The 57,671-nt window shown below is 66.1% G+C and carries 43 protein-coding genes and 1 pseudogene (1 of these 44 cut by a window edge); 24 read left to right on the top strand and 20 right to left on the bottom strand.

Annotation, left to right across the window (positions count from 1 at the left end; all coding sequences use genetic code 11):
* Positions 1-94: 94 nt before the first annotated feature.
* Positions 95-1,369 carry a metallophosphoesterase family protein gene (locus tag ACFWF1_RS10575; RefSeq protein ID WP_379281527.1) on the bottom strand — a complete coding sequence of 425 codons (1,275 nt, stop codon included), beginning with the start codon at positions 1,367-1,369 and terminating at the stop codon, positions 95-97.
* Between the two features lie 320 nt (positions 1,370-1,689).
* Complete coding sequence (locus ACFWF1_RS10580; RefSeq protein ID WP_379281528.1) at positions 1,690-2,382, bottom strand: TetR/AcrR family transcriptional regulator; 693 nt, start codon at positions 2,380-2,382, stop codon at positions 1,690-1,692.
* A gap of 28 nt (positions 2,383-2,410) precedes the next feature.
* Between ACFWF1_RS10580 and ACFWF1_RS10585 the strand changes: the two genes are divergently transcribed.
* Both ACFWF1_RS10585 and ACFWF1_RS10590 read left to right on the top strand, forming a co-directional pair.
* A complete protein-coding gene (locus ACFWF1_RS10585; RefSeq protein WP_379281529.1) occupies positions 2,411-3,631 on the top strand; it encodes a cytochrome P450 in 1,221 nt (406 codons plus the stop codon).
* Between the two features lie 26 nt (positions 3,632-3,657).
* Entirely contained in the window at positions 3,658-3,852 is a 195-nt protein-coding gene (locus ACFWF1_RS10590; RefSeq protein WP_379281530.1) for a ferredoxin, read from the top strand.
* A gap of 7 nt (positions 3,853-3,859) precedes the next feature.
* Here ACFWF1_RS10590 and ACFWF1_RS10595 read toward each other — a convergent pair whose 3' ends face one another.
* From ACFWF1_RS10595 to ACFWF1_RS10610, 4 genes are all read right to left on the bottom strand, one after another.
* Positions 3,860-5,041, bottom strand: a complete 1,182-nt coding sequence (locus ACFWF1_RS10595; RefSeq protein WP_379281531.1) for an acyl-CoA dehydrogenase family protein — start codon at positions 5,039-5,041, stop codon at positions 3,860-3,862.
* Complete coding sequence (locus ACFWF1_RS10600; protein ID WP_379281532.1) at positions 5,038-5,871, bottom strand: alpha/beta fold hydrolase; 834 nt, start codon at positions 5,869-5,871, stop codon at positions 5,038-5,040. Before ACFWF1_RS10600 ends, ACFWF1_RS10595 begins: the two co-directional genes overlap by 4 nt.
* A gap of 10 nt (positions 5,872-5,881) precedes the next feature.
* On the bottom strand, positions 5,882-7,573 hold the full coding sequence (locus ACFWF1_RS10605) for a PHA/PHB synthase family protein (protein WP_379281788.1): 1,692 nt from the start codon (positions 7,571-7,573) through the stop codon (positions 5,882-5,884).
* 242 nt (positions 7,574-7,815) lie between these two features.
* Positions 7,816-9,105 carry a PucR family transcriptional regulator gene (locus ACFWF1_RS10610; protein ID WP_379281533.1) on the bottom strand — a complete coding sequence of 430 codons (1,290 nt, stop codon included), beginning with the start codon at positions 9,103-9,105 and terminating at the stop codon, positions 7,816-7,818.
* 165 nt (positions 9,106-9,270) lie between these two features.
* Here ACFWF1_RS10610 and ACFWF1_RS10615 point away from each other — a divergent pair, with 165 nt between their 5' ends.
* Genes ACFWF1_RS10615 through ACFWF1_RS10630 form a run of 4 tightly spaced genes read left to right on the top strand, consistent with a single transcriptional unit; the run spans position 9,271 to position 14,505 of the window.
* Positions 9,271-10,734, top strand: a complete 1,464-nt coding sequence (locus ACFWF1_RS10615; protein WP_379281534.1) for a class I adenylate-forming enzyme family protein — start codon at positions 9,271-9,273, stop codon at positions 10,732-10,734.
* A 30-nt stretch (positions 10,735-10,764) separates the two neighbouring features.
* Complete coding sequence (locus tag ACFWF1_RS10620; protein ID WP_379281535.1) at positions 10,765-12,570, top strand: DUF3556 domain-containing protein; 1,806 nt, start codon at positions 10,765-10,767, stop codon at positions 12,568-12,570.
* The gene (locus ACFWF1_RS10625) at positions 12,567-13,982 is read left to right on the top strand and encodes a phytoene desaturase family protein (protein ID WP_379281536.1); all 1,416 of its coding nucleotides are present in this window, start codon (positions 12,567-12,569) and stop codon (positions 13,980-13,982) included. The genes ACFWF1_RS10620 and ACFWF1_RS10625 overlap by 4 nt, the downstream gene beginning before the upstream one ends.
* A gap of 19 nt (positions 13,983-14,001) precedes the next feature.
* Entirely contained in the window at positions 14,002-14,505 is a 504-nt protein-coding gene (locus ACFWF1_RS10630; protein WP_379281537.1) for a hypothetical protein, read from the top strand.
* A gap of 46 nt (positions 14,506-14,551) precedes the next feature.
* Here ACFWF1_RS10630 and ACFWF1_RS10635 read toward each other — a convergent pair whose 3' ends face one another.
* Positions 14,552-15,277 carry a hypothetical protein gene (locus ACFWF1_RS10635; RefSeq protein ID WP_379281538.1) on the bottom strand — a complete coding sequence of 242 codons (726 nt, stop codon included), beginning with the start codon at positions 15,275-15,277 and terminating at the stop codon, positions 14,552-14,554.
* Positions 15,278-15,406: 129 nt separating this feature from the next.
* Between ACFWF1_RS10635 and ACFWF1_RS10640 the strand changes: the two genes are divergently transcribed.
* Complete coding sequence (locus ACFWF1_RS10640; protein WP_379281539.1) at positions 15,407-16,786, top strand: acyl-CoA dehydrogenase family protein; 1,380 nt, start codon at positions 15,407-15,409, stop codon at positions 16,784-16,786.
* A gap of 185 nt (positions 16,787-16,971) precedes the next feature.
* A complete protein-coding gene (locus ACFWF1_RS10645; RefSeq protein WP_379281540.1) occupies positions 16,972-17,883 on the top strand; it encodes a bile acid:sodium symporter family protein in 912 nt (303 codons plus the stop codon).
* A gap of 9 nt (positions 17,884-17,892) precedes the next feature.
* Here ACFWF1_RS10645 and ACFWF1_RS10650 read toward each other — a convergent pair whose 3' ends face one another.
* From ACFWF1_RS10650 to ACFWF1_RS10665, 4 genes are all read right to left on the bottom strand, one after another.
* Positions 17,893-19,383 (bottom strand): flavin-containing monooxygenase, encoded by a 1,491-nt coding sequence (locus tag ACFWF1_RS10650; protein WP_379281541.1) that lies wholly within the window; start codon positions 19,381-19,383, stop codon positions 17,893-17,895.
* A gap of 113 nt (positions 19,384-19,496) precedes the next feature.
* Positions 19,497-20,708 carry a DUF6545 domain-containing protein gene (locus ACFWF1_RS10655; protein ID WP_379281542.1) on the bottom strand — a complete coding sequence of 404 codons (1,212 nt, stop codon included), beginning with the start codon at positions 20,706-20,708 and terminating at the stop codon, positions 19,497-19,499.
* A gap of 5 nt (positions 20,709-20,713) precedes the next feature.
* Positions 20,714-21,256, bottom strand: coding sequence for a hypothetical protein (locus tag ACFWF1_RS10660; RefSeq protein WP_379281543.1), 543 nt, complete (start codon positions 21,254-21,256; stop codon positions 20,714-20,716).
* Positions 21,257-21,960: 704 nt separating this feature from the next.
* A complete protein-coding gene (locus tag ACFWF1_RS10665) occupies positions 21,961-22,551 on the bottom strand; it encodes a hypothetical protein (RefSeq protein ID WP_379281544.1) in 591 nt (196 codons plus the stop codon).
* A gap of 683 nt (positions 22,552-23,234) precedes the next feature.
* Here ACFWF1_RS10665 and ACFWF1_RS10670 point away from each other — a divergent pair.
* The 7 genes from ACFWF1_RS10670 (at position 23,235) to ACFWF1_RS10700 (ending at position 38,661) form a co-directional block, all read left to right on the top strand.
* Positions 23,235-31,697 carry an SDR family NAD(P)-dependent oxidoreductase gene (locus ACFWF1_RS10670; protein ID WP_379281545.1) on the top strand — a complete coding sequence of 2,821 codons (8,463 nt, stop codon included), beginning with the start codon at positions 23,235-23,237 and terminating at the stop codon, positions 31,695-31,697.
* A gap of 25 nt (positions 31,698-31,722) precedes the next feature.
* Positions 31,723-33,291: an NAD(P)/FAD-dependent oxidoreductase gene (locus ACFWF1_RS10675; protein WP_379281546.1), complete on the top strand. Its 1,569-nt coding sequence runs from the start codon at positions 31,723-31,725 to the stop codon at positions 33,289-33,291.
* 108 nt (positions 33,292-33,399) lie between these two features.
* Positions 33,400-35,181, top strand: a complete 1,782-nt coding sequence (locus tag ACFWF1_RS10680; RefSeq protein WP_379281547.1) for a long-chain-acyl-CoA synthetase — start codon at positions 33,400-33,402, stop codon at positions 35,179-35,181.
* Positions 35,178-35,987, top strand: coding sequence for an alpha/beta fold hydrolase (locus ACFWF1_RS10685; protein WP_379281548.1), 810 nt, complete (start codon positions 35,178-35,180; stop codon positions 35,985-35,987). The genes ACFWF1_RS10680 and ACFWF1_RS10685 overlap by 4 nt, the downstream gene beginning before the upstream one ends.
* Positions 35,984-36,460 carry a PaaI family thioesterase gene (locus ACFWF1_RS10690; protein ID WP_379281549.1) on the top strand — a complete coding sequence of 159 codons (477 nt, stop codon included), beginning with the start codon at positions 35,984-35,986 and terminating at the stop codon, positions 36,458-36,460. The genes ACFWF1_RS10685 and ACFWF1_RS10690 overlap by 4 nt, the downstream gene beginning before the upstream one ends.
* 60 nt (positions 36,461-36,520) lie before the next feature.
* Positions 36,521-37,942 (top strand): cation:proton antiporter, encoded by a 1,422-nt coding sequence (locus tag ACFWF1_RS10695; protein ID WP_379281550.1) that lies wholly within the window; start codon positions 36,521-36,523, stop codon positions 37,940-37,942.
* Positions 37,939-38,661 carry a LuxR C-terminal-related transcriptional regulator gene (locus ACFWF1_RS10700; protein ID WP_379281551.1) on the top strand — a complete coding sequence of 241 codons (723 nt, stop codon included), beginning with the start codon at positions 37,939-37,941 and terminating at the stop codon, positions 38,659-38,661. Before ACFWF1_RS10695 ends, ACFWF1_RS10700 begins: the two co-directional genes overlap by 4 nt.
* A gap of 16 nt (positions 38,662-38,677) precedes the next feature.
* Here the strand turns inward: ACFWF1_RS10700 and ACFWF1_RS10705 are convergent, their stop codons facing one another.
* The 3 genes and pseudogenes from ACFWF1_RS10705 to panC all read right to left on the bottom strand — a co-directional run bounded on the left by ACFWF1_RS10705 (position 38,678) and on the right by panC (position 41,417).
* Entirely contained in the window at positions 38,678-39,550 is an 873-nt protein-coding gene (locus tag ACFWF1_RS10705; RefSeq protein WP_379281552.1) for a P1 family peptidase, read from the bottom strand.
* Between the two features lie 21 nt (positions 39,551-39,571).
* Positions 39,572-40,555, bottom strand: coding sequence for a hypothetical protein (locus tag ACFWF1_RS10710; RefSeq protein ID WP_379281553.1), 984 nt, complete (start codon positions 40,553-40,555; stop codon positions 39,572-39,574).
* Positions 40,552-41,417, bottom strand: a pseudogene (panC, locus tag ACFWF1_RS10715) (pantoate--beta-alanine ligase). The gene ACFWF1_RS10710 and the pseudogene panC overlap by 4 nt, the downstream one beginning before the upstream one ends.
* Positions 41,418-41,701: 284 nt before the next feature.
* On the opposite strand from panC, the gene ACFWF1_RS10720 reads away from it, so the two are divergent.
* The 9 genes from ACFWF1_RS10720 to ACFWF1_RS10760 all read left to right on the top strand — a co-directional run bounded on the left by ACFWF1_RS10720 (position 41,702) and on the right by ACFWF1_RS10760 (position 51,139).
* On the top strand, positions 41,702-42,133 hold the full coding sequence (locus ACFWF1_RS10720) for a DUF4440 domain-containing protein (protein ID WP_379281554.1): 432 nt from the start codon (positions 41,702-41,704) through the stop codon (positions 42,131-42,133).
* On the top strand, positions 42,133-43,728 hold the full coding sequence (locus tag ACFWF1_RS10725; RefSeq protein WP_379281555.1) for an NAD(P)/FAD-dependent oxidoreductase: 1,596 nt from the start codon (positions 42,133-42,135) through the stop codon (positions 43,726-43,728). Before ACFWF1_RS10720 ends, ACFWF1_RS10725 begins: the two co-directional genes overlap by 1 nt.
* 6 nt (positions 43,729-43,734) lie before the next feature.
* A complete protein-coding gene (locus ACFWF1_RS10730; RefSeq protein WP_379281556.1) occupies positions 43,735-45,006 on the top strand; it encodes a hypothetical protein in 1,272 nt (423 codons plus the stop codon).
* Between the two features lie 18 nt (positions 45,007-45,024).
* On the top strand, positions 45,025-46,041 hold the full coding sequence (locus ACFWF1_RS10735; protein WP_379281557.1) for a TauD/TfdA family dioxygenase: 1,017 nt from the start codon (positions 45,025-45,027) through the stop codon (positions 46,039-46,041).
* A 132-nt stretch (positions 46,042-46,173) separates the two neighbouring features.
* Entirely contained in the window at positions 46,174-47,700 is a 1,527-nt protein-coding gene (locus ACFWF1_RS10740) for an ABC transporter substrate-binding protein (protein ID WP_379281558.1), read from the top strand.
* A gap of 10 nt (positions 47,701-47,710) precedes the next feature.
* Entirely contained in the window at positions 47,711-48,661 is a 951-nt protein-coding gene (locus tag ACFWF1_RS10745) for an ABC transporter permease (protein ID WP_379281559.1), read from the top strand.
* Positions 48,658-49,554, top strand: a complete 897-nt coding sequence (locus tag ACFWF1_RS10750; protein WP_379281560.1) for an ABC transporter permease — start codon at positions 48,658-48,660, stop codon at positions 49,552-49,554. The genes ACFWF1_RS10745 and ACFWF1_RS10750 overlap by 4 nt, the downstream gene beginning before the upstream one ends.
* Positions 49,551-50,369, top strand: a complete 819-nt coding sequence (locus ACFWF1_RS10755) for an ABC transporter ATP-binding protein (RefSeq protein ID WP_379281561.1) — start codon at positions 49,551-49,553, stop codon at positions 50,367-50,369. The genes ACFWF1_RS10750 and ACFWF1_RS10755 overlap by 4 nt, the downstream gene beginning before the upstream one ends.
* Positions 50,366-51,139, top strand: a complete 774-nt coding sequence (locus ACFWF1_RS10760; protein WP_379281562.1) for an ATP-binding cassette domain-containing protein — start codon at positions 50,366-50,368, stop codon at positions 51,137-51,139. The genes ACFWF1_RS10755 and ACFWF1_RS10760 overlap by 4 nt, the downstream gene beginning before the upstream one ends.
* Before the next feature lie 244 nt (positions 51,140-51,383).
* On the opposite strand, the gene ACFWF1_RS10765 is transcribed toward ACFWF1_RS10760, so the two are convergent.
* The 6 genes in view from ACFWF1_RS10765 to ACFWF1_RS10790 are tightly spaced (at most 40 nt apart) and all read right to left on the bottom strand, a layout consistent with a single transcriptional unit that may run on beyond the window.
* Complete coding sequence (locus tag ACFWF1_RS10765; RefSeq protein ID WP_379281563.1) at positions 51,384-52,697, bottom strand: cytochrome P450; 1,314 nt, start codon at positions 52,695-52,697, stop codon at positions 51,384-51,386.
* The gene (locus ACFWF1_RS10770; RefSeq protein WP_379281564.1) at positions 52,697-53,893 is read right to left on the bottom strand and encodes an MFS transporter; all 1,197 of its coding nucleotides are present in this window, start codon (positions 53,891-53,893) and stop codon (positions 52,697-52,699) included. Before ACFWF1_RS10770 ends, ACFWF1_RS10765 begins: the two co-directional genes overlap by 1 nt.
* A 21-nt stretch (positions 53,894-53,914) precedes the next feature.
* Positions 53,915-54,859, bottom strand: a complete 945-nt coding sequence (locus ACFWF1_RS10775; protein WP_379281565.1) for an NAD(P)-dependent oxidoreductase — start codon at positions 54,857-54,859, stop codon at positions 53,915-53,917.
* Complete coding sequence (locus ACFWF1_RS10780) at positions 54,859-56,091, bottom strand: cytochrome P450 (RefSeq protein ID WP_379281566.1); 1,233 nt, start codon at positions 56,089-56,091, stop codon at positions 54,859-54,861. The genes ACFWF1_RS10775 and ACFWF1_RS10780 overlap by 1 nt, the downstream gene beginning before the upstream one ends.
* A 40-nt stretch (positions 56,092-56,131) precedes the next feature.
* Positions 56,132-56,809 carry a GNAT family N-acetyltransferase gene (locus ACFWF1_RS10785; RefSeq protein WP_379281567.1) on the bottom strand — a complete coding sequence of 226 codons (678 nt, stop codon included), beginning with the start codon at positions 56,807-56,809 and terminating at the stop codon, positions 56,132-56,134.
* On the bottom strand, positions 56,810-57,671 hold the 3' portion of the coding sequence (locus ACFWF1_RS10790) for an acetyl-CoA carboxylase biotin carboxylase subunit family protein (protein ID WP_379281568.1). The gene runs 281 nt beyond the window's last position; 862 of the gene's 1,143 nt are visible here — the last part of the coding sequence; its start codon lies off the right edge, out of view; its stop codon occupies positions 56,810-56,812.

Below are 57,671 nucleotides of genomic sequence, written 5' to 3' on the forward strand. Positions count from 1 at the left end.
GCCCAAAAACCCTAAATTTTTGGTGTTCTCTCTCTGGGGTTTTTTTTTGAACAACACCACCCACTTCATCCCTCGACTCAACTCCGGTGGCGGATTACGGTCCCGTCAGGCCGGAGAAGTCGCGGTGGGTTGTGTGGTTGCGGTCGGTGCAGCTGCCCAGGGCGTGGTCGGGGTGTAGGCCTAGGTATTGGCGGCGGGTGCGGGTGCTCCAGGTGCGGGCGGCGTCGGAGCGGGTTTTGTAGAAGTTGGCGGTGTAGCCGCCTTCGTAGAGGCGCAGGAGGAGGTAGCCGCCCGGGTATTCCTTGACTGCGGCTACCTCTAGGAATTCGACGTCGATGCCGATGTTGGGGCGGCTTACCCGGTTTCGGTGGGTGTGGCCGCTGTGGTGCAGGAAGACGCCGGGGGCGTTTCGGTACAGAGTGTGCAGGGCGGCGGCGTTGGTGGGGTCGAGGACGAAGCCGGGGCCGCCTGGATTGCTCACTGCCGCATGGGAAGTCACGGGGTGGTGGCCGAAGATCAGAGTGGGGCGGTGCGGGTCGGCGGCGAGGAGTTCGCGCAAACGATCTCGTTGCGGCGCAACGATGGTGCCGCCGGAGCCGGTGAGGCGGGTGGTGTCCAGGCCGATGAGGCGTAGGCCGCCGAGGTGGTATTCGACGAGTCGCTGACGGCTGTGGAAGACGGTGCCCCAGTGGTCTTGGGTTTGGCCGCGGTGGCGTTCCGGCTTGTCGTGATTGCCGCGGCAGACGAGGTAGTCGCGGCCGAGTTCGCCCCAGGAGTCCAATCGTGCTCGTACCGCACGTGATTGGTCGAGGGTGCCGGAGTCGGTGAGGTCGCCCGCGATGATGAGATGGTCGGCGGCGCGGTCGGGGCTGCGCACATCGTCGAGCAAGGCGTCGAGCATGAACTCCGGGTAGTGCAGGGTGTCGTGCCGCAAGCCGGTGGGTATGCCGCTGACGATGAGTCCGCTGGTGTGCTCGCCGTAGTGCACGTCGTTGGCGAGTGCGATAGTGCGCAACAGCCGGCCCGGTGGTGGTGTCGCGGTGGTGAAGACACCGGTGGATTCGGGGGAGCCGGATCGCCTGGTCACCAGGGTACGGGCGGGCACGGCGCGACGGCCGTTGGAGTAGGCCTCGAACCGGTAGGCGCGTCCCGGCTCGAGGCCGTCGATCTCCGCGTAGTGATAGGCGGTGGCCCGGGAATCGAGATAGCGGGTCCGCGCCGCGCCGAGGCCGTCGGCGGGGGCGATCCGGACCTCGGTATCGGCGGGCACGGGGCGCAAGCGTCTCGCGTTGTCGCGGGCCCGGGTCGTCCAGGTGAATATGGCGGAACTATCGGTGACGGTGACCAACTCCAGGTCCGAGGCGTTCATCGAATCACGTTGTGCCCGAACCGAATCAGCACGTATCAGAGTGAGCCTCGAAGCTGGATAGAACGGTCTCTGCACGGTCACCGCGGCCGCGCCGGCCGCTACGTTCGCCAACCATGCGGTTCTGAGTCGTGGATCGAGCATGGGATCTCCGTCCGCCACTACCACTGTGACGGTACGGTCGGCAGTTGAACAGGCCGGAGCCCGGATATGACAGAACAGCTTCCGGCAATTGCACAGTGAAAGTGGCCGCCGGACGAGGTCGACCGCTGCGCCATCCGCCGGTACCGGCCTGCGACGATTCAAATGCCAAGTGGCCCAGCTTATTTCCCGGATGAGCGCAACACGAGCGGCAGGTAGACGTCGTCGACGATCTCGGTGATGACGTCATCGCCGACCGGCGTGCCGAACAGCAGGAAGTGATTGCGCAGCAGATCGGTCGCCACCGTGGCCCGCCGCGAGTCCAGGACGGCGCGGTCGACCTCGCCGCGTTCGACGGCGCGCTCCAGCACAACGCGGATCGACGTCGGGCCGACCTTGTGCACCCGTTCCCGGATGAGCGTGCCGAGCTCCGGGTCGCGCGTCATCTCGGCGAGCAGGCCGCGCATGATGCCGCCGAACGGCGTGTCCATGGTGTCCGACACCTGACGCAACAGGGCGATCACGTCCGAGCGCAGCGAACCGGTATCGGGGACATCGACATTCGAGATACCGCCCATCTTGCACGCATCGATCACCAGTTCGGCGCGCCCCGGCCAGCGCCGATAGAGCACCGTCTTGCTGGTGCGCGCCCGGCCGGCCACCCGCTCCATGGTCAGTCCCTGGTAGCCAACGGCGGCAAGCTCTTCCAGCGTCGCCGTCAGGATGGCGCGCTCCAGTTCCTCGCCGCGCCGACGCGTGCCCTTGCGATATTCGTCCGCCGCGTCGACGGATTGCTGGACTTTCACTGGAAACCGGTCTCCTGAAAAACGTTGCGTCACTTGCGAAGACACTTTAACCTGAAAATAGAGTACCAAGAGTATCTTACGAACTCGAGGGGAACCGATGACTGACACTGTTGCGCCACCCCGTACCGACAACGCTCCCACCTTTCCGAGCGACCGCACCTGCCCATACCACCTACCCGAGCAGTACACCCGGCTGAGAGACGAAGAAGGTTCGCTGCGGCGGGTGACCCTCTTCGACGGCCGCCCGGCCTGGGTGGTCACCAAGCACGAGACCGCCCGCGCCCTGCTCGCCGACCCGCGCCTGTCCGCCGATCGGACGCACGACAACTTCCCGGCCACCTCGCCGCGCTTCCAGACCTTCCAGCAGACCCCGCCGGCCTTCATCAGCCTCGATCCGCCCGAACACGGCGCCAAGCGACGGATGCTGATCAGCGAATTCACCCTGAAACGCGTCAAGGGCATGCGCGCCGACATCGAAAAGATCGTGCACGGCTTCATCGACGACATGCTCGCCGCGGGCCCGACCGCCGACCTGGTCAGCCAGTTCGCGCTGCCGGTGCCGTCCTTGGTGATCTGCCGGCTGCTCGGCGTGCCGTACGAGGACCACGAGTTGTTCCAGGACGCGAGCAGACGGCTGGTGCAGTCGACGACCGCCGAGGACGCGATCGCCGCGCGTAACGAACTAGCCGTCTACCTGGACGGACTGCTCACCAAGTCGCAGATCGAACCAGGCCCCGGCCTGCTGTCCGCACTCGTCACGGATCAGTTGGCGCACGGCGAGATCGACCGCGACGAACTGGTGGCGACCGCGATCCTGCTGTTGGTCGCGGGCCACGAGACCACGGCGTCGATGACCTCGCTGTCGGTGATCACCCTGCTGGCGCATCCGGACCAGCACGCCGCCCTGCGCGCCGACCCCACCCTGATCCCGGGCGCGGTCGAGGAACTGCTGCGCTACCTCGCCATCGCCGATATCGCGGGCGGCCGGTTCGCGAAGGCCGATATCGAGATCGACGGACAGGTGATCAAGGCGGGTGAAGGCGTGCTCGTCAGCAATTCGATCGCCAACCGGGACGGCGCGGTGTTCGCCGAGCCGGACGCCTTCGACGTGCACCGTTCGGCCCGCCACCACATCGCGTTCGGTTACGGTGTGCACCAGTGCCTCGGCCAGAACCTGGCCCGCCTGGAACTCGAGATAATCCTCGGTTCGCTGTTCGAACGCATTCCGACACTGCGCCTGGCCGTGCCGGTCGATCAACTGAAACTGCGGCCCGGCACCACCATTCAAGGCGTCAACGAACTGCCGGTGACCTGGTGACCGCGCCGCGCACGAAAGGAGACCACATGCGAGTGACCGCCGACCGAAACGTCTGCATCGGTGCCGGACTCTGTGCGCTGACCGCACCAGGCGTCTTCGATCAGGACGATGACAACGGCCTGGTCAAGGTGCTCGACGCCACCCCGGACGCGGCCAGCGCGGCCGCCGTCCGCGAGGCGGCCGACATCTGCCCCTCCGGGGCCGTCGCGTTCACCGAATAGCGGACTGTCAGACGAAGGCGCTGAGTCCGGTGATGGCGCGGCCGACTATGAGGGTATTCATCTCGCGAGTGCCCTCATAGGAGTAGATGGCCTCGGCGTCCGCGACGAACCGCCCGACATTATGTTCCAGCAGAATGCCGTTGCCGCCGAGAAGTTCTCGGGCATATCCGACGGTTTCGCGCATTCGCACGGTGCACCACGCCTTGGCCAGTGAGGAGTGCCGGTCCTCGGCGCGGCCCTGGTCCTGCAGCTGGGACAGGCGAGCACACAGCGCCCAGGATGAGGTGATGTTGCCGAGCATCCGCACCAGCAGGTCTTGCACCAGTTGGAAACCCGCGATCGGGCGGCCGAACTGCTCGCGGTCCAAGGCGTAGCGCAGGGCGTTCTCGTAGGCGCCGCGGGCGCAGCCGACGGCCATCCAGGCCACGCCCGCGCGGGTCATCCGCAGCACGCCGGCGGTATCGCGGAACGAATTCGCTTGCTGCAGCCGGTCTTTCTCGGCGACGCGCACGTCCGTGAGGGTGATGAGCGCGTTCTGCACCACCCGCAGGGCGATCTTGTCCTCGAGTTTAGAGGTCTCGAATCCGGGGGTGTCGTTGGCGACGACGAACCCTTTGACCTGGCCGTCGTCGAGGTCCTTGGCCCAGATGACGGTCAGGTCGCCGAAGGTGGCGTTGCCGATCCATTTCTTCTGCCCGTTGAGGATCCAGCTGTCGCCGTCGCGGCGTGCGGTGGTACGCAGACCACCGGAGGCGCCCGAACCGACCTCCGGTTCAGTAAGACCGAAGGCGCCGATCCGGTCCATCCGTGCCATCTCGGGCAGGAAGCGCTGCTTCTGTTCGTCGTTGCCGCACAGGTAGATCGAGCCCATGGCCAGTCCGCCGTGCACGCCGGCGAAGGTGGCGATGGAGGGATCGGTACGCGCGAGCTCCATCGCGACCATGCCGTCGAGGAGGAAAGATCGTCCAGGACAGCCATATCCGCGATAGGGGAGCCCCGCAAGTCCGAGATCCCGTAGCCCAGGGACGATTTCGAAGGGGAAGCTGCCACGTTGCCAGTGCCGATTTATGATCGGATCCACCTCGGTGGTCATGTACTTTCGCACCCCGTGCAGGAAGTCTTGTTCCTCGGGATCGAGCAGGTCTTCGAGGGCGTAGAAGTCGGCGGTGTCGACGGGATCGGTTGTCATATCTGAACTTTCCGGAATGTTTCGATGACGGGTGCCAGTTCGGCGGCGTTGGTGATGAGGTCGACGTGGCCGCCGTCGTGCAGGTGCAGCGTCGAATGGGGCAGCAGCCGGTGCATGATGCGGGCGTTGACGATGGGAATGATGGGGTCGTCTCGGCCTGCCACGATCAGCGTCTGCTGGCGGATGAGGGGGAGGGCGAACAGGCTGGTCCACACCGAACCGGCCAGCAGTTGATGCAGGTAGCCGATCCGGGACCCGGCCATCAGCTGCCGATCCAGCAGGCGTTCGATGATCTCGGGGTGGTTGCGTACGCTGCCGCCGTACAGTTCGGCGGCGATGCGCGCGGCGTAGTGGTGGTCCAGGAATCGGCGTGGTGTCAGCATTTTCAGCAGCAGGGTCGGCCGTGCGGGCACCATGACCACGCCGGTACCGGTGGAGACCAGGATCAGGGCGCGACATCCACGCGGATACTGAAACGCGTACTGCTGGGCGAGCGCGCCGCCCCAGGACAGACCGAGAATGTCGATTTTGCCGCGGATGCCGAGCTTGCGCAGCACCAGCCGCACGGCCGCGGCGAGATAGGGAAACCCGTACGGCAGCGGCGAATTCGGTGAACCGCCGGTCCCCGGCACATCGAACCGGACCACGGTGGTCGCCGGATCGAGCTGTGCGACAAGCGGATCGAGCACTTCGAGGCTGGCGCCGATGCCGTTGCACAGCACCAGCGGCACCCCCTGCCCCCACCGCACCTGCACCCTGATCTGCTGGCCGAGCACCGCGAGCAGATGCTCCTCGTCAGTCGGCTCCGATGATTCGGAAGTCGTTGTCATAGCGTCACTTTCAGTGCTCGAGGACATAGGTGCCCGGCGCGGCGGACAGTGGCGGCAGTTCGGGGGTGCCGAGGGCGGTCGGCGCGTCCTTCTCCGCGCCGCTGCGATCACCCAGCCAGTCGGTGAAGTTCGGCCACCAGGAGCCCTGCTGCTTGTCTTCGCCGTGCAGCCAGGCGGCGGGATCGGCGGCGTCGGGTGCGCCGATTCGATAGGAGGCCTTGGGATTTCCCGGCGGGTTCACCAGGGCGGCGATGTGCCCGCTGGTGGAGAGCACGAAACGTAGATCCTTGGCGCCGAGCAAGCGGGCGCTGCGGTAGCAGGACTGCCATGGCGAGATGTGATCGGCGATCCCGGCTACCACGTAGGTGTCCACGGTCAGCGTCGAGAGGTCGACCGGCGTGCCGAGCATATGGGCCTGACCCGGCACGGTCAGCGAGTTGTGTACGCCGAGCAGCACCATGTCGCGGTGCAGCGCGGCGGCCATCCGGGTGGTGTCGGCATTCCAGAACAGCACGTCGAACGGTGCGGGATCGCGGCCCTGCAGATAGTTGTTGACCCAGTACCGCCACACCAGGTCGGTCGGCCGCAGCCAGGCGAACACCTCGGCCAGCGCCCGCCCATCCAGATAACCCTTGCGGGCCGACAGTGCGATGGCGATCTCCGCGGTTTCCTCGTCGATGGCGGCGGCCGCGAAACCGGCGCGGCTCTGGTCGAGCACGGTCACCATCAGGGTGAGCCCGGCGAGCCGGTCGGCCTGACCGATGGCGGTCAGATGGGCCGCGGTCATCGCCGCGATGATGCCGCCGGAGCAGGACGCCTGCAGGTGCGTCCGGTCGGATCCGGTGATCGCCTCGACGGCGTCGAGCGCGTCGATGATCGCCTGCCCGTACGCGTCGAAGCCCCAATCGCGGTGCTCGGCACCAGGATTGCGCCAGGAGATGGCGAAGACCTGCTGGCCCTGCCGGAGGAAGTACTCGATCATGCTGCGCCCGGGTGCGATATCCATCACGTAGAACTTGTTGATCACCGGCGGCACCATGAGCAACGGCACCGTCCGCACCGTCTCGGTCTTCGGCGCGTACTGGATCAGTTCGAACATCTCGGTGCGCAGCACCACCGAACCTGGTGTGGCCGCGACGGTTTCGCCGATCTGGAAGGCATCGGGCCGCACCATCGACGGTACTCGCGGCGAGTCGGCCATGTCGGACAGGAAGTGCCGCAGCCCGCGCACCGCGCTGCGACCGCCGGTGTCCACCAGCGCTTTCCACGCCAGCGGGCTCAGCAGGGGATTGTTGCTCGGTGACAGGCCTTCCATCACGTTGTCGAGCACGAAGCGCATCCATTCGGCGTCGCGCCAGTCCAACTCGGCATCGGCGAACAGGGCGTCGACGGTCCCGTTGGCGGCCAGGTAAGCCTGCATCGAACGCTTGAACAGCGGGTTGTCCCGCCAGGCCGGATCGTCGAAGCGCCGGTCGCCCTTCACCGGTGCGCGGTCGGAGTCGCCGCGGGCGATGGTCGCCAGTTCCCGGCCCAGCGTGCCGACCCGATCGGCGACGGTGCGGGGTTTCCTGGCCAGCGCGAGACCGAGCCTGGTCCACGAGGTGTTCGGCAGCATGCGGCGTCCGACGCCGATGGCCGAACTGGTGAGCAGCAGATCCAGCGGAGCGGCGAGTTCGTCGGCATCATCGATGGTGGTGGTCATGGTGGTTCTCCTCGCGGGCGCGGCGGCGGCCTGACTGCCGGGTGCGCGGCGGCGGTGCCACGCGGTACGGCCTTCGATGCCTGCGGCGGCGTTGTCGACGGGCATCGGATCGTCCATGGAGCGCTGGGCGGCGGTGCTGTCGCGCTGCGGTGGAATTCGATGAGGAGAACGGTAGATCCGAATCGGCGGCGTGCCATTGTGCCCGGAAGACGAAGTGCGTGGCGATCTTTGTCCCGGACGGGTCAGGGCGCATCCGGTCGCAGCACCGCCGAGCCGTAGCAATGGCACAGCAGCAGCGCCAGTTCGACGTCGAGCCGGTCCGCGTCGATCGGCCGGCCGCGTCGCGAAATCGCCCTGCCCACACGGTATTTCACGGAGTTGAAGTGCAGGTCGAGTTCGGTGGCGGCGGCCTTGTAGCTGGATCCGGTGCGCAGGAAGACCCGCAGCGTATCGCGCAGTCGCGCGTCGTTCTCGTTGTCGGCGGCCAGGTCGCCGAGGATCTCGTCCACCCACTCCCTGGCCGCGGCGATATTGCCGCCCAGCAGCGCCGCGGCCGCGACGCCGGGATCGTCGGCCGCGATGATCCGTTGCGCGGGCAGCCCGCTCGTCACCGCGACCGACCAGGCGGCCTGGGCCTGCCGGTGTGAGCGGCGGAACCCGGCCAGGCCCGGCGCGGGCTCGCCGATCGCCAGCCACGGTGCGCCAGGGCGGGTTTCGGCGAAGGCCCGGATCGCGGCGACGGTGTCCGGGCGGGCGGCCCGGTACGGCAGCCAGGCCCACCCGCTGCCCTGGTCGGCCGCCACGAACAACGGATTGGCACCGGTGCCGACCGCGTCGGCCAGTTCCCGCAGGAAGCGTTGCAGCAGCCCGAGCAGCTGATCGCGCTCCTCTCCGGTATCCGGAAACCACATGACCAGCGCGACATGCTGCCAGTGCAGCGGGTAGCGAATGGACTCGGTGGCGGCATCCACATCGACGGGCTTGCGCCCTGCGAGCACCTCACGCACCCGCAGCGCCCGACTGCTGTTCTGGCTCTCCAGCCACTGCTCGCGTTCGCCTTGATAGATGGCGACGACCTGCTGGGTGATCGAGTCGATGTATTCGAACAGGATGGTGGTGATGGTCTCCACCACGCTGATCCGGTCCTCCGGCGGGATGCCGACCGCGCGCAGCTCGGCGAACACGAAATCGGTCATCCGGCGTTGCCCGAGGCGGTAGGCGCGAATCAGGGCGGTGACCGGAACACCGTGCTGGGCCAGGCGTTTGGCGTATTCGATGGCCGCGGCGGGCGGCTGGATGCGGGCCACCGGAATGTCGTGGCGCAGCGCGTGCAGCAGGGTGTCGACATTGCCCTCGACGCTGGCGCCGAGCAGCTCGACGGTGCGCGAATCGCCACGCAGTTCCGGGATGTCGTCCTCTAGGCCGAGTCGCAAGCTCGCGCTGATCTGCGTCACCCGCTCATTGAGGCGGGCGGCGATCCCCGCTACATACGGGCGCACATCGACATCGGCGTCGCGACGAATGCTCGTCACTCCTCCACGGTAGAAGCCGCGCGGCCGGTTGGCGGGCGAATCGGCGGTTCTTGTTCCCCGAGGACAACGGGGCCGGTGAAGTTCGTCGGCGCACGACGGAGCCGCGAACGCCCTGGATTTCTACCGTTATCGGCATTCGCTCGCCCGCTTTCCCGAGGACAGCCCATGAATCTGACAACTCTGCCCGATCGCCGAGCCGACGCGATGCCCACCGCGCCCGCGCTCGCCGATGACACCGTGACACTGGACAACGCCCAATTCCTGGCGACCGTGCGCCGAGCCGCCGGCGCGCTGAGCGCCGCAGGCGTCGTCGCCGGTGACGTGGTCGCGGTCATGCTCCCCAATACCGCGGGTTTCGTCGTATCGCTTTTCGCCGCATGGCGACTCGGTGCGGCGGTGACGCCCATCAACCCGTCGCTCACCGCGATCGAGGCGGGCTACCAGATCGCCGACGCGGACGCGAAAGTGCTGATCGCCGAACAGCGCCCGGACTTTACGGCACCCGTCGAAACCGTCATCCCCGTCGCCGATCTCGGCACCGCCGAACCGGGCGCGCCGGAATCCGTTGAGGTCGGCGACGATGCCCTCGCACTGCTCATCTACACCAGTGGCACCACCGGCCGCCCCAAGGGCGTCATGCTCGATCACGCCAACCTGAACGCCATGTGCGCCATGGTGATCGAGGCGTTCGCGCTCACCGCCGCGGACCACAGCCTGCTGATCCTGCCGCTGTTTCACGTCAACGGCATTGTGGCCGGGACACTTTCGCCGCTGCTGGCCGGCGGGCAGGCCACGGTGGCCGGGCGGTTCAGCGTACGGACCTTCTTCGACCGCGTCGAACAGAGCCGCGCCACCTACTTCTCGGCGGTGCCGACCATCTACACCATGCTGTCGGATCTGCCGGACGAGGTGCGGCCCGACACGTCCTCGGTTCGCTTCGCCGTCTGCGGCGCCGCGCCGGCCAGCGTCGAACTGCTCACCAAGTTCGAGAACCGGTACGGCATACCGATCATCGAGGGCTACGGCCTGTCCGAGGGGTCCTGCGCGAGCACGATCAATCCCCTGTACGGCCCGCGTAAGGCGGGCACGGTCGGAATTCCGTTGCCGGGTCAGCGCATTCGGATCGCCGAGCGGGACGGCACCCCGGTCCCCGACGGCGCGGCCGGTGAGGTGCTGGTCTCCGGGCCGAATGTCATGCGCGGCTACCTCAATCGACCGGACGAGACGGCCCGCACCATCGTGGACGGCTGGCTGCACACCGGTGACGTCGGCCGCATCGACGACGACGGCTACCTGGTGCTGGTCGACCGCGCCAAGGACATGATCATCCGCGGCGGCGAGAACATCTACCCCAAGGAAATCGAGACCGTCGTCTACCAGCTGCCCGAGATCGCCGAGGCGGCCGTGGTCGGCCGGGCGCACGCGGTGTACGGCGAGGAGCCGGTGCTCTACGTCTCGCTCAACACCGGCGCCGCGCTCGACACCGACAAGATCCTGGCACACGTGCGCGAAGCGCTGTCGAAATACAAGCTCCCCGTTGCCATCACGATTCTCGACGACCTGCCGAAGAACCCCGTCGGCAAGATCGACAAACCCACCCTGCGGCGGGTCGCCGCGGACCAGCCCTGAGTTCCGTCAGCATCGACAAGGAGTAAGACCATGGGATTCACCAAACCCGATCTGCCGCAGGTAGATCCGGAAACCTTCCTGCGTGAGCCGCTGATGGAGCGGATGCGCGTGCTCGCCCTGCACTGGGCCGAGCACGGCTTCGGTTCGCCCCGCATGGTGCACAGCATCTACATCCTCAAGCTGGTGGTGCTGTACGCGCTCGGCGGCATCATCGTCGCCACCGCGACCTCGGATCTGCCTGCCTTCTGGCATGTTTCGCAATGGTGGGATCAACCGATCGTCTATCAGAAGGCGGTGCTGTGGACGGTGCTGCTGGAGACCATCGGCATCGCGGGCTCGTGGGGGCCGCTGGCGGGCAAGGTGAAGCCGATGACCGGCGGCATCCTGTTCTGGGCCAGGCCGGGCACCATCAGGTTGCGGCCGTTCAAGTGGCTGCCGCTCACCGCGGGCGATCGGCGTTCCCCGATCGATGTCGTGCTGTATGTGGCACTGCTGATCAGCGTCGCGATCCCGCTGTTCGCCCCCGGCGTGCACAGTGATTCGCTCTCGGAAGCGGTGCCGGACAACGCTTCCGGCCTGGTGCGGCCCGCGCTGCTCATCGCCCCGATCGTGTTGCTCATCCTGAACGGCTTGCGCGACAGGACCATTTTCCTCGGCGCCCGCGGCGAGCAGTACCTGCCCGCGCTGATCTTCTTCGCCGCACTGCCGTTCGTGGACATGATCATCGCGCTCAAGCTGTTGATCCTGATCGTGTGGGTCGGTGCGGGAGTCTCGAAGTTCGGCAAGCACTTCTCGCTCGTGGTGCCGCCCATGGTGAGCAACAGTCCGTCCGTGCCGTTCGGCTGGGTCAAGCGGGCGCATTACCGCGACTTCCCGCGCGACCTGCGGCCCTCGCGGGTGGCCGACCTCATGGCGCACGTCGGCGGCACCACCGTCGAGGTGATCGCGCCGCTGGTGCTGTTCTTCTCGACCAACATCTATCTCACGATCGCGGCGGCGGCGGTGATGGTGATCTTCCACCTGTTCATCGTCTCCACCTTCCCCCTTGCCGTTCCGCTGGAATGGAATGTGCTGTTCGCCTACGCGACGATCTTCCTGTTCCTCGGCTTCCCGAACTGGCACGGCTACGCGCTCACCGACATCTCCTCGCCGTGGTTGGCCGTACTGCTCATCGCCGCGCTGCTGTTCTTCCCGATCCTGGGCAACTTCCGGCCCGACAAGGTGTCGTTCCTGCCGTCCATGCGGCAGTACGCGGGCAACTGGGCCTCGGCGGTCTGGGCCTTCACGCCCGGCGCGGAGGCCAAGCTGAACAGGGTGACGCGCACCGCCAAGAACCAGGTCGACCAGTTCGTCGAGTTCGGTTACGAACCGGAATGGGCCGAGGTGACCATGCAGCAGGTCATCGCCTGGCGCACCATGCACAGCCAGGGGCGCGGGCTGTTCTCAGTGCTGCTGAAGAACCTGCCCGATATCGACAGCAGGACCGTGCGCGAAGGTGAGTTCCTCTGCAACTCGTTGATCGGCTTCAACTTCGGCGACGGCCATCTGCACAACGCCGATTTCATCGCCGCGGTGCAGCGTGAGGCGCAGTTCGAACCTGGTGAAGCCGTGGTGGTTTGGGTAGAGTCGCAGGCCTGGGGGAGCAAAATGCAGCACTATCAGGTCATCGACGCGGCGCTCGGCGTGATCGAGCGGGGCACCTGGCGGGTCTCCGACGCCGTCGCGGAACAGCCGTGGCTGCCCAACGGTCCGATCCCGTTGTCGGTCAACTGGACTCGCGCGGCGCGCCAGCAGGTGCGCGGCGAGCAGGAGCACGGACGCGGAGCGCTCGCATGACCACCGCGACCGTAGTGGGCGGCGGGCCCAACGGACTCGCCGCCGCGGTGGCCCTGGCCAAAGACGGGGTGCGGGTGACGGTGCTGGAGGCCGCCGACGAGATCGGCGGCGGGACCCGCACCCGCGAGGCGCTGCTGCCCGGCCTGCTGCACGATCAGTGCTCGGCGGTGCATCCGATGGCCGTCGGCTCGCAATTCCTCAACGAACTCGGGCTCGAGCGTTACGGATTGTCCTGGCACACTGCGGAAATCGACTGTGTCCACCCGCTCGACGGCGGCCGGGCGGGAGTGCTGCGCCAGTCCATGGCCGACACCGCCGTCGGGCTCGGCCGGGACGGCTCCCGGTGGCGGGCGCTGTTCGAAGGGCCTTCGACCCGCTATGACGTGCTGGCCGAGGACATCATGAAGCCGTTGCTGCGGATACCACGGCATCCGCTGACGCTGGGCCGGTTCGGTATGCCGACCGTCCTGCCCGCCGCCACGCTGGCGCGGATCTTCCGGACCGACGAGGCGCGCGCGCTGTTCGGCGGCGTTGCGGCACACGCCTTTCGGCCGCTGCACTACCCGTTGACCTCGGCCATCGGGCTCGGCATCCTCACCGCCGGGCACCGGCACGGCTGGCCGGTGGCGGCGGGCGGATCGCAGTCGATCACCAACGCGCTCGCCGCGCTGCTCACCGATCTGGGCGGCAAGATCGAGACCGGCACCCGGATCGAGGCTGTCGCTCAGCTGCCCGCCGCCGACGTGACGATGTTCGACCTGGCGCCCGACGCGGTGGCCGGGATTCTCGGTGACCGGTTGCCGCCGCGAATTGCCAACGCCTACCGTCGATTCCGGCAAGGACCGGGTGCGTTCAAGGTCGACTTTGCCATCGAGGACGGCGTGCCGTGGACCAATCCGGCGGCGCGCCGGGCCGGGTCGGTGCACGTCGTCGGCGACTATGCCGAATTGGCCGCCGCGGAACGCGATGTGCACGCGGGACGCATGCCGGAACGGCCGTTCGTGCTGGTCGGACAGCAGTACCTGGCGGACCCGCAGCGTTCGGTAGGCAACGTGCACCCGCTGTGGACCTACGCGCACGTGCCGAACGGATACACCGGTGACGCGACGGACGCGATCGTCACGCAGATCGAACGGTTCGCGCCCGGCTTCCGGGAGCGCATCGTCGGCTACACCGTCCGCAGCACCACCCAGATGGCCGCGTACAACCCCAACTATGTCGGCGGGGACATCATGACCGGGGCGAAAGACATCCGGCAGCTGGTGTTCGGTCCGCGAATCACGCTGTCGCCGTACAGCATCGGCGTGCCCGGCATGTACATCTGCTCCGCGGCCACCCCGCCGGGCCCCGGCGCGCACGGTATGTGCGGCGCCAACGCGGCCGCAGCCGCGCTCGACCACCTGCGCCGCTGATCGTGGCATTGTGGACTGGGTGAGCAGCTTGCCCTTTACCGCTGACAACGATTTTCGCGTTTGGCGATACGGGGTCGGCCACAGTGAACTATTGCTGCGCAGCAACGGCGTTGGGAATTCCGGGTGCTGGGATGAGATCTGTTTCGAACGTGTGGAGCGGATGGAACTCGACTCGCGCTTTACGGGTGGCTTGACCATCACGCCCGTATCCAGCCACGGCGATCTGGATGACGGTGCCGCCTTGCCTTTGTTGCTGTTGGAGCTGGCAGGTGGCGTGTTCGGGACCGGTTTCGTCGCATGTAGCAAGATCACCGCTCGGCGCTTCCAGCGGGACGGCAATGGCGTCGTGTCCGACAGAGTGCTGTTCGAGGAGTACGCCGATAACTCGGTGCACGGCGTGGGCGGCCTACCTCCCTGCCCTGGTGAGCCAGCTTTCGGTGTACCAGTACTACGCAGGTTCGCGCCTGAAAAGCGCACCACAGCGCGGTTCCCGCCGCCGCGGGCCGGTGGTGATCACGGGTAGGTTGCCGGCGACGATGATGAGGCTCGTGGCTAGATATCGAGCACCGTCAGCGGCTGATGGCGACGTAGAAGGCTTCGGTGACTCGGTGTTGGGTCAGTGGGCCGCGTTCGCCGCCGACTTGGACGGTCCAGCCGTCGGGTTGTTGGGTGATGGCGGGGCCGGTTGGTGGGGCCCATATTGCTTGGAAGCCGTTGCCGGGGCAGAAGTAGTAGCCGACGTAGGTGGGGTTGGCTTCGGGGGTGGACCAGGAGCCGCCGTTGCGGAGGCGGCATTTGGTGCCGTTGTCGAGGGTGAGGGCGATCGGTTGGGGGGTTTGGGGGGCGTGGACGATGGTGGTGCGCACGGTGGTGGTGGAGTAGCGGGTCAGGTGGTTGTTGAAGGGGTCGATTAGGCACAGGGCCGCTGGACTGTTCGGTACTGTCACGCAGCTGTCGGCTGCTGCGGCGGTCGGTGCGCAGACGAGGATGTTGTCGGTGGTCGCGCTGGGGGAGGGTTCGTCGTAGGAGCAATCGATCGGGCTGGATCCGGCTTTGTCGTCGACCGTCCAGCCCGCTGTCGGTGCTCCTTGGGCGTCGAAAGGGGTGAGGGTGGTGATCTTCGGTGCGTTGGATCGGGCGTCGACTTGCTTGCCCAGTGCGCCGGGGACCGCAGTGGTGCTGGTTGCGGTCGCTGTCGACGAGTTGTCGCTGCGCGGGAGCAGCACGAGCAGGGCGATCGCGATCACGAAGACAATCGCGCTGGTGACCAGCGTCCATCGGACCGTCCGAGTCATCAACGTCTCCTAGATGGCCGACTTCGGGAAACAGGCTTCAAGTGTGTACTCCTGTGCGGGAGTTTCGTGTCGGATATTTGTACGACACCGAATCTGTGTCGATCGGCGCCCGCTGGGTATCGCGAAGGCGTGACTTTTGATCTGACACCGACCGCGGCGCAGCATGACCTGGCCAAGCGGGCGCATGGCTTTGCGGAAGACTGCATCAGGCCGGTGGCGGCCCATTATGACCGGGCGCAGGAGTTTCCGTGGCCGGTGCTGGAGGAGGCGGCGGAACGAGGCTTCTATAGTCCGTTGTTCTATCGCGACCTGATCGGGGATCCGTCGGGGTTGTCGTTGCCGATGTTCATGGAAGAATTGTTCTGGGGATGTGCGGGGATCGGGTTGGCGATTGTAATGCCCGCGTTGGCTTTGTCCGCGATCGGACAGGCTGCGACACCGGAGCAGATGTTGCAGTGGGCGCCTGAATGTTTCGGCACGCCTGGAGATCTAAAGCTTGCGGCGCTTGCCATCTCGGAACCCGAGGGCGGTAGCGACGTGCGTAATCTGCGTACCCGGGCGGTCCGGGATGGTGACGACTGGGTGATCGATGGTCACAAGATGTGGATCGGCAACGGCGGTATCGCCAATGTGCATGTGGTGAACGCGGTGGTGGATGAGGAGCTGGGGCATCGAGGGCAGGCGTTGTTCGTGGTGCCGGGTGGTACGCCCGGGTTGGAGCTGGTGCGCAAGCTCGACAAGATGGGTTGTCGCGCATCGCATACGGCGGAGCTGAAGTTCAACAGCGTGCGCGTACCGGCGGAGAATCTGCTCGGGGGAGCGGACAAGCTCGAGCACGCCCTGGCCAGGCGGCGGGAGGCGGCGCGAAGCGGCGGCCGATCGGGTTCGGTGACATTGGGGACTTTTGAGCAGACGCGTCCCATGGTCGCCGCGCAGGCCCTCGGAATCGCTAGGGCAGCCTTGGAATACATGACCACGTACGCGAACCATCGCGAAGCCTTCGGTGCGCCGATCATCGACAACCAGGGCATCGCCTTCCCGATCGCGGACCTGGCCACCCAGATCGATGGCGCGCGGCTGCTGACGTGGCGTGCCTCCTGGATGGCGGCCAGCGGTGTCCCGTTCGAGCGCGGCGAGGGATCGATGGCGAAGCTGGCGGCCAGCGAGGTGGCGGTGAAAGCCACCGAGCGCGCGATCCAGACGCTGGGCGGCTGGGGCTACATCACCGACCATCCGGTGGAGAAGTGGTATCGAGATGCCAAGCTGTACACCATCTTCGAGGGAACCAGCGAGATCCAGCGCGTCGTCATCTCACACGCGCTCGGCGCGGCCGAGGGCAGACCGCCGCTACACGTCGATCTCGAGCCGTCCGGCGGCCCGCTGAACAAAATGTTCGGCCGTGGCACCGAGGTGCGCAGCAAAGCTGCCGCGGCGGCGCTGAACATGCGCGATCGCGTGCCGGGCCCGATCATGAAGGCCGCGTTGAAGGTACTCCGCCCACCCCGCTGAACAGGATCGACTACAGGCCATTCCGTGCAGACATGCACCGTCTGCATTGTTGCCGGAACCGCCAGATCCTGAACAAGTTTCGCCGAACCCGGATGCCCCTGGTGGGGGGTTTTCGTTGATTGTCTCCGTGCGTAGCGTCGTGAGGCGCGATGATCGGGTGGATTCGATCGAATGGTGAGGACACCGTGGACTCTGCGCTGGTTTCTGTCGGGCTGCCGGTGGTTTTGGTAGTGATCATGTTCGGGCTCGGTCTCTCGCTCACCGTCGCCGACTTCACTCGAATCGCGAAGAGTCCCAAGGCGGTCGCTATCGCGCTGGGGTGTCAGCTGGTGGTGTTGCCATCGGTCGCGTTCGGTCTGGTCCTGCTGTTCGATCCGTCGCCGCTGCTCGCGGTCGGGGTAATGCTGCTCGCGGCGTCGCCGGGTGGGACGGCGGCCAATCTTTTCAGCCATCTGTTCCATGGCGACGTCGCGCTCAATGTGTCGCTCACCGCGGTCAATTCGGTGATCGCGGTCGGCACGGTGCCGGTGATCACGAACCTCGCCATCGACTACTTCGATCCTGGCGGGGCGGCCGCGGTGGGATTGCAGTTCGGCAAGGTTGTTCAGGTGTTCTCGATCGTGCTGATCCCGGTCGCGCTCGGCATGCTGGTGCGCCGATGGTCGCCGGCGTTCGCGGATCGAATGGACCGTCCCGTACGCATCGGATCCGCCCTCACCCTGACCCTTGTGATCACCGCGACGATGGTCGACCAACGCGCCGACATCATCCTGTACATCCGGGCGGTCGGCGTCGCCATGATCCTGTTCTGCCTGATCAGCCTGACCGTCGGTTACGTCGTGCCGCGCGCGCTCGGCGTCGAAGGCCGTCAGGCGATCGCGTGCTCGATGGAAGTCGGCATCCACAATGGAGTCATCGCCATCACGATCGCCATCAGCGTCTTGGACAGTACCGAAATGGCCATTCCCGCAGCGGTTTACGGCGTCGCGATCTTCCCGCTGGCCGCAGGCTTCGGTTGGCTGGTCACCCGGCGCACAGCGCGAGATGATGCCGCAGCGATGCGGCCCTCGGCGGAAACTGAAACCAGCCCTCAGTAGCCGTCGCGATTACGGCCGTCCCGCCCCGGAGAGCTCGAACGCTTCGGCTTCGGGCTGCCGAGTCGCACGCCAGTAACTTGTGCCGGTGCCCGGCCAGGACTGCCGATTGCGGCCGGTGTGGTCGAGGAACCAGCTGTGGCAGCCGCCGTTCACCCAGACGGATCTGGTGAGTTTGCTTTGCAGCCACTGGTTGAAGGTGCGCTGCACACCGCCGTTCACCTCGAGCCGGGTCGAACCGCTCCTGTCCATCATGCGCAGGCATTGCGCGATGTAGCGGACCTGGGCTTCGATCATGAAGAGGATCGAGACCGCGCCGCCGCCGGAGTTCGGGCCCATGATCATGAAGAAGTTCGGGAAACCCGCGACGGTCATGCCCAGGTAGGCCTCGGTGCCGTCGCGCCACGCCTCCTGGATGGTGAGTCCGTCCCGGCCGACGATGTGCTCTGTGGCGCAACGGTTGTCGGTGGCGAAGCCGGTGCCGAGCACGACCACATCTACTTCGTGCAGTTCGCCGTCCGCGGTGCGGATGCCGGATTCGGTGAACTCGTCGATATCGGCGGTCACCAGGTCGACATCGGGTCGCTGCAGGGCCGGATAGAAATCGCTGGAGAACAGGATCCGCTTGCAGCCGAAAGTATAGGTGGGGGTGAGCTTTTCGCGCAGCTCCGGATCGGGCACCTGCTTTCGCAGGTGATGCAGCGACAGCCGTTTGAGCAGGAAGTTCAACCGGGGGTGGAAGTAGCCGAAGACCGGCGCCTCGTGCATCAAGAACGAGCCGGTGCGGTAGATCCGCATCACACCGGGGAAGGCCTTGAACAGGCGCAGCTCGATGTTGCTGACGGGGCGGTCCATTTTCGGCAGCACCCAGTGCGGATTGCGCTGGAACACCGCGACATGTGCTGCGGCGTCGGCGATCTGGGGCGCGAGCTGCATGCCGCTGGCGCCGGTGCCGATCACCGCGACCCGTTTGCCGGTGAGATCCACCGAGTGATCCCATTGGGCGGAGTGGAACACGGTGCCGGTGAAGCTGTCGCGACCCTTGAAGTCCGGAATGTAGGGCTTGTGCAGTGCGCCGTGCGCGGCGACCACGGTGCGCGGGCGGTATTCGTCGCCGTCCGCGGTGCGCACCACCCACCGGTCATCAGCGGCATCGAATTCGTAGGACACCGCCTCGGATTGGAACCGGATATAGGGTTCGAGCTCGTAGTCCTTCACGACGCGCCGGATGTAGTCGAGTATCTCCGGCTGGCCGGCGTACAGCCTGCTCCATTCGGTGTTCGGTGCGAACGAATACGAATACATCATCGACATGACGTCGCAACCGCAACCGGGATAGGTGTTGTCGCGCCAGACGCCGCCGACGCCGTCGGCCTTCTCCAGCACGACAAAATTGCGTTCGCCCGTTTCCAGCAGTTTGATCGCCATCCCGATACCGGCCAATCCGGTGCCGACGATGAGAACGTTCGGATGCGCCGGGCTCACCGGATCGATGGATGCCATTGTTCCCCTTCACGTGCTGCCGACTCCGACAACGGCATCGATGCCGACTAGAACCGACACGATTACACCACAGGAAAGCGCATGACGTACAGAAAAATGTTCATGCAGTGAAGCTATGCGTAGGCGCGCGTACCTTGGGCGGCAGTGACGGTGGTCGTGTGCAGCAGCACCTTCGCGGGCTGCCACAGCCGAAGCATGGTCTGCTCATCGGGTACGTCGGCGCCCCGCGCGGCAGGTTTGCCGGTCGGTTCACCACCGCCGTCGGTGAGCCGCTGCGCCGCCATGACCAGTTCGGCGACCATGCGCAGGTGTTCCTGATCGTCTTCGTCGACTGTCGTCTCGATCAATTCGTCGACAGCGGTCGGCAGCGGCAGCACATATCTGGCCACGATCTCCGCCGCATCGTGGATCTCCATCCGCCTGCGGTGCAGCCGCTCCTGCGGTGAAACGTTCCAGCTGTCCGCCCGTTTCAGCTGGAACACCACCTGGGGCGCGGCGGACGTCAGGTCCCGCCAGATCGGATAAATCCTGCGCGCGGCACGTGATTCACCATCCAGCCGCAGCAGTTGCACGACGGCCTGGGTCGAGGACGGGATGAACACGGTGACCAGGGCGACGAAGATGAACAGCCCCGGCTCACCCGAGGCGAAGCCATCGGAGACGGTGTTGTAGATGCTGTAGGTGAATTGGTTGCCCGCGCCCGCGAAGTCCAAGATCGCGGACACCGCCATCAAGCAGACGGGCAGCGAGCTGGCGATACCGAAACAGACCAGGGTGGCCACCGTGATCCGCTCCCACAGCGTGGTCGTCCGCCACACCGTGCCCCTGATCTTCAAAATATAGTAGTAGCACGAAACCAGCACTGGCAGAGCCGAATACAACGCGATGTAGATGCCGTACCGCCACCCGCCGTACTCGGCGATGGACGCCATCCCGTGCGCCCGGGCCGGCGCGCTGAGCACCACGAAGGCCAGGCCGATGGCCGCCGACAGTCCGAGCACCATCCGGAACTGGATGCGGTAACGCACCGGGCCGTTCTCGTGCAGCAGCGCCATCCCGAGTCCGAACGCCCAGGCGGTGACGGTGAGCCAGTGCCAGGTGTCGAACACGGTGGGCAGGCCGCCGGGGATGACCCTGGCCACGTGCCTGGCGAAGACCGGTTCGCGCAGGAAGGCGGCCGCCGCGTCGAAGCCGAGCAGGGTGTTGATCAGGCGGCCGAAAATGGATGTGTGCAGGGTCAACGCCAGCCGGATGAGCGTGATGACAACGATGAAGACCGTCGCGGAGATGGTGAGCCCGGCGGGCATGTGGTCATGCGGCCACATCGGCGCTACAGCTCTTTCAACATCGGGTCTCGGCGCGGTCCGACCGTCCTGGCCCGGAAGCCGATCAGGGTCGCCAGCAGCTCGGCCTCATACTCTTCGATCGACGCGTAACTGGACGCACCGCGGGCGGCACGCACGGTGGACAGGTCGATTTCGTGGTTCAACGGCACCCCACTCGTCAGCGTCGACCACTCCACCGCGGAGATCGATGTGTCCTGCCCGTGATTCAGCAGCATGTGGCTGACCTCGTGCAATGCCACGTGCAGTTCGACGGCGGGGTCGGCGGACTGCCGCAGAAAGATCACGTCGTAGCCTTTACACGCCAGCCACAGTCCGCACAGCCCGACCGGAGCGGTGGGCGGCAGCAGCAATCGCACGATTCGCCGCCCGCGCATCCGCTCGACCGAGGCGATGAACTCCTCGATGGTCCAGTCGGCCGGAAGTTCGAGACGATCGACCACGGCTTGCAGGCGGGCGCGCGTGGAGATCTTGCCTCGGGTCGGGTTCCACCCGAGGGTGGAGACCTTTCGCCGGAACAGTCTCAACATGTCACTTGCCTCCTCGTCCGAGTGAGGCGATCCGCGCCGACGGTGTCCGGTTCGCCGGCATAACCGCTGGTGCGAGCTGCAGCGTCGAGGCCGTCGGAATGCGGATCGTATGCGTTCACGATTTCCTCCCCCGAGCACCTGGAGATCTTCAACCTTGTTATCGCGCACAACAGCGGCATCGTTGCCGCCGGCGCAATGTTTTCGTCGAAGACGTCCGGATCAACTCCGAAGCGCGACCTTGTCCATTGTTCCGGATGTCTTCAGGTGGCCGGCATGTCGACACACGTCGAGTCACTCATCGTCGACTTGCCGGGCTGGCTAATAGCCTACCTGTCACCCGCGCTTCGCGTACTTGTAATTGTGCGGTCAAGGGGAATTGATTGTGCCGTTGACCTGGACGGATATAGATAACGGCGGTGGTGGAACGGCTTGCGCCGCACCGGCGGTGGAAGATCAAGTGCAGGTAGAACGCCGAAACGTCGCGGCGCGGAGCAGGTTTCGCCCCATCCGGCGCACGGACGAAGACCGCAAGCCGACGCCGCCGATCGCGCACCGCGGCGCCGGCGTGCTCGGGATTCGTTGTGTCTCAGTCGGTATCGGCGTGCAACATGCCCAACGGCGGCGGAACCGCAACGCCGTCCAGCGCGATCGGTCCCGATCCGCTGTGTCCCAGGCATATCGAGTCCGCGGGCTGCTGGCGCCGGCTACGTCTGCTGAGTGTCGTCTCGGCCGGCTTCGTGCCCGGGATGCCCGGGGTCGGCGGTATTTTGCAGCGCCTGAAGTAGCCGGTCGATGGCCGTTTTGGGGAAGATGAGCTGGTAGCCCTCGGTGTGGCTGCGGGCCCGTTTCAACTCGATGCCGAGCCGGTCGAGCTCGGTCACCAGATCCACCACGGACCGATGCTTGCGCGTCAGGTTCTGTAGCGCGCTCACGCCGCTCTCGACATCGTCGTCGTCCACCAGCACTGCCGTGGCGGGTCGTTCGTCAGCGGGAGGGACCAGCGTGCCGCCGTGGTACAGCGCCGAGGTCGCGCTCCCGGTCGGCAGACCGAGGGCCTCGAGTGCCCGGTTGTACTTCGCCTCGGTGGTCGCGCTGATCGTGTCGACCTGCCCGCTCTCGATGCGGGACTGGACATTCCGCGTAGGACCGCCCAGGTCGTGGATGTGCTGGTGAGTTACCAGGTCATCGGGAAGATTTCGCTGCCGGAACGCCTTCAGCTGCCGTCCGAACCGCTGTCCAGCCGACTCGACTTTATTACGCTTCACGGTCTCGCTGGCGCCCAATTCGTCGCCCATGGGAAGCATCGTACCACTTGACTGCTCATGCACACGCATCACTGCTCATGTCCGCTCACGAGAGGGCGCAATAGCAAGATCATGCCCTTACCGCACGGTTATTGCCGCGATACGGTCCTCCAGGATGCGCATCGGTAAGGCGTCGATGCACACCAATGCACACCGATGTGTTGACATGAGTGATTGTGGTCGTTAAATTCGGTCCATGAGTGCGGATCTGGGCACTAGGCGTGAAGGGGGCACCGATCATGTGGAAGTTCAGCACGACTCCCGCTGACATGACGTTCGCCCACGCCGACCGGTCCACCCTGCTCATTGCCGAAGACGCACCGCCTGCACGACGTTCGAACGGCTCGGAGCGACCGCCGAGGTCCGTTCGCAGAGCGCCGACAGCGGTGTCGGCTACGGCCTGGCGTTCGAGTTCGCCCGGCCGTCGACCGAAAGTCATTCGGCTGGCGATCATCTCATCTCGACGGTCATGTTCCTCGAGGGGGGAACATGACCGCCTGCATTGAACAACAGCCTGCTCGATATCGCCTCGCTGACGGGAAAGATGCCGCGATCGCGCGCATCGCCACGCCGCGCGCGAATGGTCGATACGGATCCTGATCGCCGCGGCGGCAACAACTGAGACGTTGCCGGCGTGGTCGATAGATGTGTGTTTACAAGACGAAGGTAATGCGATGGATTCTGTGCACAGCTCCTCGATCGAGGCCGAGTCGACCGCCAACGAGGGCATTGCCGTCGTAGGGATCGGCTGCCGGTTCCCGGGACGAGTTTCCGATGTGGCCGATTTCTGGCAACTCCTGCTCGACGAGCGGGACGCGGTGCGGGAGGTCCCGGAGGACCGCTGGTCCGGCGCCGCCTTCTACGACCGCGATGCGGCCCGGCCCGGCCATCTGCGCACGCGGCAGGGCGGATACCTCGACGATGTCTCGTCGTTCGACGCGCAGTTCTTCGGCATCACCCCGCACGAGGCCGCGCGGATCGACCCGCAGCAGCGCCTCTTCCTCGAGACGACCTGGGAAGCGTTGCAGGACGCGGGAATTGTGCCCGAGGACCTCGCGGGCACCAAAACCGCTGTCTACGCGGGTGTTTCGGGTCATGACTACGGCATCATCCAGCTGAACCCGGAGAACCGTTACCTCATCGGCGGTCACACGATGACCGGTGTCACGAATTGCATTGTGGCCAACCGCGTCTCGTACATGCTCGACCTGCGCGGACCGAGCATGATCGTGGACACCGCCTGCTCGTCCTCGTTGATCGCGATCCATCTCGCCTGTCGCAGCATCCGTTCCGGTGAGGCGGAGATGGCACTGGTCGGCGGTGTCAGCACGCTGCTCATCCCCGAGGCGACCATCGGCTTCAGTCAGGGCACCTTCCTGTCGCCGGAAGGTCGCTCGAAGTCGTTCAGCGACAACGGCGATGGCTACATCCGCAGTGAGGGCTCGGGCACCATCGTGCTCAAGAAGCTGTCCGCCGCCGTCGCCGCCGGTGACCGCATCTACGCGGTGATCCGGGGCAGCGCGACGAACTCCGACGGCCGCACCAACGGTATGACCGTGCCGAGCGAGGACGCGCAGGCGCAGATGATCATCGACGCCTGCCGCGACGCCGGCGTCCGTCCGGCCGACATCGGCTTCGTCGAGGCGCACGGCACCGGTACGGCGGTCGGCGACCCGATCGAGGCGCGCGCGCTCGGCAAGGCGCTCGGCATCGGCCGAAATGGCAACGGGCCGTGCATCGTCGGCGCGGTGAAGTCGAACCTTGGCCACCTCGAGTCGGCCGCGGGCATCGCCGGTGTGATCAAGGCCTGCCTCGTGTTGCAAAACGGTGAGATCCCGGCGAACCTGCACGGCGCGGTGCCCAACAAGGAAATCCCGTTCGAGGAATTGGGCCTGCAGCTCGCGCAGACCAGGCAGCCGTGGCCGGGTGACGGGCCACGCCTCGCGGGCGTGAACTCCTTCGGGTTCGGTGGATCCAATGCGCACGTGATCCTGGAGGCCCCGCCCGAGGGCGCGCTGGACGCGGCAAATGCCAACGCGGACAACGCGAAGACAGAGACGGTAGCGGCACACGAACCGGTGCTGTTCACGCTCAGCGCGAAGACCAAGGAGGCGCTGCACGCGTACGCCGACACCTACGCGGAATTCCTGGACGAGCCGGCGGTAGCGGCACTGCCCGCCCTCGCGGCCACCCAGGCGCAGACGCGCGCGCATTACGACCACCGCCTGGCCATGGTGTGCTCCTCGACGGACGAGCTGCGCGACGCACTGCAAGATGTCGCGAAAGGTGCAGCGCCGGAGGCGATTCGCAGCGGCGTGAAGGCGCCCGCCGCGCCGAGTGTGGCGTTCGTGTTCTCGGGTCAGGGCCCGCAGTGGTGGGGCATGGCGCGTGAATTGCTCGCGCAGAACGAGGTTTTCCGGCAGACGGTGCAGCGGGTCGACGGCGAGCTGAGCAAGCATGCCAGCTGGAGCGTGCTCGAGGAACTCGGTCGCGACGAGGCCGACAGCCGCATCGGGGAGACCTTCATCGCCCAGCCCGCGGTGTTCGCGGTGCAGGTCGGTCTGGCCGCGCTGTGGCAGAGCTGGGGCATCGTCCCCGCCGCCGTGGTCGGCCACAGCATCGGTGAGGTCGCCGCCGCGTACGTGTCGGGGGCGTTGTCCTTCGAGGACGCGGTCCGGGTCATCTTCCATCGCAGCCGGGTGCAGCAGCAGGCTTCCGGCAAGGGCAAGATGCTCGCGGTCGGTCTGCCGCTGAGCGAGGTGGAACAGCGGGTCGCCGGGTATCGCGGCCGGGTGTCCATCGCGGCCCTCAACGGCCCGGAATCCATTGCGCTGGCCGGTGATCCGGATGCGCTAGAGGAGATCGAGCGCGAGCTGAGCGCGGAAAAGATCTTCGCCCGGATGCTCCAGGTCAGCGTGGCGTTCCACAGCCACCACATGGATCCGCTGCAGGACGAACTGATCTCGTCGCTGTCCGGCCTCACCTCGGGCCCGGCCACGGTGCCGATGTACTCCACGGTCACCGCGGACATCGTGCCGACCGGTGGGCTCGACGCCGAGTACTGGTGGCACAACGTGCGCGAGCCGGTGAAGTTCGCGCCGACCATCGATCGCCTCATCGAGGATCAGCACCTGGCGTTCATCGAGCTGGGCCCGCACCCCATCCACGGGACCGCCATCGGGGAACTGCTCGACCAGCGGCACGCCGAGGGCATCGCCGTCGCGTCGCTGCACCGCAAGCAGAGCGATCGCGAAACCCTGTTGTCCTCGCTCGCCGCGCTGTACGTGGCCGGGTTCGACCCGTCCTGGGACGCCCTGTTCGCGGGGATCGAGCAGCGGGTGCAGGTGCCGTTCTATCCGTGGCAGCGCGAAACCTATTGGCTGGAAACGCCGTTGGCGCATGATCGGCGCTTCCCGTCGCTGGCCCATCCGCTGGTCGGCGAGGTAGGCCGGGTCGCGGACGAGCCGGGCAAGCATGTCTGGGAACTGGTGCTCGACCCGGCCATCTACCCGTGGCTCGACGACCACCGCGTGCAGGGCCCCATCGTGTTCCCCGGTGCGGCATACCTGGACATGGTGCTCGGCTGTGCGGAAAGCGCGTTCGGTGCGGGTCTGTACTCGCTCGAGGATGTCGAATTCCGCCGCGCGCTCTTCGTTTTCGACGACCGGCCCGCCCCCGTCGTCCAGGTGGTGCTGACCGAGTCGCTGCACTACTCGGTGTACAGCCGTCAGGACGGCGACAAGGACTGGACCCTGCACTCGGTCGGCACCCTGCGCCGCGGCGCCCCCGCCACCGAACTGCCGGTGCCGTTCGCCGAGCTCGACGCGGAATGCCCCGACGAGATCGAACCCGCGCACGTTTTCGCCAAGCTCCGCAACAACGGCCTGATGCTCGGCCCGACGTTCAAGGCGATCACCAAGCTCAACTACGCCGAACTCAAGTCGCTCGGCCGCATCGACACACCGGCCGCCCTGGCGGACGAGGCGCCCCGGCACGCGATCCATCCCGCGGTGCTCGATTCGTGCTTCCAGTCGCTGTCCATCTCGATGGGCAACGACCCGAACAACGACGACAAGACCCTCTACCTGCCGGTCGAGGTCAAGCGGCTCAGCTTCTACGCCAAGGCGACCGGCCGGGTGTACTGCTACGGGCGCGCCCAGGTCACCGACGATATCGCGTACTGCTACGGCGATCTATGGATCGTCAACGAAGACGGCACCCTGGTGGCCGAGCTCGAAGGCTTCAAGGGCAAGTCCATCACGCAGAGCACCGAGGACGGCGACGCACTGCTGCAGTGGCTCTACGAGTTCCGCTGGCACGAGTCGCCGGTGCGCACGAAGACGCGCATCCCGGCCGACACCTTCCCGTCGGTCGCCGCCCTCGACACGGCTGTCGAGCCGCTGGTCGACGAGCTGCGGCACTGGTCGGTCAACCGCGAGTACCACGCGGTGACCGAAGCGGAGATGAACGAGCTCTGCGTCGCGTACATGACCGAGGCCTTCTACAAGCTCGGCATGCAGTTCGCGGTGGGCCGAAGCTTTACCGTCGACGAGATCGCGGCCGAGATGGGGGTGGCCGACAAGCACCTCCGATACCTCGCTCGCGTGCTGGAACTGCTTTCGCAGCACGGGGTTGTCGAGCCGGCCGGTGACGCATGGCGGCTGCTGGTGGTGCCGGAGCGGGTCGACACGGTCGCGGCTCTCGCGGAGTTGCGGACGCGGCGTCCCGACGAATGCGTGCCCGAGCTCGCCGTGCTGGAACGGTGCGGCACGAAACTGGACGCGGTGCTGCGCGATGACGTCAATCCCATCGAGCTGATCTTCCCCGAGGACGAATTCCAGTCGGTCGCCGACCTTTACGGTCCCTCGTTCTCGTTCGGCAAGGCCAACCGCATCGTCAGCAAGGTCGTCGCGGAGATCGTGCGCGAGCTGCCTGCCGATCGTCCGGTGCGGGTGCTGGAGATCGGCGCGGGCACCGGCGGCACCACCCCGTACGTCCTGTCCGAATTGCCTGCTGACCGTGCGGAATACGTGTACTCCGACATCACGCAGCTGTTCCTCGGCAAGGCGCGCCATCGGTTCAGCGAATACAACTTCATCGACTACCGAGTCCTCGACATCGAGCACGACATCGAGGGCCAGGGCTTCGATCCGCACTACTACGACATCGTGGTGGCCTCGAATGTCGTGCACGCCACGGCAAGTCTGAGCCACACCCTCGGCAACGTGCAGCGCCTGCTGACCTCGCAGGGTCTGCTGCTGGTGGTCGAGGCGACGGTGCCACCGCACTGGGTCGACCTGACCTTCGGCATGACCGAGGGCTGGTGGGCGTTCAGCGATCACGAGCTGCGGCCCGACTACCCGCTGATGCGGGAGGCGACCTGGCGCGAGTTCCTGCCCACCGTCGGCTTCGAGGGCGTCCAGATCTTCTCCGATATGGCGACACCGGAGGAGACCGGCAACTCGGTGATCCTGGCGCGGACGCAGGCCATCGATCTCGCGCCGTTCCAGCCGCGCGTCGAGCCGGCGCCCTGGGTGGTGCTGGCCGACGCGGACGGTGTCGGCGAACGCTATGCCGCGCTGCTCGGCGAGGCCGGTGCGTCCGGCGTAATCGTCACTCGCGGTGACGATTACGAGCAGATCGACGGCCGCACCTATCGGGTGCGCTCGAACAGCAGCGCCGATCTCCAGCGCGTGCTGGAGCAGGTGCGGGAGTACGCCGGTGACGTGGCCGGTGTGCTTCATCTGTGGAACCTGGACTTCGCCGAGGCCGAGCTGACCACCGCGGCGCTGCCCGCGGTGGAGAGCGAGGGCGCCTACAGCGTGATCGCGCTGGCCCAGGCGGTCGAGGAACTGGACTGGGTGCAGGCGCCGCGGCTGTGGATCGGGACGTCGGGGGCGCAGGTCCTCGAGCGGACGGAACACATTGCGCTGAGCCAGGTTCCGAGCTGGGGCATCCTGCGGGTGCTGTTGAGCGAGCACAGCAGCCTGCGGGCGAAGATCTTCGACTTCGATCCGACCGCGCCCACCGAGCAGCGCGCAACCCAGCTGTTCGATGAGCTGTTGCACGTTGATGCGGCCGACGAGGAGGTCGCGTTCCGCGCGGACACGCGATACATCGACCGCCTCGAGCATGTCTCGCTCACCGAGTTCGAGGACTCGGTCGCGATCCCGGCCCGGGTGTCGGACGAGACCCCGTTCGCGTTGGCGGTGCCCGCCGAGTCGGGCGTCGAGCAGCTGCGCTACGAACGGCAGGAGCTGCCGGTCCTCGGCAGCGGTCAGGTCGCCATTCGGCCGCTGGCCACCGGCCTGAACTTCCGCGACATCATGCTCACGCTCGGATTGCTTTCGGAGGGCGCGACTTTCGGCGGCTTCTACGAGAGCAACCTCGGCGTGGAATGCGCGGGCACCATCACCCAGGTCGGACCCGATGTGGACGGTCTCGCACCCGGCGATCGCGTCGTCGCGTTCGCTCGCGGCTGCTTCGGCAACCTGGTGGTCGCCGATGCCAGCCGGGTCTACGCGGCGCCGTCGAACCTGTCGGACGCCGAGGCGGCCACGCTGCCGATGGCCTACCTGACCGCGTGGTACGCGCTGGTGGAAGTGGGCAGGCTGCGGCCGAGCGACCGGGTGCTCGTGCACGCGGCGGCCGGCGGCGTCGGCCTCGCCGCGGTGCACATCGCGCACTCGTTCGGTGCGACGGTCATCGCGACCGCCGGTAGCGACGAGAAGCGGGACTACCTGCGCTCGCTGGGCATCGCGGACGTCTTCGACTCCCGTTCGCTCGACTTCGCCCAGGAGATCAGGCAGCGCTTCGACGGCGTCGACGTGGTGCTCAATTCCCTGCAGGGCGAGACGATTCCGAAGAGCCTCGAGCTGCTCCGCCCGCGCGGCCGCTTCCTCGAGATCGGCAAGAAGGACATCTACGACAACTACAAACTGGGCCTGAAGCCGTTCGGCAACAACCTCAGCTACTCCGCGATCGACATCGACCGGATGCTGAAGGAAGACCCGGCGCTGTGCCGCGAGTCGATGACCAAGGTGCTCGACGCGGTCGTCGCGGGCACGCTGCCCGCGCTGCCGCACACCGACTTCGATGCCACCGAGGTGGCCTCGGCGTTCCGGTACATGGTCACCGCCAAGCAGATCGGCAAGATCGTCGTCGAGTACCAGCCCGACACCGAGCTGCTGGTCCACCCGACCTCGAGCGGCGAGGAGCCGGTCGACGCGGACGGCACCTACCTGATCACCGGCGGCTACACCGGCTTCGGCCTGCGCACCGCCGAGTGGCTGGTCGAAAAGGGCGCCCGCACAGTGGTGTTGGTCGGTCGCCGCGGCCAGATCGACGAGGAGAACGAGGAGCCCATCGAGGCGATGCGGGCCCTCGGCGTCAACGTGGTGCTCGAAAAGGCCGACGTGTCCATCGAGGCCGAGGTGGTCGGCCTGCTGGAACGGATCGCGGAACTGCCGCCGCTGCGTGGGATCTACCACGCGGCAATGGTTTTGACCGACGGCCCGCTGGCGGGCATGACCGAGGCGGACTTCCTGCGCACGGTGCAACCCAAGGTCGACGGTGCCTGGCACCTGCACAACCACACCCGGGACGCCGATCTCGACGCGTTCGTCATGTTCTCGTCGATGAGCTGGAACGTCGGCACCCCCGGCCAGGCCAATTACGCTGCGGCCAACGGGTTCCTGGAGGCGCTCGCCACGCACCGGCATGAACTCGGACTGCCTGCCCTGACCATCAACTGGGGCGCCATGGCCGAAGTCGGGTTCGTGGCACGCAACAAGCTCGACACCTTGGCCCGGCTGGGCTGGACACCGATCTCGCCGGACCACGCGCTGGACTTCATCGGTCGCTGCCTGGCCCAAGGTGTCACCAGCACCAGCGTTTTCGGTGTCAACTGGGCGAAGATGAACCAGGTCATGCCGATCATCCGCAGTTCGCCACGGCTCGCTCACCTTGCGCTGGCCGACAGCGTCGGGTCCGCCAGCACCGGCGGCACCGAGGGGCTGCGCGCCGAACTCCTCGAACTCGAGGAGGGTTTGCGCCAGCCGCGACTGGTCGAGGCCCTGTCGCAGCAGATCTCGCGGATCTTCGACATGCCGATCGACCGTCTCGCGCACGACGTCGCGCTGACCGACCTCGGCATGGACTCGCTCATGGCAGGCCAGATCCGTAACTCGCTGGCCAAGCATCTCGACATCGACTTCCCGACCATGGGTCTGATGCGCGGGCCGACGCTCGTCGAACTCGCCACCGAGGTGCTCGCACAGGTCTTCGGCGAGGCTAACGGCGTGCTGCCCGCATCGTCGGAAAACGCAGGGCCGCAACGCTGGATCCATACCGTGAAGGGCCGGTCCAGCACGGCGTCGCTGCGCGTGTTCGCGATGCCGTTCGTCGGTGGCGGCGCCTCGGTCTTCACGCCGTGGCCGAACTACCTGCCGGACACGGTCGAGGTCGTCGGCATCCAGTACCCGGGGCGCGAGGATCGCGTCAACGAGGTGCCGATCGACTCCATGCCCGACTTCATCGCGGAACTGGCCGATGCGATGCTGCCGCACCTGGATCGGACCTTCGCGATCTACGGGCACAGCATGGGCAGCCTGCTGGCCTACGAGCTCACCAAGTACCTCGAGCAGAACTACGCCGAGATCCCGCTCAAGCTGATCATCGGCGGCTGGCCCTCGCCGGCGCTGGTCGAGAGCTACGTGCGCAACCTCAAGCACATTCGCGACGGGTTCGACATGGATCGCGAAACCGACAGCAGGGTGCTCGAGGTGTTGCGCGACAACGACCTGCTTGCGATACCAGTAGCAGACGAGGCCTCGGTCAAACCGATGATGCCCGCGGTGCGAGCGGATCTGAAGATGTTGGGCGACTACCGGTTCGAACACGGTGTCGTGCTGCGGGCGCCGATCACGGTGCTGCGCGGCGCCGAGGACCCGCTGTTCGAGGTCGACCAGCTGCAGGGCTGGGAGAAGCTGACCAGCGGCCGGTTCGAGCTCACCACCGTTCCCGGTGGCCACCTGTTCATCCAGAACCCGAGTGCACAGGTGATGCGGACAATCGCCGACGAGCTGTCCGCCGAGGACCAATTCCCCAGCTTCACCAGCCTGATGGATGGGCACTGAGCAGCAGCTCGAACGGAGAAAAGCAATGAAACCGATCGAACGTTACGACGTGGTGGTCTGCGGCGGCGGCCTGGCGGGGTTGACCCTGTCGCGCCAGCTCAAGCGGAGCATGCCGGACCTCACCGTGCTGGTGCTGGAACGGACCGGCGGCGACATCCCGGACGGCGCGTACAAGGTGGGGGAGGCGACGGTCGAAGGCGGCGCGCACTACTTCACCGAGCAGCTCGGCCTCACCGGATATTTCAACAAGCAGCACCTGCACAAGCTCGGGCTGCGCCTGTTCTTCGGCGACCAGCACGGCCCGTTCGAAGCACGGCCCGAGATCGGTGCGCGGCGGTTCGCCCGGGTGCCCTCGTATCAGATCGACCGCGGCATCTTCGAGCGCGATCTGCGCCACGGCGCCAAGGATCTCGGCATCGATCTGATCGAGCAGGCCAAGGTCATCGACATCGAGTTGTCGGAGGATGACGACGATCATGTCGTCACCTACGAGATCGCCGGCGTCGGCGAGCGCTCGGTCCGTACCCGTTTCGTCGCCGACGCCTCGGGGCGCGGCAAGCTGATCCAGCGCAAGCTCGGCCTCGGCACGCCGAGCCCGCACAAGATCAACGCGGCCTGGTGGCGCCTCAAGGGTGAGTACGACGTGGAGAAGATGGCGCAGCCGACCAGCCCGACCTGGATGCCGAAGACCCAAGAGCGCCGGTGGTTTTCGACCAATCACCTGATGGGTACCGGGTATTGGGTGTGGATGATTCCGCTGTCCTCCGGGAACACCAGCATCGGCATCGTGACCGACGAGCGGATCCACCCGTTCAAGACGTACTCGACGGAAACCAAAGCGCGGCAATGGATCGCCGAGCACGAGCCGACGCTGGCGAAGTTCACCGAGAACGCCGAGCTGCTCGACTTCCTGGTGCTGCGCAACGCGAGTTACGGCTCTACCCAAGCCTTCTCGCACAATCGGTGGGCGTGCGTCGGGGAGGCGGCGGTCTTCCTCGACGCGTTCTACAGCCCCGGTTCGGACTACATCGCGTACACGAACACCATGACGACGCGGATGATCGAACTCGACCGCAAGGGCCGCCTGACCCCCGATGTCGCGCAGTCGTACAACCGGCTGCTGCTCGAGGATCTGTGGCCGAACTACCTGCAGATGTACCACGACAACTACCAGATCTTCGGGCACGCACCGGCCATGTTCACCAAGGTCATGTGGGATACCTCGTTCTACTGGGCGTTGCCGTCGCAGATGCTGTTCCGCGGCCTGCTCACCAGCCCGGACGCGGCCGAGGAGTTCCATCCCATCGCGTCGCGGTTCTTCGGCATCCAGTCGCGGATGCAGGCGAACCTGCGGGCCTTCGCGGCGCAGGCGCCGCAACCGGACAAGTACCTGTTCGTTGAGTACAGCAAGGTGCCGATCTGTGCGCAGCTGCACCTGGATCTGCTCACCGACAAGACCGCCGCGCAGACCTTCCGGGACATGCGGCGCAATGTCGATCGCTTGGAATCCTGGGCGAACTCGTTCGAGCAGGAGATCGCCGCGCGGGTCGACCTGCCCCGGCGGGAACAGGCCGAGGCGGCACTGCAGGCGTAGGACCGACAGCACGAGGAGGTGGATCTTGACCAATTCGCGGGAAACGTACTTTGCCGCCATGACGGCAGAGTCCGTCGAGGGTGGCGAAATTATCGGAGGGCGCTTAGCGTGTCGCTGATCCACCGCATCCAGTCGTACGGAACCCTCGCCCGGGGCCTGCTCGAAGGCACCGGGTCCAACCGAACGCTGGCCCTCGAGCTCGAGCGCAGAAGCGTGCGGCAGGCGGACCATCCGTTCCTGCTCTATGAGGATCAGCAGTTCGACTACGCGCAGGCCAATCGCATTGTCAACCGGATCGCCCACGCCTACCGGGCCGCGGGCGTCCGCAAAGGCGACGTGCTCGCCCTGCTCATGGAGAACCGGCCGGAGTTCGTCTGGCACTATCTGGCGGCCGGAAAGCTCGGTGTCGTAACGGCTTTGGTCAATACGCGGGCCCGTGGTGACGGGCTCGCGCACGCTCTGTCGGTGTGCGGGGCGAACCAGATGACCGTCGGGTCGGAGTGCCTGCCCGCGTTCCTGGCCGTGCGCGACCGGGTGCCGGAGGAACTGCTGCGACGGTGCCGGGTGGACGAGGACCGCAAGGTGCCCGCCGGTGACGCGGCGGGTCTGCTGCGATTCGTGCAGAGCCCGACGTCCACCGATCCGCCCGAAACCGCCGAGCACGCTCTCGGCGACACCGGCGCCTACATATTCACCAGCGGAACGACCGGGCTGCCCAAGGCCGCCGTGATGAGCTACCAGCGGTTGACCACCGTCGGGCGGGTCACCGGCGCGCTGGCCTGGCGGCTCGAACCGTCGGACGTCATCTACAACTGCCTGCCGCTGTTCCACACCAACGCGCTGGTGATCGCCCTGTCCAGCGTGCTCGCCCACGGTGCCACGCTGGCGCTCGGCCGGCGCTTCTCGGCAGGCACGTTCTGGCACGACATGCACCGCTTCGAGGCGACGGGCTGCAACTACATCGGCGAGATGTGCCGGTACCTGGTCAACACCCCGCCCGACGACCGCGACCGCGGGCATCGGGTGCGGGTGATGGTCGGCCAGGGGCTGCAGGCCGACGTCTGGACGACGCTGCAGGCGCGGTTCGCGATACCGCGGATCGTCGAGATGTACGCGTCCACCGAGGGCAATATCGCCACCATCAACCTGTCCGGCGAGGTCGGCTCGGTCGGCAAGCTGCGCCTCGGCGGCAAGCTGGCGAAATGGGACTTCGAGCGCGACGATTTCGTGCGCGAGAACGGTCGGCTGGTGGAGAGCAGGCCCGGCGAAACCGGGGTGCTGCTCGGGCCCATCCGGAAGAAGACGCCGTTCGGCGGCTACCGGGACGAGCGGGCCACCCGCGCGAAGGTCGTCACCAACGCCTTCCGCGACGGCGACGCGCTGTACAACACTGGAGATGTGTTCCGCGTGGACGCCAAGAAGAATCTGTTCTTCATGGATCGGCTGGGCGATACCTTCCGCTACAAGGGCGAGAACGTGTCGACCACCGAGGTGCAGGAGCAGCTGGTGCGCTGGCCCGGCATCGACTCGGCCAGCGTGTACGGCGTGCCGATTCCGGGCCGCGAAGGCCGGGCCGGGATGGCGGCCGTCGTGCTCGCCGACGGCGCTCGATTCGACGGCGACGCGCTCGCCGCGCATCTCGACGCGGCGTTACCGCCTTACGCACGACCGGTTTTCGTGCGAGTCCGGCCCACGCTGGAAACAACAGCGACACTGAAACTGTCCAAGTTGGCGCTGCAGCGCGAGGGTTTTGCGCCGCGGGAAGGGGAGCCCATCTATGTGCGCGACGCAGGGGACCGCACCTACCAGGAGCTGACGCCGGAGCGTTACGAAGCCATCGTTCGGGCCGAGGAGAGAGCAATGACTCTGGAAGGAACCGAGAGGCTATGACTTTAGAAGGAACGTTCGACCCGGTCGGCTCGCCGTCCACGGAGCCGCTGGCCATTCGGAAATCGGGTACCGGACCTCCCGTCGTGCTGGTGCACGGCGGGATGCCCGCGCCGATGACCTGGGCGGCGCAGCGGGATCTCGAGGCGAATTGGTCGCTGATCGTGCCGAATCGACGTGGCTTCTCCCCGAGCCCCGCCGCGCCGTGGCAGGACTTCCTCGCCGACGCCGACGACCTGACAGCGCTCATCGAGGAGATCCCGGGCGGCGTGCACCTCATCGGCTTCTCCTACGGCGGCCTCGGCGCGATCATCGCGGCCGAGCGACTACCGCACCTGGTTCGGTCGCTGACGCTGATCGAGGCGCCGCTGTGGAACGCCGCCGAAGAGGACGAAGTCGTGCGTGAGCTGGCGGAACTGTCCGATCGATACGCCGAGAGCACCGATGACGCGGAGGCCGAGAAGGAATTCTTCGCGGTGGCCGGCGTCGATCCGAAGATGCTCGACGACGTGGGCGACGACGTACGCGAGGCGCTCGATATGGGGCGCAAGCTGCGTTCGCCGCGCGAGGCCAAGCCTCGATTCGAAACCATCACCGAGGCCGGCGTGCCGACGCTGGTGTTCTCGGGAGATCACCACCCCGCGCTCGAGCGGGTGTGCGATGCCATCGCCGCGCGCCTGGACGCGCAGCGGGCCCATTTGCCCGGAGCGGGGCATGCCGTCCAGCATGCGCCGGGGTTCAACACGATGTTGGAAACATTTCTGACAGCCGCGGAACAGAGTCGCAGCAATGGAGGAGCCACTAAATGAGCGATGAAGCCACGATTCACGGACACGACAAGGTCCTCGAATACACCATCGAGCTCTTTCGCAGCTTTACCCCGCCCGGCGTAACTCTCCAGCTTCCGCCGCCGTCGGCGAAAGACATGGATATGCAATTCGAAGAGTATGTGCCGGGAAAGTCGTTGACCGCGACGGCGGTGGCACCGCCGCAGTACGCGAATGCGGTCGGCCTGGTGCAGGGTGGCTTCATCTCCGCGATGTTCGACAACCTCGTCGGCCCGCTCAGCTACCTCACGGCCCGCGGTCCGGCCACCACCCTGGAACTGACCACGCATTTCATGCGGCAGACCTTTCCGGGGCAGCGGCTGCGGTTGATCGCCACCGTGCGTAAAGCCGGACGAACGGCCATCTACATCGACGCGGACGCGTACACCGAGGACAACAAGCTGGTCGCGACGGCGAGGTCGACCGTGCAAGTGCTAGCCGTGCCGACCCCGTAGCCGAGTGTCCACCATCGCTACGGCGAAGGTGGACACCTCTTTTGACATCAGAGGTTTTCGATGCCCTCATTACTCGAAGTCGCAACGCATTTCTTTTTGCAGGTCGCGATCATTCTCGTGACCTGCCGCCTGCTGTGGCCGGTGTTCCGGCGGCTCGGGCAGGTTCAGGTGGTGGCGATCATGGCCGCCGGCTTCGTCTTGGGGCCATCGGTGCTGGGTGCGGTGTGGCCTGCCGCGCAGGAGTGGCTCTTTCCGACGACGCTCAAAGTGGGCACGGCGACAATCACCCACCCGAATCTCACCACCATTTATGTCGTAGGTCAGCTCGGCTTGGTGCTGTACATGTTCCTGGTCGGCGCCTCGTTCAAGCTGGAGATTCTCCGGACGCATCTCGGCAAGGCAGGCGCTACCTCGTTCGCCGGTATCGGGGTTCCCCTGGTACTGGGTGGAGCGGTGGGCTGGTGGATGGTCGCCCAAGGTGGCTACTTCACCGACAAAGTGGGCAGCGTGCAGGGCGCGTTGTTCGTCGCCTCGGCGGTCGCCATCACCGCGTTTCCGATGCTGGCCTGGATCATTCACGCCTCGGGTCTTCTGAACACTCGACTCGGCACCATGTCGCTATCGTGCGCGGCCTTCGACGACGCCTGCGCCTGGGTGCTGCTGGCGACGGTCGTGGCCACCACCAAGGACAGCATGTCCGGTGCTTTCCTCGCGATCGGTGGCGGCCTGGGTTATCTGATCTTCATGACCGTCATCGCGCGGCGCTTCCTGGTGCGGCTGAATACCTGGAAGCCGCGGGACGGTGACGGGGAGCGCACCGGTGGTCTGCCGGTGACGCCGTTGGTGATCGTGCTGCTCGTGGTGTTGCTCGGCAGCTGGTTCACCGACTACGTCGGGATCTATTCGGTGTTCGGTGCTTTCGTGGCAGGTTGCGTGATGCCGCGCGGGCAGTTCCTCGACACCATCCGTGATCGCTTCGAACCGCTGGTCGCCTACCTGCTGCTGCCGGGTTTCTTCATCTACTCCGGACTCAATACCAAGCTCAGCCTGATCTTCGAGCCGAAGGTGCTTGCGGTCGCGGCCGTCGTGATGGTCGTGTCCTTCGCGGGCAAGTTCGGTGCCATCGGACTCACGGCGCGGTGGCAGGGGATGAGCTGGCGCGAAGCCGGTGCGATGGGCTCGCTCGCCAACGCACGCGGATTGATGGAGCTGATCCTGCTCAACATCGGCCTCACCGCGGGGCTGATCACCGGCCAGCTCTACACGATCCTCGCGTTGATGGCGATCGTCACGACGTTCGTGGCCACCCCGGTGATGCGGCTGTTCGAACGCAGCGGCTGGAAGAACGGCATCGTCTTCGGTCCCTCCGGCGAGGAACGCGCGCCCGAACTGGACGAAGCCGGGCCTGGTGGCGAAGAACCCCGCACGCGCGAGAAGGTGCTCGGACGTTCGCGCGTCGATGTGGCCGATGGTCCGCCATGACAGTCGGCTTCGGATCGGATCAGGTGAACCAGCTGCACAACGGCCGCCGGCGACGGGTCGGGTTGCGCACTGTCGGTGTGGTCCAGCCGAGGACCCTGCTCGTCGCCTCCGACTTGCCTTTCGCCCGAACGGATTTCGAGGATGCGGTGACGGCCTCGGGCAGTTTCGCGCTCGCCGGGACCTGCACCTGGCGTGAGGTGGTCGATCGGACCGTGCGCTGGCATCCCGACGTGGTGGTCCTCGACGCCTCGGTGACCCGGCTGGCCGGGCTGGCCGAGACGGTGGACCGGCTGCGCGCGGTGGAGCACGCCCCGATGATCACGCTGCTGGTGGAAGACGGTGCCGCCAAGGCGGATATCGATCGGGTCGACGCGGTGGTGGCGATGGACCGCGGCGTGGTCGCGGTGCTGGAGGTGCTCGAGGTGCTCGCCTCGGGCGCGGTATTGGCGATGGCACCGCGCGCGGGCCGGGTACACGCCGGAGTGACGATGGATTATGAGGTGCGGCAACGGCTTTCGACGCTGACCAAGCGAGAACGGGAGATCCTGCGGCTGGTCGTCGACGGACTGTCCAACCGGGAGGTCGGCTCCCGGTTGTTCATCAGCCCGGAGACGGTGAAGGAATACGTCAGTCGCATTCTCGCGAAACTGAAGGTGGCCAGCCGGATCGAGGCCGCGGTGGTCGCCGTCCGGGCGGAGTTCGACGATGGCGCCTGGTAGCCGATCGGTGCGATCGCTACCGGGGCGCCGCCGCGACCGAGCGGATGGCCTCGGTCACCGCCGCGAGCGCCATCAGCCGCACCAGGTCGACCTCGGCCTCGACGGATCCCGTTGCCGCGGTGATGAATCCGTCGCCGTCGAAGCGGCCGTGCGGCGGCGTGAGGGCCCGCGACAAGCCGTCGTGCGCGCCCTGCGCGACGATGTGGCAGCCGACCTTGTCCAGCCGGGCGTTGGTGATCACCGTGCCGATCGTGGTGTGCATCCGCGCCGAGGTGTTGACCAGGTCCAGCTGGGTGACCGAGTCGAGCACGATCTCGGTGGTGCCGTCGTCGATATCGCCGAACGCGTTGACCACGCACAGCGCGCCGACAACGAGCTCGTGCCACCGTCGTTCGATGTAGGCGAGGCCGCCGGGCCTGCGCGCGGCGGGACCGCGCCAGTGTCCGGTGTACGCGCCGGTGCCCGCTCCGATGCGTCCGGCGAGCAGCTGCTCGCCGGCGGCGGCGTGGGCCGCCGCATAGCCGCGCTCGGCGGTCGGCCGGGCCTTCGGGTCGCCCGCACTCAGATCGAACAGGGCCAGCGCGGGCACGATCGGCACGTTGCCGCCGGGAGTGGGCACGCCCCGGCCGGTTTCCTCGAGGTAGCGCATGACGCCGTCGGCCGCGGCGAGACCGAACGCCGAGCCGCCGGTCAGGACGACCGCGTCGATACAGGGGACCGTCTTGTCCGGGGCCAGCGCGTCCAGTTCCCGGCTGGCCGGCGCACCGCCGCGCACCTCGCAGGACGCGACCGTGCCCGGCGGGAAAATGACGACCGTACAGCCGGTTTCGCCGAGCGGGTCGGTCCAGTGGCCGACCCGCACGTCCGGAATGCCCATCGTCTCAGTCATACCCACCCCAGCCATCTCGGTTCAGGAATTCTCGGTCGCGATCACGACGAAGAAATCGTCCGGCGTCGTCGGGAAGCCCATGTGCCGCACCTCGGTCGGCAGTGGTTGATAATCGAACAATTGCCGCTCGTTGTATGCGAACAACTCCGCCCCCGTCGTTCCGGCAGCGTATATCGAGACGCTCTTCGTCCAGGCCGCCTGGCTCGGGTCGGTCACTGGAAAGAGTGCGACATTCTTGTACCGGTCGGCGTCGGGGGTATCGCGGTAAGGCGGCCGGATCGCCGAATAGGTGTCGGCGAGCCAGCTTTCGTCCGAGTAATCGGGGGCGTCGGGGTCGGCGCTGGTGTACGCCGTCAGCCACGGAGCCCACGACGTCAATTTCTCGGTGGGTGCCTGGGCCTGCTCTGCCTGATCTTGGATGCGCTTGCCGAATTGATCATCGGCCGTCGGACCGGCGGCGGTCAGCACGTGCGGGCGGCCGTCCGCCAGGGCGGTGGTGGTCAAGGAATCGCGGCCGTCGAACGCGACCACGAACGCGTCGTGCGGATCGGCGATCAGCAGGTGAAATGCGGGCAGCTCGGCGGAATCGCCGAGCGCGGGCAGCAGGCGGGTCTCGAGCAGTTCGACGGCGTCGCGCGCCGATTCGGCGGTGGCACAATCTATCGGCAGTCCGCTGGGCGCGGTGAATTCGGCCGCAGTGGGTTCCTCGGTGAAAATGCGGCTGTAAACGCCGGTGCCGCGATGGAATGCGAGCCAGGTGCCGCCATCGATATCGAGTCCGCTGACCACCTCGGCCAGGGCGGGGTTGGTCGTGGCCTGGATCGTCCACACCCGGTCGCGGAGTTCCGGATTGTCGAGCCACTGGGTGCCGTAGGAATAGCGGTGCGCCAGCCCGAGTTTCCGGGCGGCATCGTAACCGTGCGGCCGATAGATCGAGTGGTCTCTGGACTCGATGACGACGAATCGTTCGTGCTGTCTGTCGAGGAGAAACATACAGGTGCTCATGGTGTTTCCGTTTCGCGTCTGATGAACGTCAGTTCAGGGTCAACGATATGTTGTCGATCAGCCGGGTACGGCCGATATGCGCCGCGACCAAGAGCCGGGCGGGGCCCGATGCGGGCGCGGGTCCGAGACCGGGGTCCCGCAATTCGAGATACTCGATCCGAATATCGTCGTGCGCATCGAGAACCTCGCGCGCGGAACCGAGTACCGCCTCGGCGCCTGCCTTGCCGGACCGGGCGCCTGCCTGCAATGCGGTCGGTAGCGCGACGGCCGATATCCGCTCGGCCGGTGCCAGGAATCGGTTGCGCGAGGACAGCGCCAGCCCGTCCGGTTCGCGAACGGTCGGGACGCCGACGATCCGGATGTCGAAGTTCAGGTCCCGGACCATCTCCTCGATCAAAACCAGCTGCTGGTAGTCCTTTTCGCCGAAGAACGCGACGGTCGGCTTGGTGATCTGGAAGAGCTTCGCCACCACGGTGAGCATCCCGCCGAAGAGCACCGGGCGTGTCGCGCCGCAGAGTTCGAAGCCGAGTGGGCCCGGGTGCACGGTGGTTCGCGGGCCGGCCGGATACATGCCGGCGGGCGAGGGCGCGAACACCGAATCGACGCCGACGCCGCGGAGCATTTCGAGATCGGCGTCGAGGGTTCGCGGATAGCGATCCAGATCCTCACCCGCCCCGAATTGTAATGGGTTGACAAAAATTGAAACAATGACTTCGGATTCGGTTTCCTTGGCCTGCTCCACCAAAGCCAGATGGCCGTCGTGTAAGGCCCCCATTGTTGGCACGAGGGCCACCTCTCGGCCACTCATACGCAACTTCTGCGATACGCTGGACATGACTTCCGGATCGTGCTGAACAGGCATTTCCCGATTCTCCCTCCTTAATTTTTCGAACGCGCTTCGACGACTGCGACGGGGGTGTGCGTGAACCACTTCGACCGTACCCGAACGCCGCCGTCAACGCAGCTGTTGAGCGAATCCTGATTAGTTTGTTGATGAATCATCATTTGGCCTGTTATACAAACTCCGAACTGTTGCGAGCGGCGCGCAAATCGTGCTACCGTTCTGAACGGAACATAAACTTTCGGCGGCCCAGAGGAGGGTCCTGGCGGCCCGGCAGTCTCCTCGTGGGAATTGGACGGGTACTCATGGTCACACAAGCGGAAACAAACGCCACAAACACGGTTGACGGGATTCCGGCAGATCCGAGTCCGGCCGAAATCGAATTCCAGCAATGGCGAGCGCTGAGTGCCGGTTCCGGCGCGAAATTCTACGATGACGTGCTCGCCGACGACGCGGTGCTGGCGGTGCCGTCCCCGCATGCCTCGCTGTCCAAGCAGATCGCGCTGAACGCGGTCGCCGGCGCGCCGCCGATCGAGACATATCAGATACTCGAATTCCACGAGCGCGCATTGGGGCCCGACGCGCATATCGTATTTTACGAGATGTATCAGAAGCGCGTCGGACTCGACGGAATTTACGCTGCAATTTCGACAGTGTATACCCGACGCGACAATCGATGGCTCATGCAATACCACCAGCAAACTCCGCTGCGTCGGGGCTCGGTCGAGGGGGAGTAGTGGCGGGCGATAAGTTCGATGTACTGATACTGGGCTCCGGACTATCCGGCAGCTCGCTCGCGCTGTGCCTGCAGGCGTCCGGCTTGACAACCTGCATGGTCGATCCGAAAACGCATCCACGATTTGCGATCGGTGAATCCACCATTCCGAACACCTCGAAGCTCTACAAACTGATGAGCATCAAATACGGTGCGCCGGAATTGGCCGTGCTCTCGTCGTTCGACAATCTCATCGGTTCGGTCGGCACCTGCGGAATGAAAGACAACTTCGGTTTCATCTACCACGAGCCGGGCGGCATCGCCGATCGCGCGCACCAGTTTCCACTGTCCGACATCGTGGAAACCGAATCGCACCTGTTCCGGGCCGATGTCGATCAGTGGCTCGCGCTGCGCGCCCGCGACAACGGCTCGGTCCTGCTGGAGGGCGTCGGCACCCGCCGCCTCGACATCACCGAGCAGGGCGTGTTCTTCGAAGGCGATGAGGGAACACAGATTACGGCCGAATACGTCGTCGACGCGGGCGGTCGCGGTTCACCCGTGGCGGCGACGCTGGGTCTGCGGACCACCGACGGCCTGCAAACCATGTCGAAGTCCATCTTCACCCACATGACCGGTGTCACCCCGTTCGACGACATCACCGCCATCAAGGCGCCACGGCAATGGCACACCGGAACGTTGCATCACGTCTTCGACGGCGGCTGGATGTGGGTCATTCCCTTCGACAACAACAAGAAGTCGTCGAATCCGCTGTGCAGTGTTGGCATTACGTGGCGGATCGATGACGGCGACGAGAAGCCGAAGCCGAATCCGGAACAGGCCTTCGCCGACTTCCTCGCGACCTATCCGGAAATCGGCAAGCAGTTCGAGCACGCCGAGAACACTCGCGAATGGGTGAGCGCGGGCCGGCTGCAATACACCGCCACCCAGACGGTGGGCGATCGCTGGTGCCTGACCTCGAATGCCGCCGGATTCATCGATCCGCTGTTCTCGCGCGGCATGCAGAACACCGCGGCCGTGGTGGATCGCCTGGCCGAGCGGCTGATCGATCAGTTCCGCGGCGGCTTCACGCCCAAGACCTTCGACGACATCGAGCAGATGCAGTCCAGCCTGATCAAGGAGAACGATTTCATCGTCGGCAATGCCTTCCGCTCGTTCGCCGACTACCGGCTCTGGAACGCGTGGTTCCGGGTGTGGCAGGTCAATCAGGTGACCGGCACCATGCGCACCGAGAGCAGGCTGCGCCAGATGACCGAACTCGCTGCGGCTCAGGGCAATACGAGCGCGCCGCTGCCACGGATCGATGTGGCGCCCGGCGCCGGGCTGGACGGATTCATCGATGCGTTCTACCAGAAGTCCGATCAGATCATGGACTCCTACTGGCGCAAGAAGATCAGCCTGGAATCCGCGGTCTCGGAATTCGACACACTGTTCGCCCACGTCGACTTCGTGCCGCCGTCGTTCGGACTGACGGATATGTCGCAGCCCTACTTCGACATCGATATGGACAAGGTGGCGAGCGCGGTAACGTGGGCGCGCACCGCGCGGCCCGGTATCCGCGAGCTGTATCTCGGTGGGCTTCCCGCCTCGGAAGGTTAGGTGTAGATGAATGCAATAGCCGTGTCATCGTACAGCGACCGAGTGGCCGCGGCCGTGTCCGGATCCCTCAGCGGACTACTCAGATTCGACCGCTCCATGGTGACTTCGCTGGATGGGCTGGAACGTGCCGAGTCCGATCAACCCATCATCGTCATCCTCCGTGCCTATCTGTATCTGCTGGGCGGCGTCAAGCCGCCCGCGGAGGTCGTCGACGCACTGCGGCATATCGATCCCGCCACGGTATCGGTGCTGGAATCCGCGCACCTCGACGCGATCCGGCAGCTGCTGCACGGCGCCTACGGTGCCGCAGGCGACACCCTGCTGGAAATCTCCAAACAGTTCCCGGCGGACGAATTGGCGTTGGCCGCAGGGCATCAGGTCGATTTCCTGACCGGCGCCACGGAAACCCTGCTGTCGCGCCTGTCCACCAGCCCGCTGCTGACCGAGGGCGCCACCGAGACCTACCCATACCTGTTGGCGATGCTGGCTTTCGCGTACGGCGAGAACAACGAATTCGCCAAGGCCTACACCGCGGGCAGCCGTGCCCTGGCCCTGGCCCCGGACGACAACCCGTGGGCCGTCCATGCCTGCGCGCACGCACTGTTCGAAACCCGGGACAACGCCGCCGTCGCCGAGCTGCTGTCGTCGACGCGCGCCCGGTGGAACTCCGAAAGCTGCCTGCTGCGTACCCATTTGAGCTGGCACCACGCCCTGAACTCGATGGCCACAGCCGACGACGACGCGCTGGCCGGATTCACCGACGAGGTCACCCGGGTGCTGGAAACCGAGTGCTCGGCAATGCAATTCAGCGACGCGGTCTCGCTGCTGTGGCGACTGCGGCTGGCAGGCATCGCGGGCCCGGACGACTTCACCGCCGTCGCCGACAAGGCGCTGGAGATCCGCGACGCCTCGAACTCGGCCTTCATCGATCTACACGTCCTGCTGGCCATCATCGGTGCCGATCGACACACCCTCGCCAAGCAGGTCGCGGCCGAAATAGGCGCGGACGCAACCGATCTGGCGGAGCACCTGACCGGCACCCGGCGCACCGCCGTCGGCGTCGCCGAAAGCTTCCTGTACTACTGCCAATCGAACCCGGAACAAGCAGTGCGGCAACTGATTTCCGTGCTGCCCGCAGTGGTCGGCATGGGCGGCAGCATGGTCCAACGCGATCTCGCGCTGGAACTGCTGGTCACCTGTGCGCACGGCCGAGCGGCGGACATGACGATTCCGGCCGGTATCGATAGGCGTCCCTTGGTAACGTACCTACGCTCGTGATAGGACTGATCGAACGACATGGTTAACGTCTCGTCTCCCGTCTGCACCGAAACGATCACCGGCCCGGCCGCATGGCGCAGCAGCGACTTCACCGACCCGGCCCAGTGGACGACGCCACTGACTCCGGACGATATCGGCGAGTTGTTCGCGGCATTGCAGCACAGCAGGCAGACGGGCAAGGAACTCGGCGACATCACCCGCGAGGACTTCCCACTCGATAACCTCGCCGAGAAACTCGAATCCGTATCCCATGCCCTCGTCGACGGGCGCGGTTTCGCCGTACTCAGCGGCTTCCCCATCTCGGCCGATATTTCCCGCTCCGACATCGAACTCATGTACTGGGGCCTGTGCGCCCACCTCGGTCCCGCGGTGACGCAGAACGGTCGCGGCGAGATCATGGTTCCGGTCAAGAATTACGGCAACGGCGGGCTGCTGAACGCGGCCACCCGCGGTTACCAGACCAACGAGGCGCTCCCTTTTCATACCGACAGTTCGGATATCGTCGGCCTGCTCTGCCTGCGTTCGGCGGGCGAGGGCGGCTACAGCAGCCTCGCCAGTTCGGTGACCATCCACAACGAACTGCTCCGCAATCACCGGGAACTGCTCGGCCTGTACTACGCCGGTTTCTACTACGACCGACGCGACGAACAACTCGATGGTGAGCGGCCGTACTATCGCAATTCCGTCTACGCCTGGCACGAAGGCAGGCTCACCTGCCGCTATTACGTCCGGCACTTCATCGAGTCGGCGACCGAACGATTCGACCTCGACCTGTCCGCGGTGGAACGGCTCGCGCTGCAGACCTTCGAGGCGATCGCCGCCCGGCCCGAACACAAGGTCACCATGCGGATCAATCCCGGTGACATCCAATTCCTCAACAACAACGTCATCGTGCACGCGCGGACTGCGTTCGTCGATGCCGATCAGGTCGCCCGCGAGCTGCTGCGTGTCTGGCTGAACCCGTTCGGTGCGCCGGCCCTGCCGCCCGGACACGCGGCGTTCCGTGAGGGTATGCCGCAGAAGCAGATTCGCTGAACAGCGGCATCGTAGGATGTACGTCTCGCTCGTTCAGCCTCTCACCGAGGTCAGGAGAACTAAATTGCAGGCTCGTAATATCGTTCGCACCGTGGGGAGCTCGATGTGAGGCGCGGTCGTCCGATTGCTGTTATGGCGCTGACCCTCGCGGTGTGCCTGTGGAGTGCGGCGTGCGGGACCGGCGGTGAGGTGGGATCGGACGCGAGCAAGGCGACCCAGTCCGCGACGCCGCCGGACGATCAGCTGAACCTGAACGCCACCGCGAACGTCCGGTTCGCGCTGGAACCGGTCAGCCTGAACACCTTCACCACGGCGGGCGTCGCGCTCGACCAGGCGCTGCTCGACAACGTCTACCAGGGCCTGGTCACCGTCGACGGCAACGCCAAGGACAAGGTGGTGCCCGCGCTGGCGACGTCGTGGGACCAGACGCCCGACGGCCTGACCTACACCTTCCACCTGGTGTCGAACGCGAAGTTCCATGACGGTGCACCCCTGACGTCTGCCGACGTCGTGTGGTCGCTGCAGCAGGTGATCGCGCCCGGCTCGAAGTCGTTGCGCGCCCAGGACTTCACCTCGGTGGCCGACGTCTCGGCGTCGGATCCGGCCACCGTGACGATCAAGCTGAAGCAGCGCGACACCACCCTGCTGTGGAACCTGACCCAGCGCGGCGGCATCGTCTACAAGACCGGCACCGACTTCGCCGCCCTGGACGGCGCGGACAACGGATCGGGCCCGTTCAAGGTGACGCAGTGGAACCGCGGCTCCACCCTCACGCTGTCCCGGGTGGACGGCTACTGGGGCCCCGCGCCCAAGGTGGCAAAGGTGGTGTTCCACTACATCGTTGAGCCGAACACCGCGAACAACGCCGAATTAACCGGGCAGACCGACATCCAGACGGCGACCGATCCCACACTGCTGCAAGCGTTCACCGGCAACGACAAGTTCGACATCCTGCGCGGCAACAGCACCGACGAATACACTCTCGCGTTCAACGAGGCCAACCCCATGTTCGCGAATCCGGATGTGCGCCATGCCATTCGGCAGGCGTTGGACAAGAAGGCCATCATCAAGGCGATCGGCGCAGGCATCCAGATCGGTGGGCCGGTCCCGCCGCAGGACCCCTGGTACGAGGACCTGACCTCGATCGACCAGTACAACCCGGAGAACGCGAAGAAACTGCTCGCCGCCGCGGGCTACGGCAACGGCCTGCAGCTGACGCTGGAGTTCCCGAACCACTACGTCACCGCGCTCAGCGACATCCTCGTCTCCAACCTCAAGGACGTCGGCATCACGCTCACCGTGCACTCGGTGGAATTCCAGACCTGGCTGTCGAAGGTGTACAAGAACCACGATTACGAGCTCAGCGTAGTCAATCACGCCGAAGCGCACGACGTGAACATCTACGCCCGCGCCGACTACTACTTCGGCTACGACAACAAGCAGGTGCAGCAGTGGTATCGGGACGCGCTCACCGCGGACACCGAGCAGGCCCGCAACGACCTGCTCAAGAAGATGACCAGGCAGATCTCCGAGGACGCACCCTGCGACTGGTTGTTCCTCGTCGAACTGAATACGGTGGTCCGCAAGGGTATGTACGGGGTACCGCAGCACGAGACCAACAACCGGTTCCCGGCGACCAAGCTCGCGGTCGCGAAGTGACGGAGGTGTTTTGCTCTGGTATCTGATCCGGCGCGCCGGGCTGCTGCTGGTGTCGCTCGCGGTGGCGAGCGTGCTCATCTTCGGGATGCTGCGGTTGCTGCCCGGCGATGTCGCGGCCACCGTCGCCGGGCTGCAGGCGACACCGGCGCAGCTCGCCGCGATCCGCGCCGACCTCGGCCTGGACCGGTCGCTGCCCGCGCAGTACCTGTCCTGGATCGGCGGTGTCTTCAACGGTGATTTCGGCCATTCCCAGCTGAACGGCACGTCCGTGGGCGCCGAACTGGGGCAGAAGCTGGCGGTGACCGGGCCGCTGGTCCTCGGATCATTGCTGATCGCCTTGGGGCTCGCGATACCGCTGGGCACCTGGGCCGCCGTGCGGCATCGCAGCCGGACCGGGGAGGCTGCCAACGCGGTGTCCCAGCTCGGGATCGCCATTCCGGGCCTGTGGCTGGCCATGCTGCTCATCCTCGTATTCGCAGTGGAACTGAAAGTGCTACCGGCACAGGGTTTTCCGGCCGACCGCTGGGCGGACCCCGGTGCCGCGATACGCAGTCTGATCCTGCCCTGCGTGACCCTGGGCATCTCCGAGGGCGCGGTGCTGTTCCGCTTCGTGCGCTCGGCCATCCTCGGCGTGCTGTATTCGGAATACTTGCGCACCGCACGAGCCAAGGGTTTGACTCGTACACAAGCGTTGGTGCGGCACGGTTTTCGTAATGCCGCGCCCTCGGTGGTCTCGATCCTCGGACTGCAGTTCGCGGTGCTGATCGTCGGGGCGGTGGTGATCGAGCGGGTGTTCACGCTGCCCGGCGTCGGCAGCATGCTGCTGTCCGATGTGGCGAACCGGGATCTGGTGAAGGTCCAGGGCGAGGTGTTGTTGATCGTCAGCGCGGTGCTGGCGATCGGCTTCGCCGTCGACATCGTGCACCGGCTCATCGATCCGCGGCTGGAGGCCACGCTGTGATTCATGCCGTCAACCGGCCCAAATGGCTGCGCAGGCGCCGCGCGGTGCAGGTCGCGCTCGCCGCGCTGATCCGGCGGCCGAGTGGGGTTTTCGGGCTGGCCGTGGTCGGCACCCTGGTGCTGGCCAGCCTGGTGTCGCTCTGGTGGACGCCCTACGATCCGCAGGCCACCAACCCCAGCAAGGCGTGGTTGCTGCCGTTCGACGCAGGCCATCTGCTCGGGACCGACCGGGTCGGGCACGACGTCTTCAGCCAATTGCTGGCGGGCGCGTGGCAGACCCTGGCCGTGGCGCTGGTGGTCGCGGCGATCGCAGGCACACTCGGCCTGATCCTGGCCTTGGCCGCGCAGCTGACACCGCACGCAGTCGGCTCGGTGGTGGTGCAACTGATCGACATCATGATCGCGTTCCCCGCACTGCTACTGGCGATGGTGCTCGCCGCGGTCTACGGCGGATCGATGCTGACGGTGGCGGTCGCGATCGGCATCAGCTCGGGTGTCGCGGTGGCACGGGTTGCGCGCGGCGAGGTCGCACGAGTGCTGACCAGCGATTTCGTCCTCGCGGCGCGGGCGGCCGGTGCGTCCACCGCACGGATCGTGCGCAAACACCTGCTGCCCGCCATCGCGCCGACGCTGATCGTGCAGTTGTCCTGGGTGATGGCCCTGGCCGTGCTCGCCGAGGCCGCGCTGACCTACCTCGGCTACGGCAGTTCGCCGTCCGCGCCGTCCTGGGGCGGCATCCTGCGCGCGCAACAGGATTACATCAAGGTGCGGCCGCTGCTGGTGGTGTGGCCGGGATTGGCGGTGGCCCTCACCGTGCTCGGCTTCAATCTGCTCGGCGACGCCCTGCGCAGCGTCACCGATCCGCGCCTGCGCAAAGGGGTGCCGACGCAATGACACTGCTGCAGGTGACCGACCTGACGGTCGAGATCGGCGACCGGGTCCTGCTGGACAAGGTCGACTTCAGCATCGATGCCGGTGCCCGACTCGGCCTGATCGGCGTCTCCGGATCCGGCAAATCCCTACTCGCACTGGCGATTATGGGCCTGCTGCCCGAGGAGGCACAGGTGCGCGGCAGCATCAAGCTGGACGGCGTCGAGCTGATCGGCCGCAGCGACCGTGCGCTGTCGAAGATCCGCGGCAGCCGAATGGCCATGGTGTTCCAGGAACCACTCTCGGCCTTGAATCCGCTGATGCGCGTTGGCAAGCAGATCGCGGAGCCGTTGCGGTTGCACCAGGGGATGGGCAGGCGGCAGGCACATGCCGCGGCGACCGAACTGGCGGCGCGGGTCGGGCTGCCGGATCCGGCGAATACCGTGCGCGCCTTTCCACATCAGCTCTCCGGTGGGCAGCGGCAGCGGGTCGGCATCGCGATGGCCCTTGCCGCGCGGCCCGCACTGTTGATCGCCGACGAACCGACGACAGCCCTAGACGTCACGGTGCAAGCCGAAATCCTCGCGCTGCTCAAGGATTTGGTGGACGAGGAGGGTTCGGCTCTGCTGTTCGTGACGCATGATCTCGCCGTGCTCGCCCAGGTGACGCAACGCGTCCTGGTGCTGGGGAAGGGCCGCGTGCTGGAGGACGGCCAGCTGGCCGAGATCCTGCACGGGTCGAAAGATCCGTACCTGCAAACCTTGTTGGAGCTGGCGCGGGCCACATCGTTCCGGCGGGCGTCCCAGGTCGACAGCGGTTCGCCGGAGGTGGTGTCGTGATCCTGCTCGAGGCAACGGGTTTGAGCCGATCGTTCCGGCTGCCGCGCACCAGCCTGCTGCATCGCCCGCCGCAGCGGCATGCGGTGCGCGAGGTCAGTCTGTCACTCAGTGAGGGCAGCCATCTCGGCATCGTCGGCGAATCCGGTTCCGGCAAGTCGACTTTGCTGCGGTTGCTGCTCGCCCTCGACCGACCGGATCAGGGCGAGGTCCACTATCAGGGCAAACCCGTGATAGGTCGCGATCTCGCCTGGTTCCGCAGGGAAGTCCAAGTGGTGCTGCAGGATCCGCTGAGTTCGCTGGATCCACGGATGATCGTCGGCGATTCGATCGCCGAACCCCTGGAGTGCCTGAAAATTCCGGGCAATCACGACTACCGGGTGGCCGAGCTGTTGGTCGCGGTCGGCCTGGAACCCGATGCGGCAGTGCGATATCCACACGAATTCTCCGGCGGACAGCGCCAGCGCATCGCGATCGCCCGCGCGCTGGCACCGAACCCAAAAGTGCTCGTCGGCGACGAACCGTTCTCCGCCTTGGACGCGTCGACCAGGGCCCAGATCATCGAGCTGCTACGCGACCTGGTGCAACGATTCGGGCTGTCGCTGATCCTGGTCTCGCATGACGTCGGCGTGGTCCAGCAACTGTGTGATCAACTGCTGGTGATGAAGGACGGGGCAATCGTCGAGCACGGCCCCACCGAGCGAGTGCTCGAGCACCCCGAACACCCATACACACAGGCCCTCCTGGACGCAGTCCCCGTATTGCCGTTCTAACCGCACCCACGTGCCCCGCCCCGCTCGAGCGTACGAGTTCGCCCGCCGCGCATGAATTAGCCCGCCGCGCAAGATTTTGCCCGCTGATTCGTGCGCGGCAGACTAATTCATGCGCGGCGGCGGGTTCAGTTGCGCAGCGCGGTGATGGCGCAAGGGTTTGCCCGGCGCGCAGGAGTTCGTCCGGCGCGCAGGATTTTGCCCGTTGATTCGTGCGCGGCGGGCGGATTCGTGCGCGGCGGCGGGTTCAGTCGCTCAGCGCGGTGATGACTATGCGCGCGCCGTGGGCGGGCACGTTGGTGATGTTGCGGACTCGTCCGCGCTCGGGTGCGCCGGGCAGCGTGAGCTGGTAGCGCGTCAGCACTGCTCGCAGCACCACGGCACCCTCCATCAGCGAGAAGCCCGCGCCGATGCAGCGGCGGACACCGCCGCCGAACGGTAGCCAGGTATTCGGCGCGATGGTGCCGTCGAGGAAGCGGTCGGGCTGGAAGCGTTCCGGCGCTGGGTGATTGGCCGGATTCTGGTGCGCGAGCACGATCGACGCCGACACTCTGGTGCCGCGCCGCAGCGGTATACCGCCGATGGTCAGGTCTCTGGTGAGCTGGCGCTGTACCCGCCCGATCACCATGCGGTGGCGCAGCGCCTCTTTCACCACCGCCTCGAGGTACTTGTCGTCCCCGTCGCGGGATGCCTGCCTCGCTCGATCCTGAACCGCTGGCGCGGCGGCCAATTCGTGCAGCGCCCACGACAGCGCCGATGCGGTGGTCTCGTGTCCGGCGAGCAGCAGTGTGACGAGCTGATCGCGCAGCTCCGCATCGCTGAGCGGCTCCGTGCCGGGATCGTCGCCCGCACCGACCGCGAGCAGCCGGGACAGCACATCGGCTTGCTGGTCGATCTCCGGATGTTCTCGGCGCCTGGCGATTTCGGCGTAGAGCAGCTCATCGATATCGGTGCGGGTCTTGCTGAACCGCTGCCACGGCCCGAATTCCCGCAGCCACGGCCACTTCCAGCCGAGCAACACCACCGGGCTGATGTCGGTGACACGACGCAGCTGCGGGGTCAGCTCGGCCCTGCGGCGCTCATCGGCCACACCGAAGACCACCTGCATGATCACGTCGAGCGTCAGGTCTTCCATTCGACTCAGCATGTGTTCCGTCGTACCGGCATTCCACCGCTCGACCTGAGTCTTGGCAATGTCCTCGACCAGCGCGCGGTAGCCGTTGAGGGCCGCCCCCGCGAACGCGGGCATCAGCAGCCTGCGCGCGCGGGCGTGCTGGCTGCCGTCGGTCAGCAGCACCGAATGCTCGCCCATGATCATCGCGAGCTCCCGATACGCCTCGCCCGCATGCAGATCCGCCGGATCGGCGGTGAAGATCTCCTTGATGTGCTCGGGCCGGGAGAACACCACGATGCGTGCCGGATACGGCGGCAGCAGCCGCACGGTGAAGACATCCCCGAAGCGGCGAGCCTGGGCGCTGAGGAACTGGGCGTGCCGCTTGGTGTGCAGCACCGTTTGTAGCAGTCGAGGTAGTCGGGAGGCCGGTGGGTATGTGCCGGACATCAGGTGGTCCTTTCTGCTGAGTCGTGCGCGAGCCGTTCCGATGCCGCGGTGCGGCGGCCGAGGACCTCGATGACGAGGAGGGCGACCGCGCTGAGCGCGGCGGCGGCGATCGGGAGGGCGAAGGGGCTGAACAATGCCAGGGTGATGCCGCCGGCGATGCTGCCGAGGGTGACCCCGAGATAGGTGGACGAGGAATTGAGCGCCAGGACCTGTGTTGCTGAATCGGGTGCGGAGTCGAGCAGCATCGTCTGCATGGCAGGCGCGTTCCAGTACAGGGATAGCGACCACACCAACGTCAGGGCCACCAGCACCGCCAACGGGATGGGGGCGAACATGGTCAGGATCGCGAAGACGATCATGGTGCCGAGGAACAACGCGAAGCCGATGCGCAGCGCGGACGACGCGCCCTTCTTGTCCACGTAGATGCCACCGGCGACCGAACCGATCAGGCCCGCGATGCCGGCCACCGCGAACAACAGACCACGTTGCCGCAGTGACGAATTCGAGAAGTCGGCCGCGAACGGACCGAAATAGGTGAACATCATCAGTGCGCCGCCGAGCAGGATGGTGTTGCCGAGCAGCACGGTGACCACCGGCCTGCTCGACAGCGCCGTGAGATGTGTTCGGGCCGAGACCAATTCGCCGGGCTTGCGTAGCTGCTCGCGGACACCGAACAACAGCATCATCGACAGCACGCACAGACCGGCGAAGACGACGAAGTTGCCACGCCAGCCGAACAGGCTCGCCCACAGCGTGCCGAAGGGCACCCCGATCGCCAAGGCGCCGACAATGCCGGTGGACACGATCCCGATGTACGCGCTGCGCTTCTCCGGCGGCGCCAGCGTGGGCGCGAGCGCGAACATCGCGGGCAGGCAGGCCGCGGCCGCACCGGCGGCCAGCACCCGAAGCACCATCAGTTGCCAGAACGAATCGACCATGGCGGCCAGCAGATTCGCGACGGTGAAGACGATGGAGGCGCCGACGAAGACGCCGAGCCTGGTGCGGCGGGCCGAGGCGAACGCGATCAGCGGCGCACCGATCACCAGCACCAGCGAGTAGGCCGTAACAAGCTGCCCGGCGGTGGATTCCGAGACACCGAGGTCCGAGGCCAGTTCGGGTAGCACACCCGCGATCATGTAATCGTCGGTGTAGAAGACGAATACGGCGAAGGTGATCGCTATCAACCAGAACGGCATCGGGCCTCCAGTGGCACGTGGTCAGGGAATCAGGTAGTCCGTGGCGATCGTTCGCGGGTCGATGCGCAGGGACCGCTCCCTCATTGTCGGGTGATCAAGGGTTCCGGTGGCATGGATTGCCGCCCAGTCCTGGTGATACAGCGGATCGCCGTCCCAGGGGCGCCATGCGGTATGCGGCGTCAGCGTCACGCGTCCCTTATCGATCCATGGCCGCAACAACTCTGCCCGGTCGTCGGTTTCGACATCGCTGGTGAGCCGACCGGCGCCCACGGCAAGCCAGTGCAGCAGCGCATCGCCGTCGACGGGGGACGAGCGGGCGGGATTGATGAGATGTCCGTCGAGCCGCAGGCAGCGAAACAACGCGTCGTCGATGAAGTTCGTCAGCTCGGGCAGGCCGGGCAGCGCGACGACCATCAGGTGCGCGAATCGGTGTGGCAGGTGATCGAGCGGCGCGGTCTCCGTGCGGCCGAACGGGTGCGTGGTGCGGGAGCGCGGCCGGACGACGGTCACCCTTGCGCCGAGGCCGGCCAGCGTTTCCGCGATGTTGTGGCCGAAGGCGCCATATCCGACCACGAGGGCGTCGCGGCGGTGGAAGGGTTTCGGCATCTCGTCGGGTGCTGCTGCGGCGCAGTGCAATACGTGCTGGGTGATGACGTATTCCGACAGCGACGGCGCATAGGCCCGCGCGCTTCTGGTCACCAGATTGTTCCGCGCGAGTGTGGGGATGTGCGGATAGTTGGGTCCGGACGAAACCAGGTGGACCCAGGAATCCGTTGTCGCGGCCGCAGTTTCGGCCAGCTCCGCCGCTGTGAGGTCGTGCGCGGCAAGGGCGACCATCTTGTGGTCCAACGCGGTACCCGGCGCCACCGCCTCGACCCGAACCCCAAGCGCTCCAGCGACCGTGCCCGGATCCGTCGAAACCCCGAGGCAGTAGAGCGTCGCCGGATCCACCGTGACGGCGCGCATCAGCGTGCGCTGGTCAACGCCAGTGGAACTCGGATATGCCCGTGCAGGACAATCGAATCCCGCCATTGCCGGCCCGGCAGCAGCCGGGCATTCGGATACGCGGAGAGGAAGCTGCCTACGGCGACCTGCCCCTGCACCTTCGCCAGGGACGCGCCGATGCAGCGGTGCACGCCGGTGGAGAAGCTCATACTCGTTCGCGCGGAGACGTTCTCGACGTCGAGCCGACTCGGATTCGGGTAGGCACGGGTGTCGTAGTTGACCGCGCCGACCCAGATCAACGCCCCGGTGCCCGGCGCGACGACCCGATCGCCGATCTTGGTCTCCACCCGTGCGGTGCGGTGGGTGAGCTGAATGGGGGAGTCGTAGCGCAGCAGTTCCTCGAACCACGGATCGGTCAGGCGTCCGTCGTCGAGCACCTCGCTACCGAGGCCGTGTTCGAGCACGGTGACAATGGAATTCGCGATAAAGCTGACGGTGGTCTCGAATCCCGCCGCGAAGACGAAGCCGACCAGGGTGAGCAGTTCGGCGAAGGTGAGTTCGCCCGCCGCGTGCATGCGCACGCAATCCAGCAGGAACCCCTCTTGCAGCAGTCCCGGATCCTTCGTGCACTCCACCACGAAGTCGGTGAACTTGCGCGCCTCGGTCATCCCGCGCCGGTATTCCGGAAAGGTGATGCCGACGTCGAGCAGTTTGGCCCCGTGGCCGCCCAGCGAATCGAGCATGTCGTCGCCGAGATCGGGAATGCCGAGGAAGTCGGAGATCACGCGGATGGGAATCTTGCGGGCGAAATCCGCGACCAGGTCGATGGTGTCCCGGCCGTCGAGCTCGCCGAGTACCGCCTCGGTGTGTTTGGTGATGATATCGATCGAGCTCGTCACCGCGCGATGGGTGAACATGGGGAAGACCAGTTTCCGCAGCCTGGTGTGCTCGGGCGGGTCCATGAAGACCAGGGCGGGGGCGTCGAGGGCGATGGGCACCGAGCGCCTGGTCAGCCAGCGGTAGACACCGGCGGCCTGCGGAATGGCCACGGGCTGGTCGGCCGACCAGTCGTTGCTGCGCAGGATTTCCTCGCTCTCGTCGTATCCGGTGACGACGATTCCCGCGGCACTGTCGTGCACGCCCGCGGCAGCACCGATTTTCGTCAGGATCGCCCGATAGGGATCGCCCTTCTCCGGTGGCCGGAGAAACAGCCTGCCGACATCGTTCTCGTCGCCGAGCATGGCATCGGGCAACAATCGGAGCGGACCGTGTAGTAGGAACCAGCGAATAGGATCAGTGACCACCGAGCTCGCGGAGGACAACGTCGACACCCCCTTGTCGTTGCATTGCGGCATAGAAGTTTTCGCGCTCGAAGCGGAACAGCGCGGCCTGTTTGTGCGGTAGATCCACCTCCCCGAGCTCGTGCCCGTCCACGACCTTGCAGACATTCCGGTCGAGCGTGCGCACCAGCTGATTGGAGGCGGTCGGGTCCGAGATCACGCCGGTGCAGTCCGGGTAGGTCTCGAAGACACCGGCGATGAGCGCGACCCAGAACGGCAGGGCGTATCCGAAATAGTCGGGTTCGCCGATACAGCCGTGCATGCCCATATCGTTGTCCGGCGTGTCGTAATAGTCGGCGACCGCGTCGAGTGCGACGCGGTACAGCTCGACGTAACCGCCCCGCTGCCCGTCCTGTCCGACGAGGAAGGGGCGAGTCTTGTTGTCGGAGAACTGGAATTCGATCTCGTCCTGCCAACCGGACCGGCTCCAGTCCTTGTGCATCGCGATCTGCACGTGTGGCTGCGCCATCCAGTGCACCACCTGGTCGATCTCGGCCGAGGTGGCCGGTGTGACCGGGGTGAGTTCCCACGGCAGCGGCAGCGCCGGGACTTTCCATTCTTGAAAGGCGAAGTCGGTCAACGGTTTCCCGCGCCGTCGGGACCGATCTATGGGCCGTCGCTCACTCGTCACTCACGGCACCTCGTTCGCGGTCGCGAGGAGTTCGAGCGCGGCCAGGACGGCCTCGGTGCGGCCGGTGAGCCTGGCCCGCCCGCCCAGGCGGATGCGATCGAACGACGCGTCGACGGGCAGGTGCTCGATGCGGTCGGCTCCGGCGATCGGCTGACCGACCCGCCACATCCATCCGCCCGAGGCGTCCGGGTCGATTTTCGGCTCCGCCCAGTCGAGTCCGGCCTGGATTCGCAGGTTGAGCAGCTCGAGATCGATTCCGGCGATGGTCCTGGACTGGAACGGGACCTCGCCGCCGGAGGCACGGGCGCATACCTCGCTGACCACGACATCGTCGAAAGCATCACCGCTGGAGAGGTATTCGACGTGGGCGGTGAATGTGCCGTCGAGGCCGAGCGCGGCGCAGGTCCGGACAGCGAGGTCGGCCAGTGCGGTCTCCGTCGCGGGATCGGTCCGGGCCGAACCTGACCCGCCACCCTTGGTCAGGTCGAGCAGCGAACGAATGTACAGTCCCGAAAACAGATGTGTGACAGTGCCGTTCGCCACGAGAACTTCCGAATGGTACTGCGGGCCTTCGAGTAGCCGTTCGACCAGTCCGTCGCCGAGGGTGGCGAGATCGACGGCGCCGAATTTCTCGGTCCGGATCCCGCGCAGGTTCGCCTCCGCGGCAGGTTTGACGATGACGAGCTCATCGTCGGCGAATCCGGTGCAGCCACCGGCCTTTTCGACGCTACCGCTGGCCACGATCAGCGTTTCCGGAACCGGGACACCCGCGGCTTCCAGCGCCCGCCGCATGACACCCTTGTGTCGGTAATTCTCCAAGGAGCCGGCAGGGATCGGGGTCGGCAAGCCGAGCTCACCGGAC

It is taken from the genome of Nocardia sp. NPDC060255 (genome assembly GCF_042727395.1).
Classification (GTDB): domain Bacteria; phylum Actinomycetota; class Actinomycetes; order Mycobacteriales; family Mycobacteriaceae; genus Nocardia.

Bases quoted from the DNA above. Each gene is read 5' to 3' on its own strand.
- ACFWF1_RS10690 (WP_379281549.1), top strand. From the start codon at position 35,984: ATGAGCGATGAAGCCACGATTCACGGACACGACAAGGTCCTCGAATAC.
- ACFWF1_RS10675 (WP_379281546.1), top strand. From the start codon at position 31,723: ATGAAACCGATCGAACGTTACGACGTGGTGGTCTGCGGCGGCGGCCTG.
- ACFWF1_RS10585 (WP_379281529.1), top strand. From the start codon at position 2,411: ATGACTGACACTGTTGCGCCACCCCGTACCGACAACGCTCCCACCTTT.
- ACFWF1_RS10730 (WP_379281556.1), top strand. From the start codon at position 43,735: ATGAATGCAATAGCCGTGTCATCGTACAGCGACCGAGTGGCCGCGGCC.
- ACFWF1_RS10665 (WP_379281544.1), bottom strand. From the start codon at position 22,551: ATGGGCGACGAATTGGGCGCCAGCGAGACCGTGAAGCGTAATAAAGTC.
- ACFWF1_RS10660 (WP_379281543.1), bottom strand. From the start codon at position 21,256: ATGTTGAGACTGTTCCGGCGAAAGGTCTCCACCCTCGGGTGGAACCCG.
- ACFWF1_RS10595 (WP_379281531.1), bottom strand. From the start codon at position 5,041: ATGACAACCGATCCCGTCGACACCGCCGACTTCTACGCCCTCGAAGAC.
- ACFWF1_RS10705 (WP_379281552.1), bottom strand. From the start codon at position 39,550: ATGACTGAGACGATGGGCATTCCGGACGTGCGGGTCGGCCACTGGACC.
- ACFWF1_RS10620 (WP_379281535.1), top strand. From the start codon at position 10,765: ATGGGATTCACCAAACCCGATCTGCCGCAGGTAGATCCGGAAACCTTC.
- ACFWF1_RS10575 (WP_379281527.1), bottom strand. From the start codon at position 1,369: ATGAACGCCTCGGACCTGGAGTTGGTCACCGTCACCGATAGTTCCGCC.
- ACFWF1_RS10670 (WP_379281545.1), top strand. From the start codon at position 23,235: ATGGATTCTGTGCACAGCTCCTCGATCGAGGCCGAGTCGACCGCCAAC.
- ACFWF1_RS10770 (WP_379281564.1), bottom strand. From the start codon at position 53,893: ATGCCGTTCTGGTTGATAGCGATCACCTTCGCCGTATTCGTCTTCTAC.
- ACFWF1_RS10615 (WP_379281534.1), top strand. From the start codon at position 9,271: ATGAATCTGACAACTCTGCCCGATCGCCGAGCCGACGCGATGCCCACC.
- ACFWF1_RS10700 (WP_379281551.1), top strand. From the start codon at position 37,939: ATGACAGTCGGCTTCGGATCGGATCAGGTGAACCAGCTGCACAACGGC.
- ACFWF1_RS10600 (WP_379281532.1), bottom strand. From the start codon at position 5,871: ATGACAACGACTTCCGAATCATCGGAGCCGACTGACGAGGAGCATCTG.
- ACFWF1_RS10735 (WP_379281557.1), top strand. From the start codon at position 45,025: ATGGTTAACGTCTCGTCTCCCGTCTGCACCGAAACGATCACCGGCCCG.
- ACFWF1_RS10740 (WP_379281558.1), top strand. From the start codon at position 46,174: ATGGCGCTGACCCTCGCGGTGTGCCTGTGGAGTGCGGCGTGCGGGACC.
- ACFWF1_RS10720 (WP_379281554.1), top strand. From the start codon at position 41,702: ATGGTCACACAAGCGGAAACAAACGCCACAAACACGGTTGACGGGATT.
- ACFWF1_RS10605 (WP_379281788.1), bottom strand. From the start codon at position 7,573: ATGACCACCACCATCGATGATGCCGACGAACTCGCCGCTCCGCTGGAT.
- ACFWF1_RS10765 (WP_379281563.1), bottom strand. From the start codon at position 52,697: ATGTCCGGCACATACCCACCGGCCTCCCGACTACCTCGACTGCTACAA.
- ACFWF1_RS10775 (WP_379281565.1), bottom strand. From the start codon at position 54,859: ATGCGCGCCGTCACGGTGGATCCGGCGACGCTCTACTGCCTCGGGGTT.
- ACFWF1_RS10590 (WP_379281530.1), top strand. From the start codon at position 3,658: ATGCGAGTGACCGCCGACCGAAACGTCTGCATCGGTGCCGGACTCTGT.
- ACFWF1_RS10635 (WP_379281538.1), bottom strand. From the start codon at position 15,277: ATGACTCGGACGGTCCGATGGACGCTGGTCACCAGCGCGATTGTCTTC.
- ACFWF1_RS10685 (WP_379281548.1), top strand. From the start codon at position 35,178: ATGACTTTAGAAGGAACGTTCGACCCGGTCGGCTCGCCGTCCACGGAG.
- ACFWF1_RS10695 (WP_379281550.1), top strand. From the start codon at position 36,521: ATGCCCTCATTACTCGAAGTCGCAACGCATTTCTTTTTGCAGGTCGCG.
- ACFWF1_RS10650 (WP_379281541.1), bottom strand. From the start codon at position 19,383: ATGGCATCCATCGATCCGGTGAGCCCGGCGCATCCGAACGTTCTCATC.
- ACFWF1_RS10655 (WP_379281542.1), bottom strand. From the start codon at position 20,708: ATGTGGCCGCATGACCACATGCCCGCCGGGCTCACCATCTCCGCGACG.
- ACFWF1_RS10710 (WP_379281553.1), bottom strand. From the start codon at position 40,555: ATGAGCACCTGTATGTTTCTCCTCGACAGACAGCACGAACGATTCGTC.
- ACFWF1_RS10755 (WP_379281561.1), top strand. From the start codon at position 49,551: ATGACACTGCTGCAGGTGACCGACCTGACGGTCGAGATCGGCGACCGG.
- ACFWF1_RS10625 (WP_379281536.1), top strand. From the start codon at position 12,567: ATGACCACCGCGACCGTAGTGGGCGGCGGGCCCAACGGACTCGCCGCC.